Here is a 54,040-nt window from a genome sequence, read left to right as displayed (position 1 = left end):
TCATCGCCGGACGCGGCTGCACCGGCGCCGGCCGGACTGAAATCTGCGTCGTGGTCGGGCCGAGCTCGCGGGCGGCGAGATGCGGCGCGTTCTTCGGCAGCACCACGACTTTGGTGCCGACATCGACCCGGCTGAACAGGTCGGAGACATCCTCATTGGTCAGGCGGATGCAGCCCGACGACACGTACTTGCCGATCGTCGACGGATCGTTGGTGCCGTGGATGCGGTACTCGCTGGAACCGAGATACATCGCGCGTGCGCCGAGCGGATTGCCGGGGCCGCCGGCCATGAAGCGCGGCAGATAGGGCTGGCGCTTGATCATCTCGGCCGGCGGATGCCAGTCCGGCCATTCGGCCTTGCGGCTGATCGTCTGCACGCCGGCCCAGGTAAAGCCCTCGCGGCCGACGCCGACGCCGTAACGAATCGCCCGGCCGCCACCGAGCACGTAATAGAGCGCGGTGTTGCCGGTATCGATGATGATGGTGCCGGGCGCTTCCGTCGTGTTGAGCGCGACGGTGGTGCGGCGCAGCCGCTCCGGCAGCGCGCCGTCCTCGCTGGCCCCGGTCGAGGGATCGTTCATCACCTCATCGGACGGAAATGCACCCGGCTGCGTCGACGCATAGCCGAGCGCAGACGAGCGGACTTGGGCGCTGGCCGAAGTCGCGATGACCAATGGCGTCACGAACAGGACGCTGGCGAAGGCAAGGTTGCGCGCGGCGCGCGGCGCAAGCCGGCGGCTGGAAAGAGACTGCTGTGTCATGTGCTGCCCCTGGACGGGATGCGCATCGTGGTGATGCGATGCACGAGCAACGCGCGTGGCCGTCAGACAGTTCCGGCGCGAATCATCGCAAGGCCGAGATTGTCAACCCGCAACGTCTCACGAACCCGCGATGGAACCTTTGCCGACGCGGGCCGTTGTCAGGCGCTATTGGACGCGCGGGGTGACCTCGCAGCGCGAAATTCATTTTGCCTCGTGCAGGAGGAAACTGGTGCGCGCGTTTCCGGGTGAACGTCTGCTTGGCAATCCGCCCGAAGGCACGCCCTTCCCCGACAGCAAAGCCGAACTGCCGCCAGTGATCAGCCGCGCCGAGGTCGTCGCATTCGCGCTGGTCGCGCTGCTGGTGATCGTCGTAGTGGCCGTGCTCTATCTGGCGCGCGCTTTCTTCCTGCCGATCACGATGGCCTTCATCGTCGGCACCATGCTGTCGCCGGCGGCAGGCCTGCTCGAACGCTACCGGATCCCGCGCCCGCTCGGCGCAGTGCTCTTGGTGATCGCGGTCGGCGCGACCGTTAGCTTCATGGTCGGGTTGATTTCCGCCCCGCTGATGGAATGGAGCTCGCGGCTGCCCGAGCTCGGCGCGATCCTGAGGGAGAAGCTGCACGTGTTCGACCGGCCGCTAGCGCTATGGCAGGAGCTGCAGAGCATGCTCGGCGGCTCCGACACGCTTGCCACCCTGCAGCTGCCGAAATTCGAATGGGTGCAGCCGACGCTGGAATTCCTGTCGCCGACCTTTGCCGAATTCCTGCTGTTCATCGCAACCCTGATCCTTTTCATCGCGAGCTGGAAGGACCTGCGCCGTGCGCTGGTGATGAACTTCAGCGAACGCGCGGCGCGGCTGCGCACGCTGCGCATCCTCAACGAGATCGAGACCCATCTCGGCAATTACCTGCTGACGGTGACCATAATCAATGTCGGCGTCGGCATCGTCACCGGTGCGATCTGCGCGGCAACCGGCATGCCCACTCCGGCCGGGCTCGGCGCACTCGCCGCGACGCTGAACTTCATTCCGATCATCGGCCCGATCGCGATGTTCGTGGTGCTGGTCGTGGTCGGCATCATCGCCTCGCCGACCATCGGTGCCGGGCTGATCGCGGCGGCCTGCTTTGCGGCCGTGACCTTCATGGAAGGGCATTTCGTCACGCCGATGATCGTCGGCCGCAGGCTGTCGCTGAATGCACTCGCAGTCTTCCTCGCGCTCGCGTTTTGGACCTGGCTGTGGGGCCCGATGGGCGCCTTTCTGTCGTCGCCGCTATTGATCGTGGCGTTGATCGTGAAAGAGCATTTGATGCCGGACAATTCGCCGCAGCTGCCCGAGGAATAGAAAGCGTTTTCAAGCGAAGCAGGCACCGGCTCGCTCGAGAAGACCTGTCGAGCCATCAGGCCAGGTTTCGCATCAGGAACTTTGCCTGCTGCGAGGCGTTTTTCCCTGCAACACGCGAATTCTCCGGGAGCTTTCGATGTCGAGCACGGACAGCGCATTTGGGATCAAAAACATGACGGACAAAGCGACCTACGAACGCCTTGAGAAGGATGTCACCGCCGTGAAGAACGATATCGCAGCCCTCACCGAACAGATCACCGACGCGCTCAACTCGTTTGCCAACAACGCGGGCAAGCAGGCGCGCCGCCGCTACAAGGATGCGCGCGCCAATGCGGAATCGACACTCGACGACATGTCGGAGCGCGGCAGCGCGATGATGGGCGCGGCGCAGGACGCGGCATCCTCGATCGAGGAATCGCTGGAGGAGGTGATCACGCAGCGGCCGCTGGCGACCGTCGGCCTGGCGCTCGGTCTCGGCTTCCTGATCGGCCTCACCTGGCGGCGCTAACGGATCGTCTCGGATGAGGCCCGCGGAGGCGGTCATGCGCAAACCTCCCCTCTGGACGCGATGGCAGCGCTGGCGCGCCGCCGCCTCGTTTGTCGATGCGCTTTTCAAGGCAAGATCGAAGGCAAGGTTCGGCAATGCTTCAGCGGCTGATCAATGACGTCAAGGAATCCACCGGCAGCGCGTTGCGCCTGACGTCGCTTGCCGCCGCCGCCGCGATCGCGCTGTCCATCACCATCGCCTTCCTGTGCGCGGCCGCCTTCGTCTATGTGCTGCAGCATTACGGTCCGGTTGAGGCGTGCCTGTCCGGCGCCGCAGTGTTCCTGGTTGTCACGCTGGTTGCCGTCGCCGTTTACGCGGTGCGCAAACGCGAGGCACGCCGGCGCGCCGAGCAAGCGGCCAAGGCTGCTAAATCGGCTGCAGCGACCATGTTCGCCGACCCCGCATTGATCGCCACCGGCCTGCAGATCGTCCGGGCCATCGGCGTGAAACGGCTGATCCCGATCCTGGCGATCGGTGGCCTCGCGCTCGGCCTGATGGCCAGCCGCAGCGCCGCTGCTAGTGGCGAGCCGGCGGAGGAGTGACGCCTCGCAATGGCGCGCGCCTCTCCCATCCAACCGGTGTCATCGCCCGGCTTGACCGGGCGATCCAGTACGCCGCAGCTCATCGGCTCACTCACGACTGCCTCTGGAATACTGGATCGCCCGCTTTCGCGGGCGATGACAGCTGTGCCTGTTGAGATCGCGGAGCCTCTCGTTGAGATCGCGGAGCGCCGTTCTCAGGTCACGCAGCGGCCGGGCTGCAACAGCTTGGCCACTTCGGTCAAAACGCTGACCACAGGCTCGCAGGCCACCTTGCGGGTGTCGCCGGGCCGGGCCCGGGCGGGTGCTGCGGGGCGATTGCGAGCCTCTTCCCGCGCCACGGGGACGCGGACCAGCACCGACGTCTCGGGAAGCCGGTCGACCTTCAGCGCGACGGTGCGGCTCGGCAGGCCGCTTGATGGAACCGCGGCGCGGTCGGTCTTGGCGGCGCGGTTGACCGCGCTCTCCGGCGCCAGTGCGGTGGTGACCTTCTGAGTTCCAATGAGATCGTGGCCGGATGCGAGCTGCACCGCGCCAAGCGTCAATCCGCCCGCCAACGCAGCGAAAATTCCCTTTTGAATCTTTGACATGGTGATGTCCCTCGCCCCATGGAAATTTCCCTTGGCGATCACGGACACAACGCGAGCGGAACCTGTGGAGTTCTCGCGTCCGGCCATCACTTAACCGTGTACGAAAATATTTTCACGCGCACGGAACGAGTCCGGGGGTTCGCGAGTCATTGCAAGAGCCGGTTATTCCCCCTGCCCCATTGACCGGCGACGTAGGGCGCGACCGTGGTGATGCCGGTCGCGCCCTGCTCTTTTTTGCGGTCTGCTGCGGACGGGGCGTCAGCCAGCATCTCACTCACCGGTTGCATTTGGAGTGAGGCGCCGAGGGCTAATCCCCTCACTGTCGAGATGACCGCCTGACTAAGCGTTATCGTTTGCCGGCATGTCCTGGGAGCGAACGACCGTCACTTCACGGCAGGACAGGCAGCGACCGACGTGAAACTTGATTCCGGTCGTCTGGTCGTCGACGAGCATCAGCTCGCTCAGGGGCTCGCCGCATTTGCAGGTCACCGTCTTGCTGTCGGCAAAATACATCGGACGTCCCTCCATGGGCTGGAGATTTCATCTCGTCATTGGGGTGAACCCGATTGCCCCTTCCGATCGCGTCCACTCCTTTTCGGCCGGTAACGTCCGGGCAATCCGGACAATGGGGGTGACGTTCCCAAGTTTATTTCGAAGGCCTATTTTGAAGCGGATTGCGTCTTCGTCTTGGACTGCGCGGCTTCGCGCGCCTGCCGCTCGGCCTTGAGACGCTGGAAATTGTCGTAGAAGGCCTTCTCGCTGGCGCGATGCTCCTTGATCGCCTCCGACGCCTCTTGCTGACGCAACTCGTTACGGACCTTCCGCTGCTGGGGAGTCAAATTCATATGGCCTCCAACTAAGCTCTTGAATCAACGCTGGATTCAACGCACGAGGCCGGAAAAGGTTGCACCGGAGGGAACTGGCTCTACTTGCGCAGGCTGGCCCAGACGCCGCCGAGGATCAAAAGGCCGCCGATCAGATGGATCAGCTTCGGCGGCTCGCCGAGGATGATCCAGGACAACAGCGCGCTGGCGATCGGCGCGACGTAGAGCACGAGCGAGGTCCGCACCGAGCCGAACCGTGCGCCGAGCCAGGCGAAGCCGGCATAGGCGATCAGGCCGGGCACGAGGCCGGCGAAGACATAGGCCTCGAACGCCCTGACGCTGAAGACCTCCGCCGGCGTGGCCCACATCTCCCGGATCGCCGGCGGCAGCGAGCACAGCGCCCCGGCCGCCGAGAACAGGCTGACCCGCGCCAGCAACGAGGCGCGCGGCGCGACGCGCGACTGCATCAGCGTGTAGCCGGACCAGCCCAGCATCGCGAGCACCACCAGCAGGTCACCCCAGGCCGCGCTCGATTGCGTCAGCGTTTCCAGATGGCCGCCCGAGACGATCAACAGCGCGCCGGCCAGCGCGAGCGCCGTGCCGAGCCACTGCAGCGGCCCGATATGCTCGATGCCGAGCGCCGCCGAAATCAGCAGCACCATGATCGGCGACAGCGCGAAGATCAGCGCGATATGGATTGCGGTCGTCGTGATGCCCGCGATGTAGACCGGGCCGCCGCACAGGAACATGCCGAGGAAGCCCGCGGCGAAGATCGGCCAGAGATTCTGTGCCAGCGGGATCTTGCCGTCCCTGACAGCCGCGATCGCAAACGGCGCCAGCCCGATCGCGATGATGCTCCAGCGGAAGAAAGCCAGCGAAAACGGCGGCACCGAACCGGCTAGGCCCCGCGCCAGCACCTGGTTGGAGGCCTGCCCGACCGCGACCAGGATGAAGCCGGTCAGCGCAGCCGCCCGCCGCGGCGCGCGCACAGCCTCACTGCTCGGCGGCTTCCCGTTCCATGTCGCGGCCGGACATGTCCTCGCCCTGCATGTTGGCGTAGTCGCGCGCCATCTCGCGCATCAGGAACTTGGCGGGGACGTCGTGATAGGTGCCGTGGTCGTTGACATACTGCATGTAGGCGCGCCCGGCGCCGTCGAAGGGATGCAGCAGCGCATCGGAATGGCCGTCGAAATCGAGCGGCTTGACGCCGAGCTTGGCGCACAGCGTGTCATTGAAGGTCGGGGTCGCCTTGCGCCAGGCGCCGTCGACGAACACTTCGGTGAAGCCGTGCCAGGTGAACAGGTCCGAGCCCATGCTCTGGCGCAGCTTCTCGGTGGTCAGGTGGTTGCGGACGTCGGCGAAGCCGACCCGGGCCGGGATGCCGTGGACCCGGCAGGCCGCCGCATAGAGCGCCGCCTTGCCGACGCAATAGCCGTTGCCGGCAGCGAGCACGCTGGAGGCGCGGAAGCTCTCCGGCGAGCGCATGCTGACGTAGGGATTGTAGCGGATGCCGTCGCGCACCGCGGTGTAGAGCCGGCTCGCTCTGTCGCGCGCGCTGGCGTCGGCCGGCACGGCGGCGCGGGCGAACGCTGCGACGGCGGGATGGTCGCTGTCGACATATTCGCCTGGGTCAGTGTAGAGGCGGCTGATCGTATCGGGAAGATGCTCGGTCATGGCGCGAGCTTAGCAAGCCATTTGCGCAGTTCAATGCGGCTCGTGCGGCCCTTCTTGCAGCCCTGCCCCGCTCAGATCCTGAAGCGTCCGTCCCTGCGGCGGCGGGTAGCTGCGCCGCTTGGCCTTGAAATATTCGCGCGCGAAATGGATGCCGATCCCGATCAGGAACGGCGGGGCAAGCGCGGCAGCGATCATCAGCGCGGTGATCGACTTCGGCGTCAGGATGTCCAGCACCATCGACGCCAGCAGCCACAGCGTGGCAGCAATCACCGCGACGTCGACATGCTTCATCCCCCGCTCTTTCCCTTGTCCGCTGACCATCATCCGGGTTCCATACTACCGGCTGGCCCCGGGCGCGCCAAGGATTCCGGGCGGCGGACGATACCTCCAGCCCTTCACTTTTCTGGAACGGCAGGGCGGCTGGTTAGGCCGCGAGCGCCCTGACCAGCAGCAGGCCGCCGAACAGCGCGAGGATCGAGAGCGCGACGGAGGCTGCGATGTAGGCCCCGGCCGACCATAACTCGCCCCGCTGCATCAGCACGATGGCATCGAGCGAGAAGGTCGAGAAGGTGGTGAAGCCGCCGCAGATGCCGACGGTGAGAAACACCCGCGTCGCCTGGCTGACATTCCAGCTCAACGCGAAGGACTCCGCGAAGACGCCGATCAGGAACGAGCCCACGATATTGATCGCCAGCGTGCCCCAGGGAAATTCCGTGCCGACCAGGCGTCCCGCGCCGATCGCCACCAGATAGCGCGCGACCGACCCCAGCGAGCCGCCGATCGCGACCGCCGCCAACAATTGAACGTTCAATTTCTCGCCTCTCTGCCCCGCCACTCGACGATGCCCGTCACAAGCCCGACAACGAAGGTCGCGGCGACCAGCTCGTCCGGCGCGCCGACCCACAGGGCGACGGCGCCGACGAGCCAGATCGACCCGACCAGCGACAATGCGATTGAGAGTGACCCAAGAAGACCCGTCATGCTCTGCCCCTTCTCGTTCGCGGGGCGCGTGTAGCGGGTCGGCGGCGGCGCATGCTCCTACCGACGCTCTCGCGCCCGGTAGGAGTCATCAGCCTTGCGGCGGTTATCGGGGGACTCCATCCCCATCAACGTGGGAATGGTAGGCGAGCGGCGCGGCGGGAGCAAGTAGCCATCCGCCGCTTCGCTGTTCACTCGCTCATCGACAGCATCGCGTTCAGCTCGACGGCGGTCCGCAGCTGCTCGATGCGCGCCGCAATCTGCTCGCGTTCGGCGCCGCGCGGCAGCTGCGCGAGCCGGCTTTCCAGCCGCACCCGGTGCTCGTCGAGGCGCTGCTCGAATGTGTGGGGTTCAGATCGCTTCCGCTTCCGAATCGTCTTCATCACTCACCCTTGGCGGTTGCAGACCGGGACTGTTGGCCCAGCGGTCCAGTTGATCGATGACCTGTGCGTGGCTCGGACGCCGCGGTTCAGGGGCTTCCGGCTCCTCGGATAGCTTGCGGGGCAACTTGACGTGGTTGGTCATGGCATCACTCCCGCGAGATAACGGAGAGGTACCCGGATCGTTCCTCAATCTTTTGTCTAAGCCATTGATATAACTTGATAAACATGCTCAATTGATGTTTTTTTAGGGACTTGAGGAACCCGCCGCAACTTGGATCGTTTAGCAAATTACTCAACTAACTAATTCTGGGCGATTTGCGATGAATGAGCTTCGCGCTGAACGTCTTCAAGTCATGTTGTCACCCGAGGAATTGGCTGCTCTCGACGATTTCCGATTCAAGCATCGCATGCCGACCCGCGCCGCGGCCGTCCGCGAGCTGCTCAAGATCGGCCTTGCCGGAAACGGCGTCGTCGGCGGGGCCGGGGTGAAATCGAGCGAGTATGGGGTGTTTAATCGGGGGCCGGACGGGCACACCCAAGGGGACGCGCCGCAAGAGGATTGACGGCGCGTTGGCGCGCAGGAGTGTCGCGGCTCAAGCCGCGACGAAGAGGTCCACGATCCCCTTCAGGATCGAGACCACGAGCGCCGACGAGAACATCGCCGTGCCGAGATCCGCGAGATAAAGCAGTTGCGCCTTCTGCTCCGCATCAAGCCGCGCGATTGCCTTTCGCATGGCCAAGCTCCCTTTTGGGGAGAACGCGCCTCGCGAACGTCGGTTCCGTCCGCTGCGCGCTCAGGCCCGCTGCAGCGCCAGCGTTACCCCGCCGAGCGTCAGCGCCATGGCGCCGATCTCGCGCAGGCCAAGCGGCTCGCCGAGGATGATCGCGGCCGAGACCACGCCGATGACAGGTACCAGCAGCATGCCGGTCGACGCCGACGTCGGCGGCAGGCGGCGCAGCGTCTCGAACCACGTGAGGTAGCAGATGCCCATCGGCATCAGCGTCATATAGGCAAAGCAGCCGAGGCCGACCGGCGTGATCGCGGCATAGTTCGGGTGCTCGAAGAGAATGCCGAGCAGCAGCATGACGAGACAGCCGATGCCGACCTGCCAGGCCACCACCGCGAGCGGCGGCATCGGCAGCGGCTTGCGGTTCAGCACATTGCCGAGCGCGAACAGGATGGCGCAGGCGAGCGCCAGCGCAATTCCGATGAGCTTGCCGGCGCTGAAGGCAAAGCCATTGCCGCCGAGCAGCAGTGCAACGCCGGCGACGCCGAGCACCAGCGCGGCGAGATCCCGCAAGGTCGGGCGGCTGTGCAGCACCGGCCAGGCGAACAGCATCGCCCAGATCGGCATCGTGTAGGCCAGCAGCGCGCCCTCGCCGACGGTGACGAATTTCATCGCGATGGTGCCAAAGCCCATCCAGGCAAAGACATTGGTGAAGGAGGCGAACAACAGCCGCGGGATCGCCTCGCGCGGCACGGCCAGCGACTGGCCGCGGGCCAGCGCCAGCGTGCCCAGGATCACGGCGGCGCAGGTGCCGGCGAGCCCGCGGGCGAACAGCGGCGGCCATTGCTGCAGCAACAGCTTCATCAGCGGCCAGTTCAGGGCCCAGCCGAACGCCGTGATGACCAGGCAGAGAAAACCGACTGTTCTATCGCGTTGAGTCGTATCCATCGGCCGCGCTTAGCAGGCCGACGCTTGTGATTCCACAGCGCATCGCGCATGCCACATGGCATCGCGTATGCGGGCGCAATAATCCGGCGCGTCCCTTCCGATCCCACTTGGTCAGGCGAAGGTGCCGATCGTGATCCGCGGCCAGCCCTCGCTTTTCCGTGCCGCGGCAAGCTTGCTCGCCCAGGCGTCGATCAGGCTCGCGATCAGCAGGCGGCCGGTGCCGCGCATGTCGGGCAGTTTCATGGTGGGCGTACCGAGCGTGAGTGCGACCACGCCATGCGCGGCCGCAAGCAGCGCAGTCGCCAGCCGCTGCGGCAGGCCCGACGCCGGTTCGGCGCCATGTGCCGCCAGGAATTCGCGCACTGACGTGACGAACAGCTCGTAGCTGCGGCGCGCGATCTCGGTCTCGCCGAAATAGACGCCGTCGGGAAAGCGGCGGTCCTCGACCGTGCCCGACATCGAGAACAGCGAACGGAAGTGATCGGGATTGTCGGCCCAATAGTCGAGATAGGTTTCCATCACACGCCGCAGCCTGAGATCGCTGTCGGCGGTCTGCGCGCGGACCCGTTCGAGCTGTTCGGCCACCGCCTCGAGGTTCTGCTGCTTCACCGCAAGCAGCAGCAGCAGCTTGGTCGGATAATATTTGAGGACGGTGCCCTTGGAGTAGCCGATCGCGTCGGCGATCTTCTGGATCGAGACGGTCTCGAGCGTGCCGGCGGCGAATTCCTTTCGCGCGGTCTCGAGGATCAGCGCCTTCAACGCATCCTTGTCCGCCTCCTGCCGTGCCCGGCGCTGAAAGCGCCGCCCGCCTTTGCTGGATCGCTCCTCGATCGACATCGCCGTCTCCTAGAGCCTTTTCCGTTCCGATGGAATCGAAACGAGGCTCCCCTTGCTATATCCGAGTTAATTGACTATGGTCAATTAAATGACCATAAGACGGGAGGACGCAATGAGCGCCCTTGCGAGCCCCCTCGCCGGCGAAATTATTCGCAGCGATTTCGATCCGTTCAGCCCTGCGACGCGGGCCGATCCCGACGGCACCTACGCGGAGCTGCGTGCCGCGGCACCGGTCATTCGCCTCACCAAATACGATATCTGGGCGGTGCCGCGCTTTGCCGAGGTCAAGACGATCTTCGGAAACCACGCCAACTTCAGCAACGCCGGCGGCGCCGGGCTTGCCAACCACTTCAAGGAAAAGCCGTGGCGGCCGCCGAGCATCGTGCTGGAAGCCGATCCGCCGCTGCACAGTGCGGTGCTGGCGCGAATCCTCTCGCCCGGCGCGATGCGCCGGCTCGCCGACGATTTCAAGGCAAAGGCTGCCACCTTGGTCGATGGGCTCATCGCGCGCGGATCGTTCGACGCGATCAAGGATATCGCGGAGGTGTTTCCGGTCAGCGTGTTTCCCGACGCGCTCGGCATCGACCAGGAGGGCCGCGAGAATTTCCTGACCTATGGCGCGATGGTGTTCGCCGGCTTCGGGCCGGAGAACGACTATTTTCGCACCCTGATGAAAGAGGCGCCGCGCGTGCTGCCCTGGGTCGCGGCGCGCTGTCAGCGCGAGGCGCTGCGGCCGGGTAGCTTTGGCGCGCAGGTCTACGAGGCGGCCGACGCCGGCGAGATCAGCGCGGAGGAAGCGCCGCTGCTGGTGCGTTCGCTGCTCTCGGCCGGGCTCGACACCACGATCAGCGCGATCGGCATGGCGCTGTACACGCTCGCGCGCCATCCCGATCAATGGGCGCTGCTCGCGGCCGATCCGTCGCTGTCGCGCGCGGCGTTCGACGAGACGCTGCGCTTCGATTCACCGGCGCCGTTCGTGTTCCGCACCACGCCGCATGACACCGAGATCGCAGGCGTTGGGATCGGCAAGCACGAGAAGGTGCTGCTGCTGGTCGCCTCCGCCAACCGCGACGAGACGCGCTGGGAGCATGCCGACCAGTTCGACGTCAGACGGCGACTGTCCGGGCACATGGGGTTCGGCGTCGGCATCCACGGCTGCGTCGGGCAGATGGTGGCGCGGCTGGAGGCTGAGGCCGTGATCGCAGCGCTCGCGGCCAACGTGAAGCAGTTCGACATTGCGGGCCCCACAGCCTTCCGCGACAGCTCAGGCCTGCGGGCGCTCAGCACGATGCCGGTCCGCGTCACACCGAAATAGCAGGCCCCCCTGGAAAAATCCGGCGCACCTTGCGATGCGCCGGATCAGTCGACCAGCTTACCTTCAGAACTTTAGGCCGACGCCGCACTCGGCGTGCGGTTGCGCGAGTTGCGCTGGAAGAACAGCGCCTGGCTCGCCACCGCCGACACCATCGCCGGCTGGAACGGCTTCGAGATCAGGAATGCCGGCTCCGGCCGCTCGCCGGTCAGGAAGCGTTCGGGATAGGCGGTGATGAACACCACCGGCACCTCGAAGGTCCGCAGCAACTCGTTCACCGCATCGAGGCCCGACGAGCCGTCGGCGAGCTGGATGTCGGCGAGAATCAGGCCGGGCTTCTTGTTCTTGGCGAGCGCCACCGCGTCCGAATGGGTGCGGGCAACGCCTATGACATTGTGGCCGAGATTCTTCACCAGGCTCTCGAGGTCCATGGCGATGAAGGTCTCGTCCTCGATGATCAGGACGTCGGTGGCGATCTCGGCCGCCATCTCGCGGCCGGCGGCATCGGTCAGCTTGCGCGTTTCGGCGATGTCGGTGCCGAGAATGTAGCCGACCTCCTCCTCCGAAAATCCCTCAAGCGACAGCAGCAGGAAGGCCTGGCGGGGCAGCGGCGTAATGTTGGAAAGCCGGCGCTCCGGCGGCAGCGACAGCGTCGCCACGTCGGCATTGTCATTGTTATTCACCGACACCGAATTCCAGATCTGGGTGAACAGCCGAAACAGCCCGGCGCGCGGGCCGTGCGCTTGGTCCAGCAACGATCCATCCTGCAACAGGGCCTCGAGCATGGCCCCGACATAGGCGTCCCCCGACGCCTGGTTTCCGGTCAGTGCGCGGGCATAGCGGCGCAGCAGCGGAAGGTGTTCGGCAACGATCTGCGATCGGGACATTCCCACTCCATCTTGTTCGTGAGGCCTGCCGGCCTGAAACCCGTTGTCCGGGGGCACGCATCCATTTCGATGCACCCCCCGGTTCCCCTGCATCCCCGATTACGCGCGAACGACGAAAAAGTTCCACGAAATAGTTCCAGCCTTCCGGAACTTTCTGCGCAACTTTGCATTAGCTCCTGACCGACGAGGCAACGCGGCCAGCCTCTTATTTCGAGGAAACATCTTGGAAATCAGAGACTTAACTCCCGGGGAAGCGTGGATCACATCATGAAGGAAGTAAAGAAGCAGGGCGGTCTCAACGCCGAGATTCAATCGAGAATCGGCCACCAGCTTCGCGCCATGTACGACGACGTGGTGCGACAGGGGGTGCCCGACCGCTTTGCGGAGCTGATCCGCAAACTCGACGGACCCGAGGCTGCCGCGGCGGCCGTCGCCGGGGGTGGTGATACCGACAAGAACAATGGAGGGGACTAATGCCTCTCACGAATGAACTTCGCGACGACATTCTTGCGTCGGTCCCGAGCCTGCGCGCGTTCGCGATCTCGCTGTCCGGTAATGGTGACCGCGCCGACGATCTGGTGCAGGAGACCCTGCTGCGCGCGATCGCCAATATCGACTCGTTCCAGCCTGGCTCGAACCTGCCCGCGTGGCTGTTCACCATCCTGCGCAACCTGTTTCGCTCCGACTACCGGAAGCGGCGGCGCGAGGTGGAGGATGCCGAGGGCAACTATGCCAAGACGCTGAAGAGCCAGCCGTCGCAGACCGCCCACCTGGAGTTCGAGGAATTCCGCACCGCACTCGAAAAGCTGCCGCAGGACCAGCGCGAGGCACTGATCCTGGTCGGCGCCTCCGGCTTCTCCTACGAAGATGCCGCGGCGATCTGCGGCTGCGCGGTCGGCACCATCAAGAGCCGCGTCAACCGCGCGCGATCGAAGCTGAGTGCCCTGCTCTATGTCGATAGCGCCGAGGATTTCGGCCCCGACAACACTGTGCGCGCCGTGATCGGCGGCAATGGCGGCTGAGCACGACAGACCTGAATACGAAAAGGCGGTCCTGATCGGGCCGCCTTTTTTATTGGGAGACAACGAGGTCACGTTCGCGCGACCGTCAGGCGCCCCGTCTTCGCAGCGTTAGCTCGCCATCGCCTTCTGGACGGCGGGCGGCTTGAAGCCATTTCTCAACTCGAGGATCTTGGCGGCGATTTCGGTCACCGGGACCGGATGGCTGAACAGGAAGCCCTGGGCCTCGTTGCAACCTTCCGCCCGCATGTGGTTCAGCTGCTCGACGGTCTCGATGCCCTCGGCGATCGTCGTCATGCCAAGGCTTTTGCCGAGACTGATGACGGCGCGGACGATCGACTTCGATCCATGCGTCGCCGTCGCGTCGCGCACGAAGGATTTGTCGATCTTGAGCTTGTCGAAGGGAAAACTTCGCAGATAGCTCAGCGATGAATAGCCGGTGCCGAAATCGTCCAGCGCAATTCGCAGCCCCTGCGCCTTCAGCTTGTGCAGCGTGGCAAGGGTCTCGTTGCTGTTGGCCAGGAAGACGGATTCGGTGATTTCGAGCTCCAGCCGGCGCGGCGACAATTTTGATGCCGCGAGCGCGTTGACAACAACGTCGATGAAGTCGGGATCGCGAAACTGGACCGCCGAGACGTTGACCGCGAGCTTCATCTCGCTGGGCCAGGTGACGGCCTGCTCGCAGGCACGATTGAGCACCCATTCTCCCAGCGGGCAGATCAGCCCGATCTCTTCCGCGATCGGGATGAACTGGTCGGGCGGCACCAGTCCACGCTTCGGGTGATGCCAGCGCAGCAGCGCCTCGAAGCCGCAGATGCGGTCGAGATTGAGATCGTAAAGCGGCTGGTAGAACAGCGAGAACTCGTCCTTGGCCATCGCCTCGCGAAGGTCGAGCTCGAGCGCCCGGCGCCGCTGCAGGCTGGCGTCCATCGCAGGCTCGAAGAATCGCCAGGTCCCGCGTCCCTCCATCTTGGCGCGGTACAGCGCGACGTCGGCGTTCTTCTGAAGCTTCTCGCCCGTGGTGCCGTCGCCCGGCGCCATCGAGATGCCTACGCTGCATCCGACGATGACGCGATGCCCGTTCAGTTCGTACGGGGCGCCGACGCATTCGACGATGCGGCGAGCGAGGCGCTCGGCCTCGTCTCCGCCCTGGACGCCGCATTGAATGACCGCGAACTCGTCGCCGCCCAAACGCGCGACGGTGTCGACCTCACGGACGCAGGCGTTGAGCCGGTCCGCTACCGCACAGAGCAGTTCGTCGCCGACCGGATGTCCGAGCGTGTCGTTGACCTGCTTGAAATTGTCGAGGTCGAGGCAGAACACGGCGAAGCCAAGTCCACGGCCGACCTGAGCAACCGCCAGCTCGATCCGTTCGGCCAGCAGCGTACGGTTCGGCAGCTTGGTCAGGGCATCGTGGCGGGCCATGAACGCGATCTGCGACTCGGCGCGTTGTTGCTCGGTGACGTCCTCGCAGGTGACGAGCCAGCCGCCGTCGGAGGTCGGCCGTTGCGCGATGGCGATGATCCGTCCATCGCTGAGATGCTGCAGATAGTTGCCGCCCTCCTGCTGGGCCATCGATCGCTCGCGCTCGGCCAGCAGATCGGCGACGGTGCGGTCGCCATGATTGCCGGCGGCGATGCTGAGGTCGAGCACGTCCTCCATGGTCATGCCGGGAACGACGAGCTCCGGCGAAATATCGAAGATCTCGCAGAACCGGCGATTGGCGACCTGCAGCCGCGCCTCGCTGTTGTAGAGGCACAAACCTTGCGACATGTGCGTGAGCGCCGCATCGAGTCGCAGATTGGTTTCATGCAGCTCTGCCTTCTGCTGCTTCAGCGCGGAGATGTCGCTGTAGACGAGGACGACGCCGCCCTCTTGCGTCTCGCTCCGGCTGACGCGTAGCCAGCGTCCGTCGGAAAGCTGCGCTTCGCTCGCGAATCCGTCGATGTCACCTTCGGTCGGAGCGAGCTCGGGCGCCTCCAGTCGATCCGATTGCAGCAGCTGCGGCGACAGACGGATGAATTCACTCGCGCGCGAGTTGGCCAGCGCGATCTGGCCATCGGCATCGAGCAGCACGACGCCTTCACGGGACGTTTCAAGCGCATCCGAAAGCCGCGCCTGCGCGGAGCGGCGTTGCGACACCTCCTGATCGACCATCCGCCTGATGTTGTCGCGCATCGTTTCCATGGCGGTCAGGAGGACGCCCAGTTCGTCGGTGCCGCCCTTGGGGACGGTCGCGTCGAGGTCGCCGCCGGCGATGCTGCGTGCGGCTCGGGATGCAATGGCGACGGGTCCGATGATGCGGCGCGCCAGCAACCATGAAAACAGCGCCGACAGAAACAGCGCGACGGTCAGCCCGGCCACGTTGAGCTGCAGGTCCCGCTTGATGGTCGAGAGCGCCTTCTGCCGAAACAGGAAGCCGTCGCCAGCCGTATAGTTGACCAGCAGCTCGACTTGCTGGCCGACGATCTTGGAATAGCGATCGACGTCGCCGACCGACGTGCCCGATGCATGCGGATCGGACGCCGGGTTTCCCTCCAGCGACGAGCCGACCGCGCGGCGATGCAGCTCCATCCAGGCGTCGGCGGCTTCCTGAACCTTGGCGGCGGTCTGCGCAGCCCGCGAGGACTGCGACCGATCGGCGGCGATCGTCAGGTCTTCCGAGAGCGTCCTGGCGAGCTTCTCGATCTGGTTGTCGAGGCTCGCACGGATCTCCGGATCCGACGTCATCAGACGCTGCGACGAGGCGACCCGCATCGCGGCGAAATCCGCGCCGGCCGCGCGGGCGTAGTTGATCGACATCAGGGATTCGTCGAACGTCTTGGCCACCAGATCGCCGGCGTGGCGGATGCCGAGGATCGAGTATCCGCCGAGCGCGACCGCAATGGCGCTCATCGCAAGGCAAAAGATCAGAATCTGGGCGCGGATCGAGCCCGTCGTCAGCGCAAAGCGCGACAGGCGGCCGGTTGCGTACCGAAGCGCCGCACTGCTCTTCACCTTGAGATTGCCCAAGAGGCTATCCATGCCCGCGTTTCGCCGTAGTGCTCGGTACTCAAGCTACGCAGAAACGCGCAGCGCTTGCGGAAAATGACTGTCTGCTCAAAATTGCCTTAGTAGTGACTGGAACTCATGCTGAAATCGTTAAGATCAGCTGGCGATAATCACCCTCACAGGTAATCCCTGAGGCGACTTTTGCAGCCTTGGGTAGCGGTATCCGGTGGTCGAGGTTCAGGCGGGGGTCTCATGCAGTCAGGCTTGTTGCGCGGCTTGCGCCTCGGCCAGTTCGGCCGTGTGCCATTTGTGGCCGCGATTGTCACGGGAGTGCTCACCGGAGCCGCTTTGGGTGCAGCCCCGTACGTCATTTCGCAGAAGGATCGTGAATTCAAACCCGCGGAAATCTCGATCAAGCGGGGCGAGGTTTTACGGTTCGTTAACGATGACGGCGAGCTGTTGCATCACGCTTATTTGAGCACCGAGGCGTTCAGCTTCGACTCCGGCGACCAGCAGCCGGGCAGCAAATTCGACGTCACCTTTTCGGTACCCGGCGACTACACCGTGTTGTGCGGCATTCATCCGAAGATGAAGCTCGCCGTCCACGTCGCCAAATAGCCGGGCTCGAACCGCGACGATCTTACAGAACCGAGGTCTTGAAGATCGCGGCATGGCCGAAATAGTAGACGAACAGCGTCAGAGACAGCGCGGCACAGAGCGCGACCGGGGCGAGCCACGCCGGGCGACGATCGCGTTGCAGGACCTTGTTGTCGGCGACGATCGCAAACAGGACGGCGATGATCGCCGAATGTCCGATCGTGTCGATCTTGCCAAATTCGAAGCACGCGCTGATGAACATCCCGGCGAGCACGGCGGCGGCGCAGCGCCGGATCAACGGCGTCCAGATCAAGGCAAAGGCGAGCGTGAATTCCACCATACCCGCGGCGCGCATGTAGAACTCATTGTCGAAGCCGAGGGTCATCGAGGTATGCTCGATCAGGAGCGGAAAGCTCCACTCCGGATAGGCCCATTTCTCGACCGAGGCCCACATCAACGTCACTGCCGCGGCGTACCGCATCACGTCGATCGGCCGGATTCCGAACAGATCCTTGTTCAGCCCGACCAGCGCGAAATAGGCGGCAACGCCGAGAAAGATCGGATAATCGGCAAGATGGAAGACGCCGTAGCCGTGGACGCCAATTCCGAACAGGATCGCCATCCCGGCGGCCGACAGTGGCATCGTGCGTCGCGACAGCATGCCGGCGGCGATGCCGAGTTGCAGCGCGCCGACCAGCGGTGACGACGTCTTCAACTCGGGGGTCAGCAGGATGCCGCCGACCGCCCAGATCGAGATGAAGAAGAACGCGCAGACCGCGCGCATCATCAACTCGGTGTGCAGCCGCAATCCCGCGGTGACGCGGTCGAGCACCCGGATCGTCGCATCTCCCAGCGACGTCGGCTCGATCACGCAGCCCGCAAACAGCCAGAAGACGGCGATGCCGAGCAGCAGTTCAAAGTCGAGGCAAAGGACATTCTCGAGTCCGCGCGGCTGGCCGGCGACGTCGTAGGCACAGAACCATTTGACATGCGCCTCGGCACTGCGCGCGGCTACGACACAAAACAGAACCGCTGCAAGGCACGTGGCAGAAAAGGAGCGCACAGCCGATCCGGCATCTCGCGCCCGTCCACTAAACATTGAACCAACCGCCCACACACACGCTTAAAGACTTGTTTAACTTATATCAAATTTTAAACTTTGCGCCTGCCCCAGACAGCCGCTGGTTGCATTGTGGTTAATTGCGACGGACCAGCCCAGTCCGTCCCTTTGTACAGTCTTTACAGCCGGTTCCCTCAAATTTTAGCTAATTCCGGCACGGGAGTTCAATTCAACTGTCGTAGTGAAATCCGGACAAATCGGTTCGGGAGGCCGGTACAATGTTCGGAGTGTTGAGTGTCGTGAGTATCGGGGTGGGCTCGGCCCTCGCCTACGTGACCAAATCGTATCCTTCGCGCGTGGAGACGCTGGAGACCTGCGCGGGTGCCTTCCTGATCGTCGGACTTGGCCTCCTGGGGGCAGCGCTGCCGCACCTGGCCTGAACGAAGCTTGCTCTCAACAGCCCCGCCGCGGTCATCGCGGCAGCTTGGGCACCCCGGGCACCGGTGGATTGGTGGCGGTCAGCGTTTCAAGAAAGGCGATGAGATCCTTCTTCTCGGCTGCCGTCAGCGACAGCGGCTTGATGTCGGGCGACCGGCTCGGCCGTTCGATTCCGCCCTTGTTGTACAGCTCGATGACATCTTCCAGCGTCGCGACCGATCCGTCGTGCATGTAGGGCGCGCGGCGCGCGACGTCGCGCAAGGTCGGGGTCTTGAACGCATATTTCAGCTTCGCCGACGTCGGAAAGAAACGGCCGCGCCCGATGTCATGCCCCTTGGCGGTGCCGATATCCTGAAACGATCCGTCGGAGAAGGACGGGCCGCTGTGGCAGGCCGAGCAACGCGCCTTGCCGTTGAACAGCTCAAAGCCGTGCTGGGCCGATGCGCCGATCGCGTTATTGTCGCCCTTGATCCAACGGTCGAACGGCGCCTCGCCTGCAATGATCGAGCGCTCGAAGGTCGCCAGCGACTGCTCGATCCTCGGCCGCGTGATCGCGCCGTCGCCGAACGCGCGGCCGAACGCATCGACATAACCAGGGATCGCCGCAAGGCGCGCGATCAATTCCGGCTCCGTCATATTCAGGTTCATGGGAGACAGGATCGGGCCGAATGCCACGGATTCGAGATCCTTGAACTTGCCGTCCCATCCGAGGGGCTCGAAGAAGGCCACGTCGATCAGCGTCGGCGAGCGGATCGGCAGGCCTTTCGGGTCCTCACCGATGGCGCGCGGCAGGCCGTCGCCCCAGGACAGGCTTGGCCTGTGGCAGCTCGCGCAAGAGTGCGTCTTCGACCGCGACAGCAGCGGATCGAAGAACAGCATCTGCCCAAGCGCGGATTTGGCCTCCGAATAGGGATTGCTACTCGGGAAGGGAACGACCTCCGGCCGGCGATAGCTGGCACGAATTGTCGCAGGGTCGCCGGGCGCCGTCGCCGGGGTCAGGGCAAGCGACAGCCCTACCGGCAAAACTGCCACGAGCAAGGTCAGGCTGACCCAAAGCCTCATCGGGGTCCTCAGACGATATCCTGCCCGGTATATGCCGAAGCATGGTCAACGAAGTTTTAACAATCGGTTGCGGGTTATTACGGATGGCCGGCACCGGTCACGAATGATGCCGGCGCTTCGCGCCAACATGATTTCGATCAAACCGGGCGACGATCGATCCGCACAACCTGAAGCGGCTGTATATCTGTCCTATTTCTTCACCGGGCGCACCGGCGCGGAGATCTGCTCGGTGCGGTCGCGCTCAGTCATGTCGACCACGGTGTCCATCGGCGCGGTCAGCTCGTAGACATAGGAGACGTCGGTGAAGTAGCGCTTCGCGGTGCCGCCGAGCGCCTCCGGCGCGACACGGTCGAGCAGGATCAGGCCGAAGTCGCTGTCGGCCCGCCGCGTCGCCTGGCTGGTATTGAACTCCTCCCAGCGGAAATTGAAGACCCCGTCCTCGCCGTCGCCGACCACCTCCCAATTGGCGACGATGTGCGGATGCTTGCCGACCAGCGACAGCCCTTCGTCAGAGTGCGAGGCGAGTTCGAAGAACAACAGCGACAGCGATTGAGCGGCGCGCGCGCTCACCGTGATGTCGGGTCCGTTCACCGCGATCCGGTCGGCATGCGGGATCGAGCGCGATTCGAACAGGCCCTTCAGCTTGACGCCCTGCCACTGGCTCTCGCTGAGCAGCGTGACGACGTTCGACATCGCATGGATGCGCCCGATCAACAGTTCGCGCGCGACGTCGATATCGGCGCCGTGGCGCAGCGTGCGGGTCACGATCGACTGGATCACCGCAAGGATGTTCTTGACCCGATGGTTGAGCTCGTCGATCACCGCAGTCAGCCGGCGCTCGAAACCGATCCGGACCTCGATCTCGCGGCTGAGGCGCAGATTGTTGTAGGCGACATAGCCGAACAGGCCGCAGACGATGCCGGTGAGCGCGAGGCCGATCGCCGCGACGATGGTCGCGGTCTGCTGCGCACGCACCGTGGCGTTGCTCTTGGCGTAATAGTCGAGCGACCAGTCGCGGCCGCCGAACGTGACCGTGCGGACCATCGACGGCATCGGGCCGTCCTGGCGCACCGCGCGCGAGGTGACGATGCCCTGCTCGTTGGCGGTGAACTCGTCGTTGGAATCGCGCGGATCCTTCAGCGCCACCGCGAACAGCGAGGAATCGTCGTTGGTCAGCATCAGCGACGACAACTCGTAGGAAAAGGTGATGAAGCCGGCCGGCTCGGATGCGCCCTCCTGGAACACCGGCGCGGCGAGCACGACGCCGACCGGGCCGTTCTGCCGCAGCAGCGGCACCGGATCCGAGGCCACCGGCTTGGCGTCTGTCATCGCTCGCGCCAGCATCGGACCGACCACCGAATGACGGTCGAAGGCGCGGCCCGGGATGCTCAGGGTTTCGGGATTGCGCGGCTCGACGTCCATCAGCACGTTAATCGGCTTGTCGAGCGCCTTGAGGTCGAGCGCCTGGTCGTCGAAATCCCGGATCGTCGGATTGGTGAAGCCATTGGCCTTGAGCTCGGCCTCCGCCGCGGCCAGTTCGTCCGGCTTGAGCCGCGCGATCCAGGCGGCGAACACGAAATCGGTCTTGAAGGCGTAGATCGCCGAGCGCAGCGGCTGCAGCATGTTGGCCTTCACCATCGACGGGGTTCGGAACAGTCCCGAGGCCACCCGCGCCAGCAGCTCGCGCTCAGTCAGGCGGTCCTGCACCAGGCTGGCATGGACGTCGATCGCCCGCGCCAGCGCGATACCGTCGATCGCGAGTTCCTGATCGTGCACCCGATAGGCGGCAAGACCGGAGAGCAGAACTCCGATCAGTGCAATCAAGGCAACGATGAAGCCCAGTCGAACCACACGCTTACTCGGCAATCAGGGGGTGGCGAAAGGGGACGGAAAGCATCTGGCTTCTGCGGGGGCGGCGATAACTCAGGGTGCGAACGGCGCCAACCGCAAAGGAATATGGAATAGCGATCATCGGTACGCAACAGGAGCCGGTCGGCAACATTAACGACGACGCCACCCGGCGTTCTTTGGCGGCGCCAAAGGTTGCTAATCGTCAAAGTTGGAAATTGTTCCGGCGATTGCGCAGCTTTTTTGCGGCGGACGTGCGCCGGACCACTGCCTCGCCGTCATCCTGAGGAGCGCGCAGCGCGTCTCGAAGGATGAACGGCCCGGCTGGTGGCCGTCGACCCTTCGAGGCTCGCTACGCGAGCACCTCAGGGTGACGGTGAAGGACATTAGCGGTTCGCCACAATGATTAACGCCTGGCCTGCCTTGTCAGCCCGCCTTCGTACGTGCCTTGGCCGCCTTGCCCGTGGCCTGCGACCGAAGGCCGCCCTTGGTCTCGATGAAGCTGATGATGCGGTCGAGGCCGTCGCTCTTCTTCAGATTGGTCATCACGAAGGGCCGCTCGCCGCGCATCCGCCGGGCGTCGGTGTCCATCTTCTCAAGCGACGCACCGACATGGGGCGCGAGGTCGATCTTGTTGATCACGAGGAGGTCGGATCGCGTGATGCCGGGGCCGCCCTTGGAGGGGATCTTGTCGCCGGCGGCAACGTCGATGACGTAGATCGTGAGATCGGCCAATTCCGGGGAGAAGGTCGCCGCCAGATTGTCGCCGCCGGATTCGATCAGCACAAGGTCGAGATCGGGAAATTTGGCCCGCATGTCGGCGACCGCGGCGAGGTTCATCGAGGCGTCCTCGCGGATCGCGGTGTGCGGGCAGCCGCCGGTCTCGACACCGGCGATGCGGTCCGGCGTCAGCGAGCCGGAGCGCACCAGAAACTCGGCGTCCCATTTGGTGTAGATGTCGTTGGTGATCGCAGCGATGTCGTAGCGCTCGCGCATCGACTTGCAGAGCAAGTCCATCAGCGCGGTCTTGCCGGAGCCGACCGGACCACCGACGCCGACCCGCAACGGGCCATGAGAAGTGGGCATGTGAGAAGCTCTCTCTCTGTTATCGTCGTCCCGGCGCAGGCCGGGACCCATTACCACCGAATTGAGTTGTTGCGCGAAGCTGGGGCCGCAGACTTGCATAACCACGAAGGCCGGTGGTTATGGGTCCCGGCTTTCGCCGGGACGACAGCGGAGGGTGCCTCATGACCGAAACAACCTAGTATATTGCGTCTCGTGACGCAGGCCGGCGAGATCGGCCCGAAAGGTCGCGCTGCCGAGATCGTCGAGCGAGGCGGCGCCGGCCCGCGTCGCGGTCGCGGCGACGACCGGCTCGAGATCGGCCAGCACGCGCTGGCTGTCGGTCTGCCCCAGCGGGATCAGCCGGCTGCCTGCAGAAATCCAGTTGGAAACGACGGCGTGCAGGAAGGCGTGCAGCGACGGCGCGAGCGGAATACCATGCGCGGCGCTGACGATGCCGACCGCGACCGGATAGACGATCGCGCCGTCGCAGGCCGCAATCATCGCGTCGAGGCCGGGTGAATTCCAGGCCGCGCGGGCGATCTCGATGAAGGCGCGTCCCTGCGTCGTAGTCTCGAGCTGCCGTTCGCGCGACGGCACGAAGGCCGCGGCGAGCTCGGCGATCTCCTTCAACCCACTCTGGTTGTGCTCCGACGCCGCGCGATGGCTTTGCGCCAGGAATACGGCGTCGCAAAATCCGCTGCCGTCAGCGAGCATCGCCGCGAGCCAGCCACGCAGCGAGGCGGCGTCGGTGATGTCGCCGGCCTCGACCGCCCATTCGATGCCGCTGGAATAGGCGAACGCCCCCACCGGAAAGGACGGCGATAGCCAGGTCATCAGCCGGTACAGCGCGGCTGCCTCATCCTCCGTGATCCCGCCGCGCACCGCGGCGGGATCAGACTCATTTGCGGTCATGAGCATGGGAGTGGTCGTGGTGATGATGAGCATGATCGCAATGCTCATCATGATGGTGGTGGTCGTGGTCATGCGCGTGGTCATGTTGATGTCCACCATCGTGATGGTGACCATCCCCGTGGTGGTGACCATGATCGTGCGCATGGCCGTGAGCGTGATCGTGCCCGGTATGACCATGCGCGTGCTCATCGGCGTGCGCATGCTCGGCATAGGCGCCGCCCTCGGGATCGAACGGCGCCTCGATCTCGATGACACGGGCGCCGAGCCCCTTGACCATCGCCTCGATCACGTGATCGCGGCGGATGCGTAGGCCTTTCGGCATGATCTGCGTCGGCAGGTGGCGGTTGCCGAGATGCCAGGCGACCCGGATCAAATGATGCGGATCGCTGCCGCGGATTTCCGCGAGCGGCTCCGGAGCCGCGACCACCTCGACAAGGCGGCCGTCCTCCAGCACCAGCGCATCGCCGCCGCGCAATGCGACGGCGTTCTCGAGATCGAGCAGGAATTCGAGCCCGCGCGTGCCGGTCATCGCCATCCGCCGCCGGTGCCGGTCGTCGAAATCGAGCACGACGGTATCGGCCGCCGCTTCAGTCCAGCGATGCTGTCCCAGAACCTTGGTTGCGCGGATCATCGATGCCTCAGAGCTTCTCGACCTTGGCGTCGCTGATGATCTCGATCACCGTCGGCCCGGTCTTCATCTGCGCGGAATATTCGCGCCATACCTTCATGTGGGGCGCCCTGGCATGGGCGTTGAGATCCTCGCGGCTCTCCCAGCGCTCGACCACCACATAGAGGTTGGGATCGTTGACGCTGACATTGCCGTCGTAGGAGATGCAACCCTTCTCCTTGCGGGTCTCGACCGTGCAGGCCTTGTGGCCCTTGATGAAGTCGTCGCGATTCTCCGGCTTCATCGGCGTGGTGGCGATCACATAGATCATGCTGCTTGTCCCGTTCTTGTTGTTATCTTAGCGGACGTCGACCTTCTCGGGCGTGATCACCTCGATCTTCGGCGGCGCAGCCATGCACTTCACGGCGACCCGGCCGAACGTCTTCATGTGCTCGGCGGCGCGATGCGGCACCAGCGCCTCGGCGTTCTCCCACTGCTCGACGAACACCATCTTGCTGTGGTCGGTGACGCTCTCGTGCAAATCATAGGCGATGTTGCCGGGCTCCTTGCGGGTTTCCTTGATGCAGGCGGTCGCCGCGGCGATGAATTCGGCGCGGGACTCGGGCTTGATGGTCAGCGTGGCTACGACGTAAATCACTGAAATTCCTCCCGGTTTTCTCTTTTGGCTTTGGATACCGGGAGCGGTTTTAGAACATAAAGTAACGCTGTGCCATGGGCAGCACCTCGGCCGGTGCGCAGGTCAAAAGCTCGCCGTCTGCGCGTACCTCATAGGTCTCGGGGTCGACCTCGATGTTCGGCGTCGCATCGTTGTGGATCATGCTCTTCTTGGAGATCTTGCCGCGGGTGTTCTGCACCGCGTAGAGCTTCTTGCTGATCCCGAGCTTGCGGGCGAGGCCGCCGGTAACCGCGGCCTTCGAGGTGAACACCACCGAGGACGCCGTCAGCGCCTTGCCAAAGGCGGCGAACATCGGCTGGTAGTGCACCGGCTGGGGCGTCGGGATCGAGGCGTTGGGATCGCCCATCGGCGCCGCCACGATCGAGCCGCCCTTGATGATGCAGTCCGGCTTGACGCCGAAGAACGCGGGCGACCACAGCACGAGGTCGGCGAGCTTGCCTTTCTCGACCGAGCCAATCAGCTTCGACACGCCATGCGCGATTGCGGGGTTGATAGTGTATTTGGCGATGTAGCGCTTGACGCGGAAATTGTCGTTGTCGTTGCCCTTGTCCTGCGGCAGCGCGCCGCGCTGCTTCTTCATCTTGTCGGCGGTCTGCCAGGTGCGGATAATGACTTCGCCGAGCCGGCCCATCGCCTGGGAGTCCGACGACATCATCGAGAGCGCGCCGAGATCGTGCAGGATGTCCTCGGCGGCGATGGTCTCCTTGCGGATCCGGCTCTCGGCGAAGGCGAGGTCCTCGGCGATCGAGGGATCGAGGTGATGGCACACCATCAGCATGTCGAGATGCTCGTCGATGGTGTTGCGGGTGAACGGCCTTGTCGGATTGGTCGAGGACGGCAGCACGTTCTTCAAACCCGCGATCTTGATGATGTCGGGCGCGTGGCCGCCGCCGGCGCCCTCGGTGTGGAAGGCATGGATGGTGCGGCCCTTGAATGCCTTCACCGTGTCCTCGACGAAGCCGGATTCGTTCAGCGTGTCCGAGTGCAGCATCACCTGGACGTCGTAATCGTCGGCGACCGACAGGCAGGCGTCGATTGCCGACGGCGTGGTGCCCCAGTCTTCGTGCAGCTTCAGCGCGCAAGCGCCGGCCTTGATCATCTCGACCAGCGCCGCCGGGCGCGACGCGTTGCCCTTGCCCGAAATGCCGAGATTGACCGGGAAGGCGTCGAACGACTGGATCATCCGTCCCATGTGCCACGGGCCGGGCGTGCAGGTGGTGGCGAAGGTGCCGTGCGACGGGCCGGTGCCGCCGCCCAGCATCGAGGTGACGCCAGCCATCAGCGCGTGCTCGATCTGCTGCGGGCAGATGAAGTGGATGTGGCTGTCGAATCCGCCCGCGGTGAGGATCTTGCCCTCGCCTGCGATCACGTCGGTGCCGGGCCCGATGATGATGGTGACATTGGGCTGGATGTCCGGATTGCCGGCCTTGCCGATCGCGGCGATCATGCCCTCCTTGATCGCGACGTCGGCCTTCACGATGCCCCAGTGATCGACGATCAGCGCATTGGTGATGACGGTATCGGCCGCACCCTGCGCATTGGTCACCTGCGACTGCCCCATGCCGTCGCGGATCACCTTGCCGCCGCCGAACTTCACCTCCTCGCCATAGGTGGTGAGATCCTTCTCGACCTCGATGATCAGGTCGGTGTCGGCGAGCCGCACCTTGTCGCCGGTGGTCGGCCCGAACATGTCGGCATAGACGGAACGTTTGATCTTCACGGACATGTCAGCCCCCAGTTTCAGCCAGCGCGGCCTTGGCGCGCGCAATGGTGTCGTCGAAAATGCGGTCGAGCCGCGGATTGATGCCCCGGCAACCGGCAACAACCTTGCCGGCCCAGGCCGCATAATCGGCGAGATCGTCGTGCTCGTCCTTGCTTGGATGCGGCACGATCCGGGCGCCGATATTGCTGACCTTGTCGGCGGCCTTGATCAGCTTCGCGCCGGGCGACTTATGCGGAGCATCATCGATCTGCCTTTGCCGGCGCACGGCCTTGGGCAGGCTCATGTCGTCGGTGCATTCGACCACCAGCGAGGCAACACGTTCGCTGAATTTTTGCGCGAGCTCCTCGCGCGTGGTCTCGGTATCCTCGATGGTGTCGTGCAGCCAGCCTGCCGCGACCAGCTCGGCATCGGCGCCATCGGTCACCTGCGCCAGCAGGTTCGCGACCTCGGCGAGATGATTGATGTAAGGCTCGCTCCCCCGCCCCTTGCGCGCCATCCCGTTGTGACGGCGCGCGGCAAGCTCGGCAGCCTCGGAGACCATGCGGAGCGCGGGGAGCATGCGGCTACAATGCTCCTTGGCAGCGCACGTTGCAGATCCACGTTGCACCAGATTGCCAAACTTCTTCGGTCAGCGCCCGGGGCTTACCCCTCTCCCCAACCCTCCCCCGCAAGGGGGGAGGGAGCCCAACCAGGGTGCTCACCTCACATTGAATCACAGCTTCCCCTTCACCTCGGCGCGGAAGCCGTAGATCACGCGCTTGCCGGCGAGTGCGACAAGCTTGATGTCGCGGGTCTGGCCGGGCTCGAAGCGGACGGCGGTGCCGGCGGCGATGTCGAGGCGCATGCCGCGGGCTTTCTTGCGGTCGAATTTCAGCGCCGGGTTGGTCTCGAAGAAATGGTAGTGCGAGCCGACCTGGATCGGGCGGTCGCCGGTGTTGGCGACCGAGAGCGTCACGGTCTTGCGGCCGGCATTGAGCTCGATCTCGCCGTCCTTGATGAAGAGTTCGCCGGGGATCATGTCGTACTCCTATCGGATCGGCTCGTGCACGGTGACGAGCTTGGTGCCGTCGGGGAAGGTTGCCTCGACCTGGATGTCGTGGATCATCTCGGGAATGCCGACCATCACCTGATCGCGGGTCAGGACCTTGGCGCCGGCCTGCATCAAATCGGCGACGGTACGGCCGTCGCGCGCGCCTTCGACGATGAAATCGGTGATCAGCGCGATCGCCTCGGGGTGGTTCAGCTTGACGCCGCGCTCCAGCCGGCGGCGCGCCACCATGGCCGCCATCGAAACCAGCAGCTTGTCCTTTTCGCGGGGAGACAAATTCATGCGAGCACTCTGATCGTTCTGATGAGGTCTAGTTGAGCCACAGCCGCGGCAACGGCAAAGCTGAGGCGCGGCCGAGCACCGTCATCATGTCGGCGCGCAGCCGGGCCGCATCTTGGGCACAGAAGCGCGCCATTGCAAAGCCATTCCAGGCGGAGATGCCGACTTCGCCGCCGAAGCTGTCCGACGCCTCGCGGATGCGCTCGACCAACGCCTCGTCGCCCGGCACGATCAGCGCCGTGCCGATTGCGCAGCCCCCACCCGCGATCGCGGGCCGCGCGAGCTTATCGCCGATCTCGCCGTCGAGCTTGATCGTCTCGGCGAACACCAGCCGGCCGCCACGCCGCATCCGCCAGCGGTCGACGAACTCGCCGTGGCGCATGGTCTCGCCCATCGCGGCACGGCCGAACACCACGATCTCGCAAAGCAGGAGTGAGGCGCCTTCCGCGAGGTCGATGTCAAAGCTCCTGACAATACGGGCACGGTCGAACAGGATGGTCTCCTGCGGCAGCCACGAAAGATGCGCACCGTCGGCAACCCTGAGCGCGATGTCGAGCCGTGCCGCAGAGCCAGGCGCCCGATAGACCTTTTCCGCCGCCGCGGTGGTCAGCGTGAGCCGGGCGCCCTCGCCGGCTGCGATCGCAATCTCGAAGCGGTCGCCGCCGGCAATGCCGCCGGCGGTATTGACGAACACGGCCGAGAGGCCGTCGTCCTCCGGCGATGGAAAGCGGACGCGCAGCGAGCCTGACTCATGCAGGTCGCCGCGACGGGTGGCGCCATCCTTGCGATGCACGCCGAACCTGACAGCACCCTGGGCGCGGTTTGCCGCAAACGTCGCCGCTGCCGCGCCTGCGATCCCGGTCCGCATTCCCCCGACGCTCCCTCACGCACGCCGCGCGAGGCGGCGTCACATCCTGTTCACAGCGCCATCTGGCGGCTGATCTCTGCGGGATCGAGGTTCGCGCGGTCGCAGGCATATTTCACCGCACCCCGGTCCATCACGGCAAAACTGTCGCCGAGTTCGCAGGCAAAGTCGAGATATTGTTCGACCAGCACGATTGCGATGTTGCCGAGGTTGCGCAGATAGGAGATGGCGCGGCCGATGTCCTTGATGATCGAGGGCTGGATGCCCTCGGTCGGCTCGTCGAGCAACAGCAGCTTTGGCCGCATCACCAGCGCGCGGCCGATCGCGAGTTGCTGCTGCTGGCCGCCGGAGAGATCGCCGCCGCGGCGACCCAGCATGGTCTGCAGCACCGGAAACAGCGAGAACACGTCATCGGGGATGTTGCGGTCTTCACGCTTCAGCGGGCCGAAGCCGGTCTTGAGGTTTTCCTCCACCGTCAGCAGCGGGAAGATCTCACGGCCCTGCGGCACGAAGCCGATGCCGCGCCGCGCCCGCTCATAGGGCTTCAGCGCGGTGATGTCCTTGCCGTCGAAATTGATCGCGCCGGAGGCGATCGGGTATTGCCCGACCATGGCGCGCAGCAGCGAGGTCTTGCCGACGCCGTTGCGGCCGAGCACGCAGGTGACCTTGCCGGGCTCGGCGGTCAGCGAGACGCCGCGCAAGGCCTGCGCCGCGCCGTAGTAAAGATTGATGTTGTCGATCTTCAGCATCGCGCTAGCGCCCCAGATACACTTCGACCACCCGCTCGTTCGACGACACCTGGTCGATCGAACCTTCGGCGAGCACCGTGCCTTCGTGCAGGCAGGTCACCTTGACGCCGAGCTCGCGCACGAAGGTCATGTCGTGCTCGACCACCATGATGGTGTGGTTCTTGTTGATCTGCTTCAGAAGCTCCGCGGTCAGATGGGTCTCGACATCGGTCATGCCGGCGACCGGCTCGTCGACCAGCAGCACCTTGGGGTCTTGCGCCAACAGCATGCCGATCTCGAGCCACTGCTTCTGGCCGTGCGACAGGCTGCCGGCGAGGCGGTTGCGCGCATCGGTCAGGCGGATGGTCTCGAGCACCTTGTCGATGCGCTCGGACTCGGCCTTGCTGCCGCGCCAGAACAGCGTGCCGCGCACGGAATGATCGACATTGAGCGCGAGCAGCAGGTTGTCCTGCACGGTCTGGCTCTCGAACACCGTCGGTTTCTGGAACTTGCGGCCGATGCCGAGCTCGGCGATGCGGGTCTCGTCGAGCCGGGTCAGGTCGACGGTGCCGTCGAACAGCACGGTGCCCTCGTCCGGCTTGGTCTTGCCGGTGATGATGTCCATCATCGTGGTCTTGCCGGCGCCGTTCGGGCCGATGATGGCGCGCATCTCGCCGGGTGCAAGCGTCAGCGACAGATTGTTGATGGCGTGAAAGCCGTCGAACGAGACGTGCACGCCGTCGAGATAGAGCATGGCCGAGGTGGCGCGGGTATCCATCACGTTCATCTGCCTACTCCGCCGGGTTCGGTGCGCCGACGCCGTCTTCGCGCGCGGCGCTTTCCATGTCGGCCGCAAGGGCCGCGCTACGCCGCGTCTCCCACCAGCTGTTGAAGGTGCCGACGATGCCCTTGGGCAATAGCAGCGTGACCAGAATGAACAGCGCGCCCAGCATGAACAGCCAGTACGGTGCGAGCGGCCCCGACGTGAAGACCGTCTTGGCGTAGTTGACGACGACGGCTCCGAGCGCAGCGCCGACCAGGGTGCCGCGGCCGCCGACCGCGACCCAGATCACCGCCTCGATCGAATTGCCGGGCGCGAATTCGCTCGGATTGATGATGCCGACCTGCGGCACGTAGAGCGCGCCGGCGACACCGGCCATGCAGGCCGACAGCGTGAACACGAACAGCTTGTAGGACTCGACACGATAGCCGAGGAAGCGGGTGCGGCTTTCGGCGTCGCGCACGGCGATCAGGACCTTGCCGAGCTTCGAGGTGACGATCGCGCGGCAGATCAGGAAAGCGATGATCAGCGCAAGGCAGCTCAGCAGGAACAGTGCGGCGCGGGTTCCTTCGGCCTGCACGTTGAAGCCAAGGATGTCCTTGAAGTCGGTCAGGCCGTTGTTGCCGCCGAAGCCGAAATCATTGCGGAAGAACGCCAGCAGCAGCGCATAGGTCATCGCCTGGGTGATGATCGAGAGATAAACGCCGGTGACACGCGAGCGGAAGGCGAGCCAGCCGAAGCAGAAGGCGAGCAGACCCGGCACCAAAAGCACCATCAGCGCCGCGATGGCAAACTTGTCGAAGCCGTACCAGTACCAGGGCAGCTTGTCCCAGTTCAGGAACACCATGAAGTCGGGCAGAACAGGATTTCCGTAAACGCCGCGGCTGCCGATCTGCCGCATCAGATACATGCCCATCGCGTAGCCGCCGAGCGCGAAGAACGCACCGTGGCCGAGCGAGAGGATGCCGCAATAGCCCCAGATCAGGTCGATCGAGAGCGCGAGGATGGCGTAGCAGACATATTTGCCCCACAGCGCCACCAGATAGGTCGGCACCTGGAACATCGAGCCCTGCGGCAGCAGCAGGTTCGACAGCGGGATCAGCACCCCGACCGCAGCGACGATCAGGACGAACGCGGTCGCCGCGCGGTCGAGCGAACGGGTGAGGATGTGCGGCGTCATGCTTCCACCGCCCGCCCCTTGAGCGCGAACAGGCCGCGCGGCCGCTTCTGGATGAACAGGATGATCAGCACCAGGATCGCGATCTTGCCGAGCACCGCACCCGCCACCGGCTCCAGGAACTTGTTGGCGATGCCGAGCGTGAAGGCGCCGACCAGCGTGCCCCACAGATTGCCGACGCCGCCGAACACCACGACCATGAAACTGTCGATGATGTAGCTCTGGCCGAGATTCGGGCTGACATTGTCGATCTGCGACAGCGCCACGCCGGCAATGCCGGCGATCCCCGAGCCGAGGCCGAAGGTCAGTGCGTCGACGCGCGAGGTGGCGATGCCCATCGAGGCCGCCATGCGGCGGTTCTGCGTCACCGCGCGCATCTCGAGCCCGAGCGCGGTGTAGCGCAGCATCGCGAGCAGGATGGCGAACACCGCGAGCGTGAAGCAGAGGATCCAGAGCCGGTTATAGGTGATGGTGATCTGGCCGAGCTCGAAGGCGCCGCTCATCCAGGAGGGGTTGCCGACCTCGCGGTTGGTCGGGCCGAACGCGGTGCGCACCGCCTGCTGCAGCACCAGCGACAGGCCCCAGGTCGCGAGCAGCGTTTCCAGCGGGCGGCCGTAGAGGAAGCGGATGATGGTGCGCTCGATCACGACGCCGATGAAGCCCGCGACCAGGAAGGCGAGCGGCACCGCGATCAGCAGCGAATAGTCGAACAGCGCGGGATAACGGGTGCGGATCACCTCCTGCACCACGAAGGTGGTGTAGGCCCCTAACATCACCATCTCGCCATGCGCCATGTTGATGACGCCCATCACGCCGAAGGTGATGGCGAGCCCGATGGCGGCGAGCAGCAGCACCGAGCCGAGCGACAGGCCGTACCAGGCATTCTGCACCATCGACCACATTGCGAGATTGCTCTGGATCGAGGTGACCGCGGTTGCCGCCGCCTGGGCGACCAGCGGCGGCTGGTCGCCGAGCCCGGTGAGCAGCGCCAGCGCCTCCTGGTCGCCGCGCGCCTTGACCACGGCGACGGCGTCGAGCTTGTCGCTGTCGGACGCATCCGACTTGAACAGGATGATGGCGGCGCGCGCCTCGGCGAAAGCCTGCTTGATCGACTTGACGCTCTCCTTGGCGAGCGCGCCCTCCACCGTCGGCAGCAGGTTCTCCTCGTGGCTCTTGAACACCGATTGCGCCGCGGCGAGCCGCTTGGCCGGATCCGGCGACAACAGCGTCAGGCCGCCGAGCGCGGCATCCACGGTGCGGCGCAGGCGGTTGTTGAGGCGAACGGCGGCGGCGTTGTCGGGCAGCTTGTCGACGGCAGCGCCGGTGGCGGCGTCGATGATCTTGCCGTCGGTCTGCGTGATGAAGACCTTCTTGCTGTCCGGATCGGCCGACAGCCGGCCGTCCTGCAGCGCGCTGATGATGGGCGAGGCCAGCGCATTGCCCGACGCGGCAACCCCGCCGATCGCCTCCTCGGTGTCGGAGAACTCGTCATTGGCGAATTTGGCGACCGAATCCTCGAACGGGCCGGCCAGCGCCGGGACGGCGAAACAGCTCAGCAGCAGGATCGAGAGAAACAGAGTGCGAAAGCGATCAATACAATTGGCGAACACGTCAGTACCCCGGCAGGAGTGTGAGGAGAAGGCGGCGAGCGGTGCCGCCTTCTCCAGGTTCTTGGATGGTTGTGTTGTGTCGTTGTTCAGGTCAGGAGCTTAGGAGCCCTGGCCGCCGCACTTGTTGGTCTTGGTGTTGTAGTTGCCGCACTTCTTGCCGACCCAATCGCCGATCAGGTCCTTGGAGCCCTCGAGCTCCTTCGACCAGGCATCGCCGGCCACCAGGCCCGGGGTCTTCCACACCACGTCGAACTGGCCGTTGGCCTTGATCTCGCCGATGAACACCGGCTTGGTGATGTGGTGGTTCGGCAGCATCTTCGAGGTGCCACCGGTCAGGTTCTTGGCTTCGATGCCGGGCAGCGCGTCGATCACCTTGTCGGGATCGGTCGACTTCACCTTCTCGACCGCCTTGACCCACATGTCGAAGCCGATCACGTGCGCTTCCATCGGATCGTTGGTCACGCGCTTCGGATTCTTGGTGTAGGCCTGCCACGCCTTGATGAACTTCTCGTTCTCGGGCGTCTTGATCGACTCGAAGTAGTTCCAGGCGGCGAGATGGCCAAGCAGCGGCTTGGTGTCGATGCCGGCGAGTTCTTCTTCGCCGACCGAGAACGCAACCACCGGAATGTCGGTCGCCTTGATGCCCTGGTTACCGAGCTCCTTGTAGAACGGGACGTTGGCGTCGCCGTTGATGGTGGAGACCACGGCGGTCTTCTTGCCGGCCGAGCCGAACTTCTTGATGTCGGCCACGATCGTCTGCCAGTCGGAATGACCGAACGGCGTGTAGTTGATCATGATGTCTTCCGGGGCGACGCCCTTCGACTTCAGATACGCCTCCAGGATCTTGTTGGTGGTGCGCGGATAGACGTAGTCGGTGCCGGCCAGCACCCAGCGCTTCACCTTCTCGTCCTTCATCAGATAGTCGACGGCGGGGATCGCCTGCTGGTTCGGCGCAGCACCCGTGTAGAACACGTTGCGCTCGGATTCCTCGCCCTCATACTGCACCGGATAGAACAGGATGCTGTTCAGCTCCTTGAACACCGGGAGCACGGACTTGCGCGACACCGAGGTCCAGCAGCCGAACACGACCGCAACCTTGTCCTTGGTGATCAGCTCGCGCGCCTTCTCCGCAAACAGCGGCCAGTTTGAGGCGGGGTCGACCACGACGGCCTCGAGCTTCTTGCCAAGCACGCCGCCCTTCTTGTTCTGCTCGTCGATCAGGAAAAGGATGGTGTCCTTCAGCGTGGTTTCGCTGATGGCCATGGTGCCGGAAAGCGAATGGAGAACGCCAACCTTGATGGTGTCGTCGGCCGCTTGCGCGGGCGAAAACGGCGAGGACGCAGCCAGGCCCAAAACCAGGCCGGCCGTCGCCGCGAGCGCGCGGCGGCGGGTCATCGTCGTTATTTTGTGAGTAAGCTGAGTAAGCATGAAATGTCGTCTCCCTGACGCAGGCGTGAACGCTTGCGAAACGGCCGCTTGGCCGCCTGCGGCTAAGGGAATCGCAAGAACTGTGCCACGGTGCGCGGGCACCTTAAGCCAATGAACCGACTGGATAATTTTGCGAGTTCCGGGCAAATACGGAAATCGATTGCTCAATCATTGGGCCGTCATCTTGACTGCCGAAAGTGCAATCAGATTATTTTGTAGGCAAATTTGCCGTTTTGGCTAAAATTCCGGCACCGATTTGTGAGAGTTTGCGCGAGCGATCGGCGAACTTCGGGCACCGATCCGGCAATCTCACCTTGAAACCGCCCTGTTCCTGGTCCATATCCTCGCCATGCCCGCGAAATCGCGGTGCCTTCGCGAGCTGCGTGTACAAGCCGCCCCAAGCGGCTTCTGGCTCGCCTTTCAGCTAACCCAGCTTGACGCCCCAGACACGCGGGTGTCCCGAACGCCTTCGAGCGATTCCGGCCGATATTGGACCGGGACGAAGACGGCATTTATGGAAAGAACCACTTTTGACCTCCTTTCAGGATTTCGGCCTCGCCGAACCCATCGCCCGCGCGCTTCGTGAAGAGAACTATCTCACACCGACCCCCATCCAGGCCCAGACCATCCCGCTCGCACTTGCCGGCCGCGACGTCGTCGGCATCGCCCAGACCGGAACCGGCAAGACCGCGTCCTTCGCGCTGCCGATCCTGCACCGGCTGCTGGAGAACCGTGTCCGCCCGCAGCCCAAGAGCTGCCGCGTGCTGGTGCTCTCGCCCACCCGCGAACTGTCCGGGCAGATCCTCGACAGCTTCAATGCCTATGGCCGCCACCTCCGGCTGTCCTCGGCGCTCGCAATCGGCGGCGTCCCGATGGGCCGCCAGGTCCGCAGCGTGATGCAGGGCGTCGAGGTGATGGTCGCCACCCCCGGCCGCCTGCTCGATCTCGTGCAGAGCAACGGACTGAAGCTCAACCAGGTCGAGTTCCTGGTGCTCGACGAAGCCGACCGCATGCTCGACATGGGCTTCATCAACGACATCCGGAAAATCGTCGCCAAGCTGCCGATCCGGCGCCAGACGCTGTTCTTCTCGGCCACCATGCCCAAGGACATTGCCGAACTCGCCGAAGCGATGCTGCGCGACCCCGCCCGCGTGGCGGTGACGCCGGTGGCCTCGACGGTCGACCGCATCGCCCAGCGCGTGATCCAGGTCGATTTCGCGGCCAAGCCGGCGATTCTCGCCCAGTTGCTGAAGCAGGAACCGGTCAATCGCGCCCTGATCTTCACCCGCACCAAGCATGGCGCGGACAAGGTGGTGAAAGGCCTCGAGCGAGCCGGCATCAGCGCCAATGCCATCCACGGTAACAAGTCGCAGAATCACCGCGAGCGTACGCTGGCGGCATTCCGCACCGGCGAAATCCGTACACTGGTGGCGACCGATATCGCCGCCCGCGGCATCGACGTCGACGGCATCAGCCATGTCGTGAATTTCGACCTGCCCAACATCCCGGAGACCTACGTCCACCGCATCGGCCGCACCGCGCGCGCCGGCGCCGACGGGGTCGCGATCTCGCTGATCGCGGGTGCCGAAGAGATGGGCTATTTGCGTGACATCGAACGGCTGATCCGCGTCACGCTGCCGCGGGAAGACCGCCGCACGCCGGGCAGCAACCGCGAAACCGCACCGGCTCAGGCGCCCCACCCGCACCGGGGTGGCCGTTCTGCGCCGCGCGCGCATAATGTTCGTGGGAAGAATGAGGCGGCTCCAAGTGGAAAAGGGCCTCGCCGCCGCCGCCGTCCAGGTGGTAATAATGGCGCGCCGCAGACGAGCCGGGGCGAGTCGCCGCGTCCGTCGCAGGCCGGCAACAGCGAAGGCATCCAGGGCGTCGCCTTCTTGCATCGCGAGAGCCGGCCGAATCCGCAACCCAACCGCAACAACCGACCGAAGCACTAGCCGTCGCTCGATCTGGAGAACCATATGGCTAAGGAAGAGCTGATCCAGTTCGAAGGACTGGTGACCGAAATCCTCCCCGACGCTCGTTACCGGGTGCAACTCGATGCCGGACACGAGATCGTCGCCTACACCGCCGGCAAGATGAAGAAAAACCGCATCAAGACGCTGGCCGGCGACCGCGTCACGATCGAAATGTCGCCCTACGATCTCGAAAAGGGCCGCCTGATTTTCCGCCACAAGGACGAGCGTCCGAGCGGCGCGCCCGGCGGCCCGCCGCGGGGCGGAGCGCAGCGCGGCGGCCAGTTCCGCCGCCGATAAACAAGGTTGCAACTGCTGCGCGCATGACATCCTGATGTCCTGCGCAGCAATTGGCCGGCGCCTGCGCCGGCCAAAAAATCGCGCACGTCAGGATTGTTTTGAAGCCTTCTATCGAATAATATCCTACCCATCGATTTTCGGCCGGACGACATTAGCCAATACCGGTACAGCCGGTTCAGACGCTGACGACCCTTCCAAAAATTCGATCTCACCACCCCGCCGATCAGCGGGTCTTGAACTTGTATATCTGAGAAGGGACTACCCACGTGAGCATGGGAACCGTGAAGTGGTTTAACGCGACCAAGGGCTACGGCTTCATCCAGCCGGATGAAGGCGGGAACGACGTGTTCGTGCACATCAGTGCAGTCGAGCGCGCCGGCCTTGGCACTCTGCGTGAAGGCCAGAAGATCTCCTACGAGATCGTGGCTGACCGCCGTTCCGGCAAATCCTCGGCCGACAATCTGCGCGCCGCCGGATAAGCCGATTTCCCGGACGCACGAAGCTCCAGGAAATTGTCGTCAAAGCATCAAGGGCCGCACCTCCGGGCGCGGCCCTTTTTGTATGGAGCGCAGGCCCGCAGCCCACTTCGCTCGAAAACGATCTAGAGTCTCCTGACGCGTTTTCTTGACGCGAACCGGTGGCCACTTCGCTCGAGAACGCTCTAGTAAGTCGTGCAGGCGTTCGACGCGGTGGCCGACGTCGAGGAATAGTTCACGCACAGCGACTGTCGTGGCCTGGTGTAGGCGACGTCGCTGAGATTGATGCCGCTCTTGGCCATCACATAGCCGATCGTCGGCATGTATTTGTAGCTGACTTCACTGAAGATCAGATAGGTGCCCGCAATCAGCAGCGACGCCGGGACCAGGCTCGTCACCACATCACCCTGACTGCGCGTGGAGGTCGTCACCGTGGCTTGCGTGGCGCCGGTGGCGATCGTTCCCGCCTTGCTCCACTGGATCCGCGCGATATTGGAGTTGTCGATATAGATTTCCGACAATGTGATTTTGGTCGGTGACGCATCGTACGGCGTCATGATGCCGACGGCGGCGCTGAAGAAGTTCTGCAGGTCGGTGTCGACCACCGCCGTTGCCTGCGAGGTCAGATCCGACGCGGCGCGCGCCATCAGCGTGACCTTGCGGTCGACCGCGACGCCGGATGAGAACTCGACGGTGCCCAAGAACATCACCAGCATCAGCGGCACGATGAAGGCGAACTCGACGGCGGCGAGGCCACGGCGGTCATGGCCGAGGGCGGCGACGGAGCGCAGCAAGGCCGCGGCCAAGGTTTTCATGACTTTGCTCATGAGCATGTGGCTCCGGCGGTCCCCGAGGGCTCGTTCTTGAACGTCGCGGTGGCGGTCAACAGCCGCTTGCCGTTCGCGAGGTTGGCGACGTTGAAGCCGAGCTTGGTGACGAACAGCGGCCACTGATAGTACAGCCGGACAACCACGACGTCGCCGTCCTTGCCGGGACACCATTTCGTGGTCGGAATGAACGCGTTGCTGGAGTCGATCGGCGGCGTGATGTTGACGCTGCCGAACGAGGAATAGCTGCGCACGTCGACAAATATGCCGTTGGTGCAATCGAACAGCGCGCTGACCCGGCCGCAGACGTAGTTCTTGAACTGCGCCTGGGTGTAGCTCAGGCCCTGGGCCTGACCGGTCATGACGAAGCGGGCCGAATCCTGCGTCACGGTCTCGAGCACCTGGCTGGCAAGGAAGATCATTGCCACTTCGATGATCGCGAACAGCAGTCCGAAAAACAGCGGTGCGACCATCGCGAATTCGACCGCGGTCACGCCACGGCGATTTCGGCGAAAGCGGCGGAGCAGGCCTGCGAAGGAACGTGCGGGCAGCGGCATCAACGACCCCGGATCAACATGGCGGCAACAACTAACCCAAGACTCATTGTTGAAGTGTTTCGCCGGGTCGAGACAGAGTGCTCCGATCCGTTAGGTCTTGCTTAACCATGTCGAACGAACGGCATCCGATCGGCCGCGGCCCCGGCGTGAGTGGCGCCGGAGCGGACACGTGCTAGTTCTGCGGCTTTCCTGCCGAGCCCGAACCGGAGGCCTGGGTGTTGAGCGTACCGGCCTGGTCCATGGTCGCCTTGAAATAGACGTCGCCGTCGCCGAGCGTGATGCGGCGCTGACAGACCGGCATGCAGCTGTAGGTCTCGCGATCGACGCCGCGATAGACGGTGACGAGCTGGTCGGTCGGGCCTTCGACCTGGATCTGGCGGTCCACCAGCACCTGACCGGTGCGGTCGAGCGCGATGAAATTGGTCGCGCCGTAGCCCTTGCCGGTTACGATGACAACCCCGCCATTCTGCAGGGTGACATCGGCAATCAGGGGATTGCCGACCACGATCGTGGCGATGCCTCCGGGCAGCTTGACTAGCTTGGCCTGATCGACATTGACCGCGATCCGGTCGGGATCGGGCGCTGCGAACGCGGGCGACAGCAGCACGGCTGCGGCCAGCGAGATGAATCCAATGCGCGTGACGGCGCGAATACGATGGGACTGAAACGACATACTGTACCCCGGGACGTTAACAGGCCGGCAAAAGCGATACGCAGCGGACCGGCGCCCGACGCAGGCGAATCTGACGGTAATTCATTTAAGAAGCGCAAATATCGAGCGCCGAATTGCGCGGATGTCACGACTTCCGGAGCGGATCGGCCAGCGGCCTCGGAATCTCGCGCCTATCCCGCAGGGCGCGCGGCCGCCGCCTCGCCGCCCGTACGCACATGGATCACCACGCGATCGTCGGCGTAGAGGCGCCGCCATCCATCGATGTGATCGAGAAATCTGGAGGCGGGCGTCGCCGGGTCGAGCATCACCGCATCGATGTCGTAGGTCTTGAGCAGATCGAAGAAGCCGTCGACGTCCTTGAGCTGGAGCGCGCGGTAATAGGCCATCTCGAACGTCTCGCCGTAAAGCTCGGCACGCCCGTCGACGAACACCGGCACCTGACGCCAGATCAGATATCCGCCGAACTGCAGATCGTTGAGTACGCGCCGGGCATTGTGCGCCTTCAGCGCGTCAACGGCAGCAGCGGGCGAATGGATCGGCGGCGGCGCGATGTTCCCCCGTGCCGCAACGAACCAGGTCGAGGCGCACAGCGCGGCGATGAATATCGCAGCCGGCGCAGCCTTGAGCCGGACAGTGCTCGCGGCACGCAGACCGAACTGGGTCGCCACCGGCGTCAACGCGGCCAGCGGCAGCAGCAGGGCGAACAGCTCGAGATTCCTGACATGGGACAGCGCCATGTGCAGCAGGCCCAGCACCAGGGCGATCCGCGGCAGCGGCAGCCTCACTCCACAATAGAGCGCCCCGCCGATCAGGCCGAGAATGGATAGCTCGAACGCATCGATGTGGCTGAAGTTCGCCGGCATCCACTCCGCAATCAGGTGCAGCAATTCGCCGAGGCTGAGAATCTTCGACGAGGCAAGGATCGAACCCCATCCGTAGGGGGTCGCGCAGCATGCGGCCAGCGCGCCGATACCGAATGCCGTCCAGCGCAGCGCCAGCGGCAATCTTTGCGCGGGCGCGGCATTCCACATCGCATCGAGCGCAAAGGCGCCGAGCAGCACCATCCCGAACAGGAAACCGCCATGCAAATTGGCCCAGAGGGCGATCAGCGGCAGCAGCCAGAACGACGGAGCCTCGCGACGTTCGCTTGCGACCATCAGGCCGTTCGCCCAGACCATCATGATCGGCAGCACCAGCACATGCGGGCGGGCCAGCAGATGCCCGCATGTCAGCACCAGCGCCGCCAGTGCGACCAGGCTCGCATAGATCGCCGGCAGCGCGCGGCTGAGAATGGCGGTAAGCAGCGCGAAGGTGGCGGCACCACATGCCGTGGCCAGCGCCGCGGGCCCGGTCCACCCGGCGAGATCATAGGCCTTCGCGAACAGGACCTGCGCCAGCCAGGACGACGACATCCATGGCTGACCTGCCTTGGTGAACGAATAGATATCGACCGACGGCAGCGCGCGATGGTCGAGGATCCAGCGACCGACCGCGATCTGCCAGTAGGTGTCGGAATCGGCGAGCAGCCTGTCGCCGACGATCAGCAGCAGCGCGTAGACGCCGCACGCCATCCAGAACCAGGCCGGGACCTCGGCGAACACGGAGGCCCTTGCCTGCGGGATGGTTGCGGTCTCAGCACTCATGCGGGCACGGGCCGGACAATGACGTCAATGCCGGAACGGATAGGCCAGCTGTCCGCCAATCTCGGCCGGCACGCCCTGCTCGGCGTCGACGCCGTAATCCTCCGGAAGCTTGCCTTCGGGCATGCGGAACGTTCCGAACAGGATGTCCCAGAGCGGAAACGTGCCCGCGAAATTGGTGTCGCCGCCTTCCTCGAGCGCGGTGTGATGCCAGCGATGAAACACCGGCGTCGCGATCACATATTTGAACGGGCCGAGTGTCCAGTTCAAATTGGCGTGGACGAAGGCCGAATGGAATGTGGTGAACGGGCCGACCCACAGCATGATGTTCGGTGAGATGCCGGCCATTAGCAGGATCACGTCGACCGTGATCGTGCCGATCAGGAGATTGACGGGATGGAAGCGCGCCGCCGAAATCCATTCGAGGTCTTCGGAGGAGTGATGAATGGCGTGGTACTTCCAGAAGCCGCCGCCGTGAAACATCCGGTGCAGCCAATACAGCATGAAGTCCGAGGCGACCAGGAAGACGATCGACTGCAGCCAGAGCGGAAGCTGCGACAGCGGACCGTGCCCGTTCTCATAGAACGCGATGAGATCGTCGGCGCCATGCACGTTGAAGACCGCGGCCGCGCCGACCACCAGGAGTCCGATGCGCAGCACGCGGGCGAACACCGGCACGAAGAACCAGTAGCAGACGTCCGTGACCAGCTCACGCTTCTGCCACCACGGCTTGCCGGGATTGCAGGCCCAGAAGTGGGTCAGCACGGTGAAGAACAATGCGAGGGCGATCGTGATCGGCACCACTCTCATCATCGTCTGGCCGAGCATCTCGATGACTTCAAGCGGAAGGGTGGACATGACAGCCTCATTCTACGGAAGCCTCATGGGTATAGATGTGCGCTTAAGGAGCCGTGAATAGACCCCGGCCGCGGCCGACCTCGGCAACAATCTGCAATTTTGGCGAGCCGCTTAATGCCAAATTTACTTTGCGCAACAACAGCGGGTTCCCCCGGAGTTTATGCGATCAAATTAACTGCACCGAAATCGTCGAACCGTAGGGTGCCGCCATGGTCACGGTGCTGAGAACGCCGGCCAGACCAAACCTAGTTCGACCAGCCACGTGTACACAGGAGTGAATTTTATGAAGAACCTCGTTTCGCGCTTCGTGAAGGATGAGTCGGGCGCGACCGCCATCGAATACGGCCTGATTGCGACCGGCATCGCCATCGCGATCATCGCTGCGGTCAACGGCGTCGGCACGAAACTCTCGGGTACCTTCAACTCGATCTCGGGCTCGCTGAAGTAAGCCGGTTCCGACGAGTTCGCATCAAAGGTCCCGGCAACCCCGGGACCTTTGCTATTTGTCGGGCTCCAATTGGCGGCCGCCTTCGAAGCGGCCGCCGGTCCTTTCCCGATTGTTCACCAATGGCCGCTAGCGTCGAGTCTCGACCGCAGCTCCAGCTTGACGGCATGAATCCATGATCCTCGACATCGCACGCTTGATGCTGTTTCCGGCTCTGATGGCCTTCGCGGCGGCGAGCGATCTCCTGACCATGACGATCCCGAACCGGATCTCGCTGGCACTCGCGGCCGGCTTCTTCGTGCTGGCGCCGCTGACCGGGATGGGCGTCCACGACATTCTTACCCATGCCGGCGCAGGCGCGCTGGTGCTGGTGGTGGCGTTCGGCATGTTCGCGATGGGCTGGGTCGGCGGCGGTGACGCCAAGGTGGCTGCCGCGGCCAGCCTGTGGTTCGGGTTCGAGCATCTGCTGCCTTATCTGGTGTTTGCATCGCTGTTCGGCGGTGCGCTGACCGTGCTGCTGTTGCAGCTCCGGCAATGGCCCCTGCCCTACCCGCTCGCGTCCCAGGCCTGGCTCAGCCGGCTGCACGACAAGCAGACCGGAATTCCCTACGGCATCGCACTCGCCCTCGGCGCCCTGCTGATCTATCCCGAGACGGACTGGATCAAGACGATCGATCTCGCGCACTTCGCGATGCGCTGAGAAAGCAGCGGTAACCGCTCGTTAAGGCGATTTAGATACGCCTCATTAACCATGCTTTGACGAATAGCTGGTCAACTCCCATCACGGCGGCGGCAGCGTCGCGGCGTCATGTGGAAAGTGAAGCGTAATGGATAAGGCCCGCATTCTGGTCCTGGCAATTGCAGGCTGCGCCGGCCTTGCGGCGCTCTATTTGGCAAGCGGAGGCGACGACAAGCCGGCGGCGCCTCCCCCGGTCGCGCAGCTGCCTACCGTCGACATCCTGGTCGCGAAAGCCGACATCGGCCTCGGCCAGGCGGTGAAGCCCGAGGATCTGCAGTGGCAGACCTGGCCGGCGGCGACCGCGAGCGCCACCTTCATGCGCAGGGACAGCAACGCCGATGCCATCAAGGATGTCACCGGCTCGATCGCGCGTGCCCCCTTCATCCAGGGCGAGCCGATTCGCGAGCAGAAGCTCGTCAAGGCGGACGGAAGCGGCTTCATGGCTGCGATCCTGCCGACCGGCATGCGGGCAGTATCGACCGAGATCTCGCCGGAGACCGGCGCCGGCGGCTTCATCCTGCCGAATGACCGGGTCGACGTCCTGCTGTCGAAGCGGGACAAGAATCCCGACCGCAGCGGCGCCGACATCGTCAATTCCGAGGTCATCCTGACCAATATTCGGGTGCTCGCGATCGATCAGGCACCGAAGGAGAAGGACGGCACCAACGCGCTGATCGGCAAGACGGTGACGCTGGAGCTGAAGCCCGAACAGACCGAGACGCTGGCGCGCGCGCGCCAGAGCGGCACCCTGTCGTTGGCGCTGCGCAGCATCGCCGACGTCAACGCGACCGACGTCAGGACCGACGACAACCCCCAAAAGCGCGGTGAGACGATCAACGTCATCCGCTTTGGCGTTGCCAACCAGGCAACGATGCAAAAGTGACCATGAGGACAGACGTGATGAAGGGCGGGGCAACTCAACGGACGATGCGGGCCTACATGGTCCGCGCATTGTCGTTCTCGGCGGTCGCAGCGCTCACGCTCAACCCGGCGCTGACACCGGTAGTGGCGAGCGACTACCGCGCCGCCGCCCCTGCCGCGGCCGATGGTCAGATGAACGCCCGTTTCCTTGCGCTCGGCGTCGGCAAATCGGTGGTGATCGATCTGCCCAGGGACATCAAGGATGTCCTGGTCGCCGATCCGAAGATCGCCAACGCCGTGCTCCGCTCGGCGCAACGCGCCTACATCATCGGCGCGACGGTCGGCCAGACCAACATCGTGTTCTTCGATGCGGCCGGCCAGCAGATCGCGGCCTATGACATCGCGGTCAAGCGCGACCTCAACGGTGTCCGTGCGGCGCTGCGTCAGGCAATGCCGAATTCCGACATCCAGATCGAGGGCGTCGGCGAGGGCGTCGTGCTGACCGGCAGTGCGGCGAGCCCGGTCGAGGCGCAGCAGGCCGGCGAGATGGCCGCCCGGCTGGTCGGCAGCACCGACAAGGTCGTGAATTCCATCACGGTTCGCGGCCGTGACCAAGTGATGTTGAAAGTCACGGTTGCCGAAGTCTCGCGCAGCCTGATCAAGCAGCTCGGCATCGACCTCACCGCAAATCTCAATTACGGCACGGCGGTGGTGAAATTTGCCAACGCCAACCCGTTTACGGCAAACAACGCAGCGCTGGTGCCCAACAACGCCATCACCACCTCGTTCGGGTCGGCGCCCTCGGTCTCCGCGACGATCCGCGCCATGGAAAGCGCCGGCGTCGTCCGCACGCTCGCCGAGCCGAACCTGACCGCGATCTCAGGCGAATCAGCGACCTTCATCTCCGGCGGCGAATTTCCGATTCCGACCGGCGTGACCTGTCAAACCACGACGAGCGGCGCGATCGGACAGTGCGTTCAGACCGTCAGCTTCAAGAAATTCGGCATTTCGCTCAACTTCACGCCGGTGGTGCTGACCGAAGGCCGGATCAGCCTGCGCGTGATGACAGAAGTGTCGGAAGTCTCGACCGAGAACTCGCTGACCGGCGGTGCGAACGGAACGACGATCCCTTCGATCAAGACCCGCCGCGCAGAGACCACGCTGGAAATTCCCTCGGGCGGCTCGATGGCGATGGCCGGCCTGATCCAGGACCAGACCAAGCAGGCGATCAACGGCCTTCCCGGGCTGTCGACGCTGCCGGTGCTCGGCACGCTGTTCCGCAGCCGCGACTTCGTCAACAACCAGACCGAAATGATGGTGCTGGTGACGCCCTATATCGTTCGCGCGGTGGCGCAGAAGGACCTGTCGCGTCCGGATGACGGTTTCGCCAATGCGTCGGATCCGCAGGCCGACCTGCTGGGCAGCATCAATCGCGTCTACGGCGTGCCGGGCCGCACCGAGCCGGCGCGGAATTACCGCGGCACCTACGGCTTTATCACGGACTGAGGCGGACGATGACACAGACCACATCCAGGACACCCGCCGGTACCAAGCGCCCGATCGCTATCGCAGCGGCCATCGTCGGCCTTGCCGTGACGCTCGGCGCCTGCCAGCACGCCGCCGACAACAGTTTCGCGTTGGACGCCCCCGCCGACTATCGCCAGCGTCATCCGATCTCGGTGACCGAGGCCGATCGCTCGATCGTGGTGTTCGTCGGCCGCAGCCGCGGCGGCCTGACCGCTGATCAGCGCGCCTCGGTGATAGAGATGGCAGGCGACTGGATGCGCGAGGGAACCGGCGCCGTGACGATCGACGTGCCGGTCGACACGCCGAACGCCCGGCCCGCCCAGGAATCCCTGCGCGAGATCCAGGCCACCTTCGCCGCCGCCGGCGTGCCGCCGCGCGGGATGCTGGTTCGCAAATATCACCCCGACGATCCGCGGATGATGCCGGCGATCCGGGTGAACTATCCAAAGATGAAGGCCACCGCGGGGCCGTGCGGCCTCTGGCCGGACGACCTCGGCCCGTCGATCCACAACAGGGCCTACATCGAGAACCAGCAGTACTACAATTTCGGCTGCGCCAATCAGCGCAACCTCGCCGCCATGGTCGAAAACCCGTCTGACCTCGTGCAGCCGCGCGCGGAGACCCCTGCCTACACGTCGCGTCGCAATATCGCCTTTGACAAGTATCGCAAGGGCACCACCACCGCCACGACGTATCCCGAGTCCGACAGGGCCAAGCTAAGCGATACAGGAAAATGATCACCTACGCGCAGCAAAACTCCGAAGAGCAGACGGACGCCACGTCGCAGGCCGTGGACGACCATATTGCTCCGGCGCCACGGGTTTCGGTTCAAGCGTTCTGCGAAACGGTCGAGACCGCCGCCGCCGTACAGTCGGCAGGCGAGGATCGCCGGCTGGCCAAGGCCCACCTCAAGATCCAGATGGGCGGCATGGCCGCCGCCGTCGAGGCGTATCGCTCGGCGCCAACGCCGAACGTCATCATCCTCGAGACCGAGGGCCGCGGCGACATCCTGACCGGCCTCGACCAGCTCGCCACGGTGTGCGACGCCGGCACCCGCGTGGTCGTGATCGGCCGCGTCAACGACGTCACGCTGTATCGCGAACTGGTGCGCCGCGGCGTCAGCGACTATGTGATCGCGCCTGCCCATGCAATCGATGTGGTGCGCGCGGTCTGCAACCTGTTCTCGGCGCCGGAAGCCAAGGCGGTCGGCCGCATCGTCGCCGTCGTCGGCGCCAAGGGCGGCGTCGGCGCCTCGACGATCGCCCACAACGTCGCTTGGGCGATCGCCCGCGATCTGGCGCTGGATTCCGTGGTCGCCGACCTCGACCTCGCGTTCGGCACCGCCGGCCTCAACTACAACCAGGACCCGGCGCAAGGCATCGCGGACGCCGTGTTCTCGCCGGACCGCGTCGATACCGCCTTCGTCGACCGCCTGCTGTCGAAATGCACCGACCATCTGAGCCTGCTCGCGGCGCCGGCCACGCTCGACAAGGTCTACGATTTCGGCGCCGAAGCGTTCGATGCGATCTTCGATACGCTGCGCACCACGATGCCCTGCATCGTGCTCGACGTGCCGCACCAATGGTCCGGCTGGACCAAGCGCGCATTGATCGCGGCCGACGACATCCTGATCGTGGCGGCGCCCGATCTCGCCAATCTGCGCAACGCCAAGAACATGTTCGACCTCCTGAAGGCATCCCGGCCCAACGACCGCGCGCCGCTGTACTGCCTCAACCAGGTCGGCGTGCCGAAACGGCCGGAGATCGCCGCGGGCGAATTCGCCAAGGCGATCGAGAGCCAGCCGATCGCCGCCATCCCGTTCGATCCGCAGATCTTCGGTTCGGCCGCCAACAACGGCCAGATGATCGCGGAAATTTCCGCCAATCACCGCGCGGTCGAGATGTTCCTGCAGATGGCGCAGCGGCTGACAGGCCGCGGCGAGACCAAGAAGCCGAGGGGGTCCTTCCTGTCGCCCCTGCTCGAAAAGCTGCGGTCCAAATAGTGGCCCGCGTGGAGTCAAGACGTCGTGTTTGGTAAGCGTAGCGGAAACGATGGGGACGTGCGGGCACCCAAGCCCGCCTTTCAGGCGCCGGAGCCCGCCGGCGCGCCACCGATGGCGCGCGAGTCCGTCGCGCCCACGATCTCGTCGCCGCCGCTGGCTCCGGCCAAGCCGCCGCCGGCCCCAACCGTCGAAGCCCGCCGCTCGGACAACTATTATCAGGTCAAGGCGACGATCTTCGGCGCCCTGATCGAGGCGATCGACCTTGCCCAGCTCGCCAAGCTGGACAGCGAGTCGGCGCGCGAGGAAATCCGCGACATCGTCAACGAGATCATCGCGATCAAGAACATCGTGATGTCGATCGCCGAGCAGGAAGAGCTGCTCGACGACATCTGCAACGACGTGCTCGGCTACGGACCGCTGGAGCCCTTGCTGTCGCGCGACGACATCGCCGACATCATGGTCAACGGCGCCGGCACCGTGTTCATCGAAGTCGCCGGCAAGATTCAGCGCACCGGCATCCGCTTTCGCGACAACCAGCAGCTGCTCAACATCTGCCAGCGCATCGTCAGCCAGGTCGGCCGGCGCGTCGACGAATCCTCGCCGATCTGCGACGCCCGCCTCGCCGACGGCTCGCGCGTCAATGCCATCGTGCCGCCGCTGGCGATCGACGGCCCCGCACTCACCATCCGCAAATTCAAGAAGGACAAGCTGACGCTGGACCAGCTCGTCAAGTTCGGCGCTATCACGCCGGAAGGCGCCAGCATCCTGCAGATCATCGGCCGGGTCCGCTGCAACGTGATCATCTCCGGCGGTACCGGCTCCGGCAAGACCACGCTGCTGAACTGCCTGACCAACTATATCGAGCACGACGAACGCATCATCACCTGCGAAGACGCCGCCGAACTCCAGCTGCAGCAGCCGCATGTGGTGCGGCTGGAAACCCGGCCGCCGAACATCGAGGGCGAGGGCCAGGTGACGATGCGCGAACTGGTGCGCAACTGCCTGCGTATGCGCCCGGAGCGGATCATCGTCGGCGAAGTCCGCGGACCCGAGGCGTTCGACCTGTTGCAGGCGATGAACACCGGCCACGACGGCTCGATGGGCACGCTGCACGCCAACAATCCGCGCGAAGCACTGTCGCGCTGCGAATCCATGATCACGATGGGCGGCTTCTCGCTTCCGTCGCGGACCATCCGCGAGATGATCTGCGCCTCGGTCGACATCATCGTGCAGGCGGCGCGCCTGCGCGACGGTTCGCGTCGCATCACGCACATCACCGAGGTGATGGGCATGGAAGGCGACACCATCATCACCCAGGATGTCTTCCTCTACGACGTGGTCGGGGAAGACGCCAACGGCAAGATCATCGGCAAGCACCGCTCCACCGGCATCGGCCGGCCGCGCTTCTGGGAGCGTGCGCGCTACTACAATGAAGAGAAGCGGCTTGCGGCGGCGCTCGACGCCTCCGACGCGCCGGCGCCGGTCTAGGGGAACGCAGGATGCAGACGCAAACCCTTGCCCTGGCCTTCCTCGCCGCCACGACCGTGGGCGGCATCGCCTGGGTCTTCCTGTATCCCTACCTCTCCGGGGAGAAGAAGGCCGAGTCCCGCCGCGCATCGGTGGCGCGCAGCGAGCCTACGACGACACGAGCTGTCGACCGCACGCAACGCTCGCGCCGCGAGCAGGTCGAGGGATCGTTGAAGGAGCTCGAGGCGCGGCGGCAGAAGGACAGGAAAGTCCCGCTCGGCATGCGCATCTCGCAGGCCGGACTGGAGTGGTCCGAGCAGAAATTCTGGATCATCTCCGGCGCCCTCGGCCTGTTCGGATTCGGCGCGGCATTTCTGGCCGGCGGAGGCATGCTCGGCGCGGCCGGCATCGGGTTTGCCATGGGTCTCGGCGTACCGCGCTGGCTGCTCGGCTGGCTGAAGAAGCGGCGGGAGAAGGCCTTCCTGCGAGCGCTGCCCGACGCCGTCGACGTCATCGTGCGCGGCATCAAGGCCGGTCTGCCGCTGTTCGAATCGCTCAAGGCGGTCGTCAACGACGCATCGGAGCCGCTGCGCAGCGAATTCCTCGCGATCATCGAGACCCAGGCGATCGGCATGCCGCTCGGCGAGGCCTGTTCCCGGCTCTATGAACGCATGCCGCTGCCGGAAGCGAACTTCTTCGGCATCGTGATCGCGATCCAGCAGAAGTCCGGCGGCAATCTGTCGGAAGCGCTCGGCAATCTGTCCAAGGTGCTGCGCGACCGCAAGAAGATGGCCGAGAAGATCCAGGCGATGTCGATGGAAGCGAAAGCCTCCGCCGCCATCATCGGCTCGCTGCCGCCGATCGTGATGATCCTCGTGTTCCTCACGACGCCGGACTACATCGCGCTGCTGTGGACCAACTCGATGGGCCAGCTGATGCTGGTCGCCTGCGCCGTCTGGATGTCGATGGGCGTGCTGGTGATGAAGAAGATGATCAACTTCGATTTCTGACGGTGCAGCATGATTGATTTCCTTATCGCCAAGCTCCACGACGTCAGGTTCATGACCATGCTGCTTGCCTTCTTCGCGGCAAGCGCGACGGTCTACACGCTGGTGATGCCGCTGCTCGCCGGCGGCGACCTCGACAAGCGCATGAAGGCGGTCGCCAGCGAGCGCGAACGTCTGCGGCAGCGCGAACGCGATCGGCTCTCCAAGTCGGAGAAGGTGACGCTGCGCCAGACGCCGAAGCAGGCCGTCTCCAGGATGGTGGATGACCTCAACCTCACCAAATGGCTGGCCCAGGAGGCGGCGCTCGACAAGCTCGTGATGGCCGGCTATCGCGGCCACGCCCCTTACGTCTATTTCCTGGCAGCACGCGCGGCGACGCCGGTCGTGATGCTGCTCGCCGCGATCATCTATACGTTCTTCATCGCCGGCGCGACCTGGTCGCTCACGCTCAAGATCGGCATTTGCGTCGGCGCGGCCTATGCCGGCCTCCAGGCGCCGATGCTGTTCCTGAAGAACGCGATCTCCAAGCGCCAGCTCCAGATCAAGCGTGCCTTCCCTGATTCGCTCGACCTGCTGCTGATCTGCATCGAGTCGGGCATGTCGGTCGAGGTCGCCTTCCGCAAAGTCGCCAACGAGATCGTCGGACAGTCGGTCGCGCTGTCGGAGGAATTCGCGCTGACGACCGCGGAATTGTCCTACCTGCAGGACCGCAGGACTGCCTACGAGAATTTGGCGCGCCGCACCGGGCTTGAGGGCGTGAAGTCGGTGTGCATGGCCCTGCAGCAATCCGAACGCTACGGCACGCCGCTCGGCCAGAGCCTGCGCGTGATGGCGCAGGAAAACCGCGATATGCGCATGAACGAGGCCGAGAAGAAGGCGGCTTCACTGCCGCCCAAGCTGACCGTGCCGATGATCCTGTTCTTCCTGCCCTGCCTGTTCATCGTGATCCTCGGGCCGTCCTACATCAAGATCGCTACGATGCACTGAGCGGCGCCGCCGCGCCGACCGCCTTCTCCTTCCCCCTGAAAGGGGGAAGGCCGGGATGGGGGGCTGCCGCAGACGACGCTGCATGCGGAGAAAGCAGATCCCCACCCGCTTTGCTCTGCGAGCAAAGCGACCTCCCCTTTTCAAGGGGAGGTATGGGGAACACACAGCCCGAATGAAGGTCTGTCTTCCCCTTCCCCCTGAAAGGGCGAAGGCCGGGATGGGGGTCTGCCGCAGACGACGCTGCATGCGGAGAAAGCAGATCCCACCCGCTTTGCTCTGCGAGCAAAGCGACCTCCCCTTTTCAAGGGGAGGTATGGAAGTTGCCGTGTTGGCTAGTCGTCCTTGGCGACGACAGGGGCGGCGCGCGACGCGGTCCGCGGTCCGTCCTTGCGGTTCAGCATGTCGCGGAGATAGGCGACGTTGGCCGCCGCCTCGTCTGCCGGCAGGTCGGCCTTGACGATGGTTTCGGCCTCCCCGAAGCGACCCTGAAGGCCGACCACGAGCGCAAGGTTCTGCCTGATACGGGTGTCGGCGCGGGCGCTGGCATAGGCCTGGCGCAGCGTCTCTTCCGCTTTCGGCAATTCCTTGGTCAGCATGTAGGACAGGCCGAGATTGGACAGCACCGACGGCTCGTCCGGGGCCAGTCGCAGCGCGCTCGCGTAATAGCGCCGCGCCTCTTCGTGCCGGTTCATCTTGTCGAGGGTGGTTCCCTGCACCGACAGGATCCGCCAGTCCGGATTGTCCGGACTGTGGGCGCGGCTCAGCACGTCGAACGCGGCCTGCGAATTGCCGTTGTCGGCCAGCGCGCGGCCATAGGCAGCGAGCAAAGCCTTGTTGCCGGGATTGGCGATCGTGGCCTGCTCCAGCATGGCGCAGGCCTGCGAGCGCTGTCCGCTCATGCGCAACGCCTGGCCGTAGGCGATCGCGGCGTCGACATCCTTGGGATTCTTGCGATAACGCTCGCCATAAACATCGGCGGCACGGCGCGGATCATCGGGCACCGGATCCGACTTGGACGCAATCGATCCCGTCACATCGGACATGGTCTGGCAGCCGCCAAGGCCAGCGGCGAAGACCGCCACGAGGGCTGCGGAAGCGAGATGCCGGGTCAGGTTGGACTGTCGACGCATGTCACTGTGACTCACGAAATCGGGCGAATGGTTCCAGCCGAGCGTGCCAGCAATAGACTGTTAACCCTAACGTCTGGTTAACTGGCGGTGCTGGCAACCGGCGGGCCCGGTTCCGGTCCTGCACGTCGCGTGAACCGCTCGTGCGCTACCATCCACCGCGAAAGGCGTGTAGTAGCCACCCACGACGCCAGAACAGCCGAGAGCCGCATGCCATCCGTGTTCGAGACCGCACCCGCTACCGCCGTCACACCAATCACCTTCGTCACCAAGTCGACATGGGATGCGATTCGGAGCGAGCTGCCGGCAGCGGCACGCCAGTTCGCGGAGGCGAATGGGTTTGAGGCGAAGCCCGGCAAGTCCCTCGCCTTGCCGGCCGCCGACGGCAGCATCGCGCAGGTGCTGTTCGGCCTCGAGGATGCCAGTGGCAGATCACCCGATCCGTTCCGGCCAGGCGCTCTGCCCGGCCTGCTGCCGCCGGGCGTCTACCGCTTTGCCAATGCGCCGCATGACACCAGGCTCGCCGCGCTCGCCTTCGCGCTCGGCTGCTATCGCTTCGCTCGCTATCGCACCAACAAGACGCCGGAGGTTCGCCTGGTGCCGCCCGACGGCGTCGATGCCGCCGAGATCACACGGATGGCGGATGCGGCGGCGCTGGCGCGCGACCTCATCAACACGCCGTCCAACGATATGGGGCCGGCCGAACTCGCCGAAGTGGCGCACGATCTGGCATCACGGTTCGGCGCCGACTTCACTTGCATCAGCGGCGACGAGCTCGCGCAGAATTTTCCGCTGATCCACGCCGTCGGCATGGCATCGACCCGCGCGCCGCGGCTGATCGACCTGAGCTGGGGCGATCCGGCCCATCCGAAGGTGACGCTGGTCGGCAAGGGCGTCTGCTTCGACACCGGCGGGCTCGATCTCAAACCGTCGAGCGGCATGCTGTTGATGAAGAAGGACATGGGCGGCGCCGCCAACGTGCTGGCGCTGGCGCAGATGATAATGGACGCAAAGCTGAAGGTGCGGCTGCGCGTGCTGATCCCGGCGGTCGAGAACGCGGTTGCCGGCAATGCGTTCCGCCCGCTCGACATCTTCAGGTCGCGCAAGGGCATCACCGTCGAGATCGGCAACACCGACGCCGAAGGACGGCTGGTGCTCGCCGACGCGCTGGCGCTTGCCGACGAGGAGCAGCCCGATCTGCTGGTCGATCTGGGCACGCTGACCGGTGCGGCGCGCGTGGCGCTGGGCCCGGATTTGCCGCCGTTCTACACCAATGACGAGACGCTCGCCGGCGACGTCGCAGCCCATGCGAAACGCGAGAACGATCCGCTGTGGCGCATGCCGCTGTGGCCGGCCTACGATGCCTGGCTCGACTCCAAGACCGCCCACATCACCAACGCACCGTCAGGCGGTTTCGCCGGCTCGATCACCTGCGCGCTGTTCCTGCAGCGCTTTGTCGAGCAGGCGAGAAGCTGGCTGCATGTCGACATCTACGGCTGGACGCCGTCCGCAAAACCCGGCCGCCCCGAAGGCGGCGAGTGCCAGGCCGCACGCGCGATCTACAAATTGTTGAGCCAGCGCTATGCATGATGTCAGACTGACGCCGGCCCGCGACGACGTCGCCGCAAAATATCTGGAGGGCAAGGTCAAGGCCGCGCGCTTCGTCGACGGCGAGGTATTCGAAGTCAGCGACGCCATCGCCCCGTTGCGTCATGCGCCTGCGGCCGATGCCGAGCAGATGACGCAGGCGCTCAAGGGCGAGCGCGTCACGGTGTACGATCGTAACGGCGAAGGCTGGGCCTGGGGCCAGCTCGCCGATGACGGCTATGTCGGCTGGATCCCCGAGGCCGCGCTGACCAAGCCCGGCGCGACGCCGACGCACAAGGTGGCGGTGCCGCGCACGCTGGCGTTTCCGGGGCCGTCGATCAAGCTGCCGCCGGTCGAGGCACTGGCGATGGGCACGAAGCTCGCGATTGTCCGCGAGGACGGTCCGTTCGCGGTGAGCCGCGAAGGCTGGCACCTGCCGCGCCGGCATGTTGCGCCGCTCGACGCGATGGCGCAGGATTTTGTTGCGATCGCCGAGCAATTCGTCGGCACGCCCTATCTCTGGGGCGGCAAATCGAGCCTCGGCATCGACTGCTCCGGCCTGGTGCAGATCGCGCTGACCGCCGCCGGCACCGGCTGCCCGCGCGACAGCGACATGCAACAGGAAGGGCTCGGCCGCGAATTGACCGCGGCGGAATCAAAGCATCTGCAACGCGGCGACCTGATCTTCTGGAAGAGCCATGTCGCC

Annotated in this window: 63 protein-coding genes and 1 riboswitch (2 of these 64 running past the window's edge); of the genes, 23 read left to right on the top strand and 40 right to left on the bottom strand. The window is 64.7% G+C overall.

Annotation, left to right across the window (positions count from 1 at the left end; all coding sequences use genetic code 11):
* A protein-coding gene (locus tag HAP48_RS20040; protein WP_166210952.1) for a L,D-transpeptidase crosses the window boundary here: on the bottom strand, positions 1–760 show its 5' portion. Its footprint begins 59 nt before the window's first position; 760 of the gene's 819 nt are visible here — the first part of the coding sequence; its start codon is at positions 758–760; its stop codon lies off the left edge, out of view.
* Positions 761–989: 229 nt separating this feature from the next.
* Between HAP48_RS20040 and HAP48_RS20035 the strand changes: the two genes are divergently transcribed.
* From HAP48_RS20035 to HAP48_RS20025, 3 genes are all read left to right on the top strand, one after another.
* Positions 990–2,102, top strand: coding sequence for an AI-2E family transporter (locus tag HAP48_RS20035; RefSeq protein WP_166210955.1), 1,113 nt, complete (start codon positions 990–992; stop codon positions 2,100–2,102).
* Between the two features lie 136 nt (positions 2,103–2,238).
* Positions 2,239–2,610, top strand: a complete 372-nt coding sequence (locus tag HAP48_RS20030; protein WP_166210958.1) for an ElaB/YgaM/YqjD family protein — start codon at positions 2,239–2,241, stop codon at positions 2,608–2,610.
* A gap of 134 nt (positions 2,611–2,744) precedes the next feature.
* The gene (locus HAP48_RS20025) at positions 2,745–3,191 is read left to right on the top strand and encodes a hypothetical protein (RefSeq protein ID WP_166210961.1); all 447 of its coding nucleotides are present in this window, start codon (positions 2,745–2,747) and stop codon (positions 3,189–3,191) included.
* A gap of 194 nt (positions 3,192–3,385) precedes the next feature.
* On the opposite strand, the gene HAP48_RS20020 is transcribed toward HAP48_RS20025, so the two are convergent.
* The 10 genes from HAP48_RS20020 to HAP48_RS19975 form a co-directional block, all read right to left on the bottom strand.
* A complete protein-coding gene (locus tag HAP48_RS20020; protein ID WP_166210964.1) occupies positions 3,386–3,778 on the bottom strand; it encodes a hypothetical protein in 393 nt (130 codons plus the stop codon).
* 339 nt (positions 3,779–4,117) lie between these two features.
* Complete coding sequence (locus tag HAP48_RS20015; protein ID WP_165126501.1) at positions 4,118–4,291, bottom strand: hypothetical protein; 174 nt, start codon at positions 4,289–4,291, stop codon at positions 4,118–4,120.
* A 146-nt stretch (positions 4,292–4,437) separates the two neighbouring features.
* On the bottom strand, positions 4,438–4,623 hold the full coding sequence (locus HAP48_RS20010) for a hypothetical protein (protein ID WP_166210967.1): 186 nt from the start codon (positions 4,621–4,623) through the stop codon (positions 4,438–4,440).
* An 80-nt stretch (positions 4,624–4,703) separates the two neighbouring features.
* The gene (locus HAP48_RS20005) at positions 4,704–5,591 is read right to left on the bottom strand and encodes a DMT family transporter (RefSeq protein ID WP_166210970.1); all 888 of its coding nucleotides are present in this window, start codon (positions 5,589–5,591) and stop codon (positions 4,704–4,706) included.
* Positions 5,592–5,595: 4 nt separating this feature from the next.
* Positions 5,596–6,276 carry a transglutaminase-like domain-containing protein gene (locus tag HAP48_RS20000; RefSeq protein WP_166210973.1) on the bottom strand — a complete coding sequence of 227 codons (681 nt, stop codon included), beginning with the start codon at positions 6,274–6,276 and terminating at the stop codon, positions 5,596–5,598.
* A 30-nt stretch (positions 6,277–6,306) separates the two neighbouring features.
* Positions 6,307–6,567, bottom strand: coding sequence for a hypothetical protein (locus HAP48_RS19995; RefSeq protein WP_224496517.1), 261 nt, complete (start codon positions 6,565–6,567; stop codon positions 6,307–6,309).
* Between the two features lie 133 nt (positions 6,568–6,700).
* Positions 6,701–7,087 (bottom strand): fluoride efflux transporter CrcB, encoded by a 387-nt coding sequence (crcB, locus tag HAP48_RS19990; RefSeq protein ID WP_166210976.1) that lies wholly within the window; start codon positions 7,085–7,087, stop codon positions 6,701–6,703.
* Positions 7,084–7,257 carry a hypothetical protein gene (locus tag HAP48_RS19985; protein WP_166202896.1) on the bottom strand — a complete coding sequence of 58 codons (174 nt, stop codon included), beginning with the start codon at positions 7,255–7,257 and terminating at the stop codon, positions 7,084–7,086. Before HAP48_RS19985 ends, crcB begins: the two co-directional genes overlap by 4 nt.
* 72 nt (positions 7,258–7,329) lie before the next feature.
* A riboswitch (Fluoride riboswitch) is annotated at positions 7,330–7,390 on the bottom strand.
* A 55-nt stretch (positions 7,391–7,445) separates the two neighbouring features.
* Complete coding sequence (locus HAP48_RS19980) at positions 7,446–7,637, bottom strand: hypothetical protein (RefSeq protein WP_166202899.1); 192 nt, start codon at positions 7,635–7,637, stop codon at positions 7,446–7,448.
* Positions 7,606–7,779: a hypothetical protein gene (locus HAP48_RS19975; RefSeq protein WP_165126504.1), complete on the bottom strand. Its 174-nt coding sequence runs from the start codon at positions 7,777–7,779 to the stop codon at positions 7,606–7,608. Before HAP48_RS19975 ends, HAP48_RS19980 begins: the two co-directional genes overlap by 32 nt.
* Positions 7,780–7,957: 178 nt before the next feature.
* Here HAP48_RS19975 and HAP48_RS19970 point away from each other — a divergent pair, with 178 nt between their 5' ends.
* Positions 7,958–8,200, top strand: coding sequence for a hypothetical protein (locus tag HAP48_RS19970; RefSeq protein WP_166210979.1), 243 nt, complete (start codon positions 7,958–7,960; stop codon positions 8,198–8,200).
* A 30-nt stretch (positions 8,201–8,230) separates the two neighbouring features.
* Here HAP48_RS19970 and HAP48_RS19965 read toward each other — a convergent pair whose 3' ends face one another.
* From HAP48_RS19965 to HAP48_RS19955, 3 genes are all read right to left on the bottom strand, one after another.
* Positions 8,231–8,371, bottom strand: a complete 141-nt coding sequence (locus tag HAP48_RS19965; protein WP_156928304.1) for a hypothetical protein — start codon at positions 8,369–8,371, stop codon at positions 8,231–8,233.
* Between the two features lie 60 nt (positions 8,372–8,431).
* The gene (locus HAP48_RS19960; protein WP_166210982.1) at positions 8,432–9,313 is read right to left on the bottom strand and encodes a DMT family transporter; all 882 of its coding nucleotides are present in this window, start codon (positions 9,311–9,313) and stop codon (positions 8,432–8,434) included.
* Between the two features lie 111 nt (positions 9,314–9,424).
* Positions 9,425–10,150 carry a TetR/AcrR family transcriptional regulator gene (locus HAP48_RS19955; protein ID WP_166210985.1) on the bottom strand — a complete coding sequence of 242 codons (726 nt, stop codon included), beginning with the start codon at positions 10,148–10,150 and terminating at the stop codon, positions 9,425–9,427.
* A gap of 112 nt (positions 10,151–10,262) precedes the next feature.
* On the opposite strand from HAP48_RS19955, the gene HAP48_RS19950 reads away from it, so the two are divergent.
* On the top strand, positions 10,263–11,465 hold the full coding sequence (locus tag HAP48_RS19950) for a cytochrome P450 (protein WP_166210988.1): 1,203 nt from the start codon (positions 10,263–10,265) through the stop codon (positions 11,463–11,465).
* 71 nt (positions 11,466–11,536) lie between these two features.
* Here the strand turns inward: HAP48_RS19950 and HAP48_RS19945 are convergent, their stop codons facing one another.
* Positions 11,537–12,349, bottom strand: a complete 813-nt coding sequence (locus HAP48_RS19945) for a response regulator (protein ID WP_166210991.1) — start codon at positions 12,347–12,349, stop codon at positions 11,537–11,539.
* Between the two features lie 267 nt (positions 12,350–12,616).
* Here HAP48_RS19945 and HAP48_RS19940 point away from each other — a divergent pair, with 267 nt between their 5' ends.
* A complete protein-coding gene (locus HAP48_RS19940) occupies positions 12,617–12,823 on the top strand; it encodes a NepR family anti-sigma factor (protein WP_029077728.1) in 207 nt (68 codons plus the stop codon).
* Positions 12,823–13,371: a sigma-70 family RNA polymerase sigma factor gene (locus HAP48_RS19935; RefSeq protein ID WP_029077729.1), complete on the top strand. Its 549-nt coding sequence runs from the start codon at positions 12,823–12,825 to the stop codon at positions 13,369–13,371. The genes HAP48_RS19940 and HAP48_RS19935 overlap by 1 nt, the downstream gene beginning before the upstream one ends.
* 108 nt (positions 13,372–13,479) lie before the next feature.
* Here HAP48_RS19935 and HAP48_RS19930 read toward each other — a convergent pair whose 3' ends face one another.
* Positions 13,480–16,392 carry an EAL domain-containing protein gene (locus HAP48_RS19930; RefSeq protein WP_166210994.1) on the bottom strand — a complete coding sequence of 971 codons (2,913 nt, stop codon included), beginning with the start codon at positions 16,390–16,392 and terminating at the stop codon, positions 13,480–13,482.
* A gap of 219 nt (positions 16,393–16,611) precedes the next feature.
* On the opposite strand from HAP48_RS19930, the gene HAP48_RS19925 reads away from it, so the two are divergent.
* Positions 16,612–16,977 (top strand): methylamine utilization protein, encoded by a 366-nt coding sequence (locus HAP48_RS19925; RefSeq protein ID WP_166210997.1) that lies wholly within the window; start codon positions 16,612–16,614, stop codon positions 16,975–16,977.
* Between the two features lie 22 nt (positions 16,978–16,999).
* On the opposite strand, the gene HAP48_RS19920 is transcribed toward HAP48_RS19925, so the two are convergent.
* Positions 17,000–17,983, bottom strand: a complete 984-nt coding sequence (locus tag HAP48_RS19920; RefSeq protein ID WP_166216201.1) for a hypothetical protein — start codon at positions 17,981–17,983, stop codon at positions 17,000–17,002.
* 311 nt (positions 17,984–18,294) lie between these two features.
* Between HAP48_RS19920 and HAP48_RS19915 the strand changes: the two genes are divergently transcribed.
* Complete coding sequence (locus tag HAP48_RS19915; protein ID WP_166211000.1) at positions 18,295–18,456, top strand: hypothetical protein; 162 nt, start codon at positions 18,295–18,297, stop codon at positions 18,454–18,456.
* A 31-nt stretch (positions 18,457–18,487) separates the two neighbouring features.
* On the opposite strand, the gene HAP48_RS19910 is transcribed toward HAP48_RS19915, so the two are convergent.
* The 17 genes from HAP48_RS19910 to urtA all read right to left on the bottom strand — a co-directional run bounded on the left by HAP48_RS19910 (position 18,488) and on the right by urtA (position 34,284).
* Entirely contained in the window at positions 18,488–19,516 is a 1,029-nt protein-coding gene (locus tag HAP48_RS19910; protein ID WP_166211003.1) for a cytochrome-c peroxidase, read from the bottom strand.
* Positions 19,517–19,705: 189 nt separating this feature from the next.
* Positions 19,706–21,367 (bottom strand): CHASE domain-containing protein, encoded by a 1,662-nt coding sequence (locus HAP48_RS19905; protein ID WP_166211006.1) that lies wholly within the window; start codon positions 21,365–21,367, stop codon positions 19,706–19,708.
* Between the two features lie 423 nt (positions 21,368–21,790).
* Positions 21,791–22,450: an urease accessory protein UreG gene (ureG, locus tag HAP48_RS19900; protein ID WP_166211009.1), complete on the bottom strand. Its 660-nt coding sequence runs from the start codon at positions 22,448–22,450 to the stop codon at positions 21,791–21,793.
* Positions 22,451–22,609: 159 nt separating this feature from the next.
* Entirely contained in the window at positions 22,610–23,347 is a 738-nt protein-coding gene (locus tag HAP48_RS19895; RefSeq protein WP_166216204.1) for an urease accessory protein UreF, read from the bottom strand.
* Positions 23,328–23,972 (bottom strand): urease accessory protein UreE, encoded by a 645-nt coding sequence (gene ureE / locus HAP48_RS19890; RefSeq protein ID WP_166211014.1) that lies wholly within the window; start codon positions 23,970–23,972, stop codon positions 23,328–23,330. The genes HAP48_RS19895 and ureE overlap by 20 nt, the downstream gene beginning before the upstream one ends.
* Positions 23,973–23,979: 7 nt before the next feature.
* Positions 23,980–24,279, bottom strand: coding sequence for a putative quinol monooxygenase (locus HAP48_RS19885; RefSeq protein ID WP_029077737.1), 300 nt, complete (start codon positions 24,277–24,279; stop codon positions 23,980–23,982).
* Positions 24,280–24,306: 27 nt separating this feature from the next.
* The gene (locus HAP48_RS19880; protein WP_029077738.1) at positions 24,307–24,606 is read right to left on the bottom strand and encodes a putative quinol monooxygenase; all 300 of its coding nucleotides are present in this window, start codon (positions 24,604–24,606) and stop codon (positions 24,307–24,309) included.
* 49 nt (positions 24,607–24,655) lie between these two features.
* The gene (ureC, locus tag HAP48_RS19875) at positions 24,656–26,371 is read right to left on the bottom strand and encodes an urease subunit alpha (protein WP_166211017.1); all 1,716 of its coding nucleotides are present in this window, start codon (positions 26,369–26,371) and stop codon (positions 24,656–24,658) included.
* Position 26,372: 1 nt separating this feature from the next.
* Positions 26,373–26,927: an HD domain-containing protein gene (locus HAP48_RS19870; RefSeq protein WP_166211020.1), complete on the bottom strand. Its 555-nt coding sequence runs from the start codon at positions 26,925–26,927 to the stop codon at positions 26,373–26,375.
* A 153-nt stretch (positions 26,928–27,080) separates the two neighbouring features.
* Positions 27,081–27,386, bottom strand: a complete 306-nt coding sequence (locus HAP48_RS19865) for an urease subunit beta (protein WP_029077741.1) — start codon at positions 27,384–27,386, stop codon at positions 27,081–27,083.
* Positions 27,387–27,395: 9 nt separating this feature from the next.
* Positions 27,396–27,698, bottom strand: a complete 303-nt coding sequence (locus HAP48_RS19860; protein ID WP_166211023.1) for an urease subunit gamma — start codon at positions 27,696–27,698, stop codon at positions 27,396–27,398.
* A 28-nt stretch (positions 27,699–27,726) separates the two neighbouring features.
* Positions 27,727–28,563, bottom strand: coding sequence for an urease accessory protein UreD (locus HAP48_RS19855; RefSeq protein WP_166211026.1), 837 nt, complete (start codon positions 28,561–28,563; stop codon positions 27,727–27,729).
* Between the two features lie 50 nt (positions 28,564–28,613).
* Entirely contained in the window at positions 28,614–29,309 is a 696-nt protein-coding gene (gene urtE / locus HAP48_RS19850; protein WP_029077744.1) for an urea ABC transporter ATP-binding subunit UrtE, read from the bottom strand.
* 4 nt (positions 29,310–29,313) lie between these two features.
* A complete protein-coding gene (gene urtD / locus HAP48_RS19845) occupies positions 29,314–30,075 on the bottom strand; it encodes an urea ABC transporter ATP-binding protein UrtD (protein ID WP_166211029.1) in 762 nt (253 codons plus the stop codon).
* A 4-nt stretch (positions 30,076–30,079) separates the two neighbouring features.
* Complete coding sequence (gene urtC / locus HAP48_RS19840; RefSeq protein ID WP_166211032.1) at positions 30,080–31,249, bottom strand: urea ABC transporter permease subunit UrtC; 1,170 nt, start codon at positions 31,247–31,249, stop codon at positions 30,080–30,082.
* Positions 31,246–32,841 carry an urea ABC transporter permease subunit UrtB gene (gene urtB, locus HAP48_RS19835; RefSeq protein ID WP_166216207.1) on the bottom strand — a complete coding sequence of 532 codons (1,596 nt, stop codon included), beginning with the start codon at positions 32,839–32,841 and terminating at the stop codon, positions 31,246–31,248. Before urtB ends, urtC begins: the two co-directional genes overlap by 4 nt.
* Positions 32,842–32,955: 114 nt before the next feature.
* Positions 32,956–34,284, bottom strand: a complete 1,329-nt coding sequence (urtA, locus tag HAP48_RS19830; protein WP_166211035.1) for an urea ABC transporter substrate-binding protein — start codon at positions 34,282–34,284, stop codon at positions 32,956–32,958.
* A 530-nt stretch (positions 34,285–34,814) separates the two neighbouring features.
* On the opposite strand from urtA, the gene HAP48_RS19825 reads away from it, so the two are divergent.
* The 3 genes from HAP48_RS19825 (at position 34,815) to HAP48_RS19815 (ending at position 37,033) form a co-directional block, all read left to right on the top strand.
* On the top strand, positions 34,815–36,236 hold the full coding sequence (locus HAP48_RS19825) for a DEAD/DEAH box helicase (protein WP_166211038.1): 1,422 nt from the start codon (positions 34,815–34,817) through the stop codon (positions 36,234–36,236).
* Between the two features lie 24 nt (positions 36,237–36,260).
* The gene (infA, locus tag HAP48_RS19820) at positions 36,261–36,554 is read left to right on the top strand and encodes a translation initiation factor IF-1 (protein ID WP_016842649.1); all 294 of its coding nucleotides are present in this window, start codon (positions 36,261–36,263) and stop codon (positions 36,552–36,554) included.
* A 266-nt stretch (positions 36,555–36,820) separates the two neighbouring features.
* Positions 36,821–37,033 (top strand): cold-shock protein, encoded by a 213-nt coding sequence (locus HAP48_RS19815; RefSeq protein ID WP_016842648.1) that lies wholly within the window; start codon positions 36,821–36,823, stop codon positions 37,031–37,033.
* 182 nt (positions 37,034–37,215) lie between these two features.
* On the opposite strand, the gene HAP48_RS19810 is transcribed toward HAP48_RS19815, so the two are convergent.
* From HAP48_RS19810 to HAP48_RS19790, 5 genes are all read right to left on the bottom strand, one after another.
* Positions 37,216–37,845: a TadE/TadG family type IV pilus assembly protein gene (locus HAP48_RS19810; protein WP_224496515.1), complete on the bottom strand. Its 630-nt coding sequence runs from the start codon at positions 37,843–37,845 to the stop codon at positions 37,216–37,218.
* 8 nt (positions 37,846–37,853) lie between these two features.
* The gene (locus HAP48_RS19805) at positions 37,854–38,414 is read right to left on the bottom strand and encodes a TadE/TadG family type IV pilus assembly protein (RefSeq protein ID WP_166211044.1); all 561 of its coding nucleotides are present in this window, start codon (positions 38,412–38,414) and stop codon (positions 37,854–37,856) included.
* A 172-nt stretch (positions 38,415–38,586) separates the two neighbouring features.
* The gene (locus HAP48_RS19800; RefSeq protein WP_166211047.1) at positions 38,587–39,087 is read right to left on the bottom strand and encodes a pilus assembly protein N-terminal domain-containing protein; all 501 of its coding nucleotides are present in this window, start codon (positions 39,085–39,087) and stop codon (positions 38,587–38,589) included.
* A 170-nt stretch (positions 39,088–39,257) separates the two neighbouring features.
* Entirely contained in the window at positions 39,258–40,730 is a 1,473-nt protein-coding gene (locus HAP48_RS19795; protein ID WP_166211050.1) for a hypothetical protein, read from the bottom strand.
* Positions 40,731–40,754: 24 nt separating this feature from the next.
* On the bottom strand, positions 40,755–41,585 hold the full coding sequence (locus tag HAP48_RS19790) for a sterol desaturase family protein (RefSeq protein ID WP_166211053.1): 831 nt from the start codon (positions 41,583–41,585) through the stop codon (positions 40,755–40,757).
* A gap of 283 nt (positions 41,586–41,868) precedes the next feature.
* Here HAP48_RS19790 and HAP48_RS19785 point away from each other — a divergent pair, with 283 nt between their 5' ends.
* The 9 genes from HAP48_RS19785 to HAP48_RS19745 all read left to right on the top strand — a co-directional run bounded on the left by HAP48_RS19785 (position 41,869) and on the right by HAP48_RS19745 (position 50,620).
* Positions 41,869–42,033, top strand: a complete 165-nt coding sequence (locus HAP48_RS19785; protein WP_016842642.1) for a Flp family type IVb pilin — start codon at positions 41,869–41,871, stop codon at positions 42,031–42,033.
* Between the two features lie 172 nt (positions 42,034–42,205).
* Positions 42,206–42,730, top strand: coding sequence for an A24 family peptidase (locus HAP48_RS19780; protein ID WP_029077755.1), 525 nt, complete (start codon positions 42,206–42,208; stop codon positions 42,728–42,730).
* A gap of 127 nt (positions 42,731–42,857) precedes the next feature.
* Positions 42,858–43,652, top strand: coding sequence for a Flp pilus assembly protein CpaB (gene cpaB / locus HAP48_RS19775; protein WP_166211056.1), 795 nt, complete (start codon positions 42,858–42,860; stop codon positions 43,650–43,652).
* A gap of 2 nt (positions 43,653–43,654) precedes the next feature.
* Positions 43,655–45,136, top strand: coding sequence for a type II and III secretion system protein family protein (locus tag HAP48_RS19770; RefSeq protein WP_175612413.1), 1,482 nt, complete (start codon positions 43,655–43,657; stop codon positions 45,134–45,136).
* Between the two features lie 8 nt (positions 45,137–45,144).
* Complete coding sequence (locus HAP48_RS19765) at positions 45,145–45,894, top strand: CpaD family pilus assembly protein (RefSeq protein WP_166211059.1); 750 nt, start codon at positions 45,145–45,147, stop codon at positions 45,892–45,894.
* The gene (locus HAP48_RS19760) at positions 45,891–47,159 is read left to right on the top strand and encodes a CpaE/TadZ family protein (protein ID WP_166211062.1); all 1,269 of its coding nucleotides are present in this window, start codon (positions 45,891–45,893) and stop codon (positions 47,157–47,159) included. The genes HAP48_RS19765 and HAP48_RS19760 overlap by 4 nt, the downstream gene beginning before the upstream one ends.
* Positions 47,160–47,183: 24 nt before the next feature.
* Positions 47,184–48,647, top strand: coding sequence for a TadA family conjugal transfer-associated ATPase (locus HAP48_RS19755; RefSeq protein ID WP_166211065.1), 1,464 nt, complete (start codon positions 47,184–47,186; stop codon positions 48,645–48,647).
* 11 nt (positions 48,648–48,658) lie between these two features.
* Positions 48,659–49,636: a type II secretion system F family protein gene (locus HAP48_RS19750; protein WP_166211068.1), complete on the top strand. Its 978-nt coding sequence runs from the start codon at positions 48,659–48,661 to the stop codon at positions 49,634–49,636.
* A 9-nt stretch (positions 49,637–49,645) separates the two neighbouring features.
* Complete coding sequence (locus tag HAP48_RS19745) at positions 49,646–50,620, top strand: type II secretion system F family protein (RefSeq protein WP_029077762.1); 975 nt, start codon at positions 49,646–49,648, stop codon at positions 50,618–50,620.
* Positions 50,621–50,952: 332 nt separating this feature from the next.
* Here the strand turns inward: HAP48_RS19745 and HAP48_RS19740 are convergent, their stop codons facing one another.
* Positions 50,953–51,750 carry a tetratricopeptide repeat protein gene (locus tag HAP48_RS19740; protein WP_166211071.1) on the bottom strand — a complete coding sequence of 266 codons (798 nt, stop codon included), beginning with the start codon at positions 51,748–51,750 and terminating at the stop codon, positions 50,953–50,955.
* A gap of 207 nt (positions 51,751–51,957) precedes the next feature.
* Here HAP48_RS19740 and HAP48_RS19735 point away from each other — a divergent pair, with 207 nt between their 5' ends.
* Entirely contained in the window at positions 51,958–53,337 is a 1,380-nt protein-coding gene (locus HAP48_RS19735; protein WP_166211076.1) for a leucyl aminopeptidase family protein, read from the top strand.
* Positions 53,330–54,040, top strand: partial view of an NlpC/P60 family protein gene (locus HAP48_RS19730; protein ID WP_166211079.1) — the 5' portion only. 132 nt of this gene lie beyond the right edge of the window; the window shows 711 of its 843 coding nt (coding positions 1–711); its start codon is at positions 53,330–53,332; its stop codon lies beyond the right edge, outside the window. Before HAP48_RS19735 ends, HAP48_RS19730 begins: the two co-directional genes overlap by 8 nt.

The sequence above is a fragment of the Bradyrhizobium septentrionale genome (assembly GCF_011516645.4).
GTDB lineage: Bacteria > Pseudomonadota > Alphaproteobacteria > Rhizobiales > Xanthobacteraceae > Bradyrhizobium > Bradyrhizobium septentrionale.
This window is presented reverse-complemented; position numbering and strand designations above follow the sequence as displayed.

What these genes read in the sequence shown, in the direction of transcription:
- HAP48_RS19770 (WP_175612413.1), top strand. Translation starts at nt 43,655, where the DNA reads ATGAGGACAGACGTGATGAAGGGCGGGGCAACTCAACGGACGATGCGG.
- HAP48_RS19810 (WP_224496515.1), bottom strand. Translation starts at nt 37,845, where the DNA reads ATGAAAACCTTGGCCGCGGCCTTGCTGCGCTCCGTCGCCGCCCTCGGC.
- HAP48_RS19765 (WP_166211059.1), top strand. Translation starts at nt 45,145, where the DNA reads ATGACACAGACCACATCCAGGACACCCGCCGGTACCAAGCGCCCGATC.
- HAP48_RS19805 (WP_166211044.1), bottom strand. Translation starts at nt 38,414, where the DNA reads ATGCCGCTGCCCGCACGTTCCTTCGCAGGCCTGCTCCGCCGCTTTCGC.
- HAP48_RS20025 (WP_166210961.1), top strand. Translation starts at nt 2,745, where the DNA reads ATGCTTCAGCGGCTGATCAATGACGTCAAGGAATCCACCGGCAGCGCG.
- HAP48_RS19750 (WP_166211068.1), top strand. Translation starts at nt 48,659, where the DNA reads ATGCAGACGCAAACCCTTGCCCTGGCCTTCCTCGCCGCCACGACCGTG.
- urtD (WP_166211029.1), bottom strand. Translation starts at nt 30,075, where the DNA reads ATGAACGTGATGGATACCCGCGCCACCTCGGCCATGCTCTATCTCGAC.
- HAP48_RS19985 (WP_166202896.1), bottom strand. Translation starts at nt 7,257, where the DNA reads ATGACGGGTCTTCTTGGGTCACTCTCAATCGCATTGTCGCTGGTCGGG.
- HAP48_RS19935 (WP_029077729.1), top strand. Translation starts at nt 12,823, where the DNA reads ATGCCTCTCACGAATGAACTTCGCGACGACATTCTTGCGTCGGTCCCG.
- HAP48_RS19860 (WP_166211023.1), bottom strand. Translation starts at nt 27,698, where the DNA reads ATGAATTTGTCTCCCCGCGAAAAGGACAAGCTGCTGGTTTCGATGGCG.
- ureG (WP_166211009.1), bottom strand. Translation starts at nt 22,450, where the DNA reads ATGCCCACTTCTCATGGCCCGTTGCGGGTCGGCGTCGGTGGTCCGGTC.
- HAP48_RS19955 (WP_166210985.1), bottom strand. Translation starts at nt 10,150, where the DNA reads ATGTCGATCGAGGAGCGATCCAGCAAAGGCGGGCGGCGCTTTCAGCGC.
- HAP48_RS20030 (WP_166210958.1), top strand. Translation starts at nt 2,239, where the DNA reads ATGTCGAGCACGGACAGCGCATTTGGGATCAAAAACATGACGGACAAA.
- HAP48_RS19865 (WP_029077741.1), bottom strand. Translation starts at nt 27,386, where the DNA reads ATGATCCCCGGCGAACTCTTCATCAAGGACGGCGAGATCGAGCTCAAT.
- HAP48_RS20015 (WP_165126501.1), bottom strand. Translation starts at nt 4,291, where the DNA reads ATGTATTTTGCCGACAGCAAGACGGTGACCTGCAAATGCGGCGAGCCC.
- HAP48_RS19790 (WP_166211053.1), bottom strand. Translation starts at nt 41,585, where the DNA reads ATGTCCACCCTTCCGCTTGAAGTCATCGAGATGCTCGGCCAGACGATG.
- HAP48_RS19975 (WP_165126504.1), bottom strand. Translation starts at nt 7,779, where the DNA reads ATGACCAACCACGTCAAGTTGCCCCGCAAGCTATCCGAGGAGCCGGAA.
- HAP48_RS19960 (WP_166210982.1), bottom strand. Translation starts at nt 9,313, where the DNA reads ATGGATACGACTCAACGCGATAGAACAGTCGGTTTTCTCTGCCTGGTC.
- HAP48_RS19970 (WP_166210979.1), top strand. Translation starts at nt 7,958, where the DNA reads ATGAATGAGCTTCGCGCTGAACGTCTTCAAGTCATGTTGTCACCCGAG.
- urtE (WP_029077744.1), bottom strand. Translation starts at nt 29,309, where the DNA reads ATGCTGAAGATCGACAACATCAATCTTTACTACGGCGCGGCGCAGGCC.
- HAP48_RS19885 (WP_029077737.1), bottom strand. Translation starts at nt 24,279, where the DNA reads ATGATCTATGTGATCGCCACCACGCCGATGAAGCCGGAGAATCGCGAC.
- ureC (WP_166211017.1), bottom strand. Translation starts at nt 26,371, where the DNA reads ATGTCCGTGAAGATCAAACGTTCCGTCTATGCCGACATGTTCGGGCCG.
- HAP48_RS19945 (WP_166210991.1), bottom strand. Translation starts at nt 12,349, where the DNA reads ATGTCCCGATCGCAGATCGTTGCCGAACACCTTCCGCTGCTGCGCCGC.
- HAP48_RS19855 (WP_166211026.1), bottom strand. Translation starts at nt 28,563, where the DNA reads ATGCGGACCGGGATCGCAGGCGCGGCAGCGGCGACGTTTGCGGCAAAC.
- HAP48_RS19915 (WP_166211000.1), top strand. Translation starts at nt 18,295, where the DNA reads ATGTTCGGAGTGTTGAGTGTCGTGAGTATCGGGGTGGGCTCGGCCCTC.
- HAP48_RS19995 (WP_224496517.1), bottom strand. Translation starts at nt 6,567, where the DNA reads ATGAAGCATGTCGACGTCGCGGTGATTGCTGCCACGCTGTGGCTGCTG.
- HAP48_RS19785 (WP_016842642.1), top strand. Translation starts at nt 41,869, where the DNA reads ATGAAGAACCTCGTTTCGCGCTTCGTGAAGGATGAGTCGGGCGCGACC.
- HAP48_RS19745 (WP_029077762.1), top strand. Translation starts at nt 49,646, where the DNA reads ATGATTGATTTCCTTATCGCCAAGCTCCACGACGTCAGGTTCATGACC.
- HAP48_RS19925 (WP_166210997.1), top strand. Translation starts at nt 16,612, where the DNA reads ATGCAGTCAGGCTTGTTGCGCGGCTTGCGCCTCGGCCAGTTCGGCCGT.
- HAP48_RS19940 (WP_029077728.1), top strand. Translation starts at nt 12,617, where the DNA reads ATGAAGGAAGTAAAGAAGCAGGGCGGTCTCAACGCCGAGATTCAATCG.
- urtC (WP_166211032.1), bottom strand. Translation starts at nt 31,249, where the DNA reads ATGACGCCGCACATCCTCACCCGTTCGCTCGACCGCGCGGCGACCGCG.
- HAP48_RS19760 (WP_166211062.1), top strand. Translation starts at nt 45,891, where the DNA reads ATGATCACCTACGCGCAGCAAAACTCCGAAGAGCAGACGGACGCCACG.
- urtA (WP_166211035.1), bottom strand. Translation starts at nt 34,284, where the DNA reads ATGCTTACTCAGCTTACTCACAAAATAACGACGATGACCCGCCGCCGC.
- HAP48_RS19795 (WP_166211050.1), bottom strand. Translation starts at nt 40,730, where the DNA reads ATGAGTGCTGAGACCGCAACCATCCCGCAGGCAAGGGCCTCCGTGTTC.
- HAP48_RS19950 (WP_166210988.1), top strand. Translation starts at nt 10,263, where the DNA reads ATGAGCGCCCTTGCGAGCCCCCTCGCCGGCGAAATTATTCGCAGCGAT.
- HAP48_RS19870 (WP_166211020.1), bottom strand. Translation starts at nt 26,927, where the DNA reads ATGCTCCCCGCGCTCCGCATGGTCTCCGAGGCTGCCGAGCTTGCCGCG.
- HAP48_RS19965 (WP_156928304.1), bottom strand. Translation starts at nt 8,371, where the DNA reads ATGCGAAAGGCAATCGCGCGGCTTGATGCGGAGCAGAAGGCGCAACTG.
- HAP48_RS19740 (WP_166211071.1), bottom strand. Translation starts at nt 51,750, where the DNA reads ATGCGTCGACAGTCCAACCTGACCCGGCATCTCGCTTCCGCAGCCCTC.
- HAP48_RS19735 (WP_166211076.1), top strand. Translation starts at nt 51,958, where the DNA reads ATGCCATCCGTGTTCGAGACCGCACCCGCTACCGCCGTCACACCAATC.
- HAP48_RS19980 (WP_166202899.1), bottom strand. Translation starts at nt 7,637, where the DNA reads ATGAAGACGATTCGGAAGCGGAAGCGATCTGAACCCCACACATTCGAG.
- HAP48_RS19780 (WP_029077755.1), top strand. Translation starts at nt 42,206, where the DNA reads ATGATCCTCGACATCGCACGCTTGATGCTGTTTCCGGCTCTGATGGCC.
- HAP48_RS20010 (WP_166210967.1), bottom strand. Translation starts at nt 4,623, where the DNA reads ATGAATTTGACTCCCCAGCAGCGGAAGGTCCGTAACGAGTTGCGTCAG.
- cpaB (WP_166211056.1), top strand. Translation starts at nt 42,858, where the DNA reads ATGGATAAGGCCCGCATTCTGGTCCTGGCAATTGCAGGCTGCGCCGGC.
- HAP48_RS20000 (WP_166210973.1), bottom strand. Translation starts at nt 6,276, where the DNA reads ATGACCGAGCATCTTCCCGATACGATCAGCCGCCTCTACACTGACCCA.
- HAP48_RS19910 (WP_166211003.1), bottom strand. Translation starts at nt 19,516, where the DNA reads ATGAGGCTTTGGGTCAGCCTGACCTTGCTCGTGGCAGTTTTGCCGGTA.
- HAP48_RS19895 (WP_166216204.1), bottom strand. Translation starts at nt 23,347, where the DNA reads ATGCTCATGACCGCAAATGAGTCTGATCCCGCCGCGGTGCGCGGCGGG.
- infA (WP_016842649.1), top strand. Translation starts at nt 36,261, where the DNA reads ATGGCTAAGGAAGAGCTGATCCAGTTCGAAGGACTGGTGACCGAAATC.
- HAP48_RS19930 (WP_166210994.1), bottom strand. Translation starts at nt 16,392, where the DNA reads ATGGATAGCCTCTTGGGCAATCTCAAGGTGAAGAGCAGTGCGGCGCTT.
- ureE (WP_166211014.1), bottom strand. Translation starts at nt 23,972, where the DNA reads ATGATCCGCGCAACCAAGGTTCTGGGACAGCATCGCTGGACTGAAGCG.
- HAP48_RS20020 (WP_166210964.1), bottom strand. Translation starts at nt 3,778, where the DNA reads ATGTCAAAGATTCAAAAGGGAATTTTCGCTGCGTTGGCGGGCGGATTG.
- HAP48_RS19800 (WP_166211047.1), bottom strand. Translation starts at nt 39,087, where the DNA reads ATGTCGTTTCAGTCCCATCGTATTCGCGCCGTCACGCGCATTGGATTC.